34 protein-coding genes, 3 rRNA genes and 1 riboswitch (2 of these 38 running past the window's edge) are annotated in these 57,671 nt (G+C 41.4%); of the genes, 22 read left to right on the forward strand and 15 right to left on the reverse strand.

From position 1 onward, the window contains the following. From PEPE_RS00525 to rrf, 5 genes are all read left to right on the forward strand, one after another. On the forward strand, nucleotides 1–187 hold the 3' portion of the coding sequence (locus tag PEPE_RS00525) for a 6-phospho-beta-glucosidase (RefSeq protein WP_011672844.1). The gene continues 1,250 nt to the left of window position 1, outside the view; the window shows 187 of its 1,437 coding nt (coding positions 1,251–1,437); its start codon lies off the left edge, out of view; it ends in the stop codon at nucleotides 185–187. Between the two features lie 108 nt (nucleotides 188–295). After that, nucleotides 296–1,096: a PHP domain-containing protein gene (locus PEPE_RS00530; protein WP_011672845.1), complete on the forward strand. Its 801-nt coding sequence runs from the start codon at nucleotides 296–298 to the stop codon at nucleotides 1,094–1,096. Nucleotides 1,097–1,554: 458 nt separating this feature from the next. Continuing rightward, nucleotides 1,555–3,131: ribosomal RNA gene (locus tag PEPE_RS00535) — 16S ribosomal RNA — on the forward strand. 228 nt (nucleotides 3,132–3,359) lie between these two features. Continuing rightward, nucleotides 3,360–6,283, forward strand: a 23S ribosomal RNA gene (locus tag PEPE_RS00540). Between the two features lie 94 nt (nucleotides 6,284–6,377). Then, nucleotides 6,378–6,494 (forward strand): 5S ribosomal RNA (gene rrf / locus PEPE_RS00545). Together the 16S, 23S and 5S rRNA genes form the textbook arrangement of a ribosomal RNA operon. Nucleotides 6,495–6,647: 153 nt before the next feature. On the opposite strand, the gene PEPE_RS00550 is transcribed toward rrf, so the two are convergent. Next, complete coding sequence (locus PEPE_RS00550) at nucleotides 6,648–7,790, reverse strand: ArgE/DapE family deacylase (RefSeq protein WP_372237466.1); 1,143 nt, start codon at nucleotides 7,788–7,790, stop codon at nucleotides 6,648–6,650. A 188-nt stretch (nucleotides 7,791–7,978) separates the two neighbouring features. Here PEPE_RS00550 and PEPE_RS00555 point away from each other — a divergent pair, with 188 nt between their 5' ends. The 6 genes from PEPE_RS00555 to PEPE_RS00580 all read left to right on the forward strand — a co-directional run bounded on the left by PEPE_RS00555 (nucleotide 7,979) and on the right by PEPE_RS00580 (nucleotide 27,137). After that, nucleotides 7,979–8,995 (forward strand): aldo/keto reductase, encoded by a 1,017-nt coding sequence (locus tag PEPE_RS00555; RefSeq protein ID WP_011672847.1) that lies wholly within the window; start codon nucleotides 7,979–7,981, stop codon nucleotides 8,993–8,995. Between the two features lie 57 nt (nucleotides 8,996–9,052). Further along, nucleotides 9,053–10,219 carry a galactokinase gene (locus tag PEPE_RS00560; protein ID WP_167522505.1) on the forward strand — a complete coding sequence of 389 codons (1,167 nt, stop codon included), beginning with the start codon at nucleotides 9,053–9,055 and terminating at the stop codon, nucleotides 10,217–10,219. A gap of 231 nt (nucleotides 10,220–10,450) precedes the next feature. Further along, nucleotides 10,451–11,032: a sigma-70 family RNA polymerase sigma factor gene (locus PEPE_RS00565; RefSeq protein WP_011672849.1), complete on the forward strand. Its 582-nt coding sequence runs from the start codon at nucleotides 10,451–10,453 to the stop codon at nucleotides 11,030–11,032. A gap of 234 nt (nucleotides 11,033–11,266) precedes the next feature. Beyond that, nucleotides 11,267–11,485, forward strand: coding sequence for a KxYKxGKxW signal peptide domain-containing protein (locus PEPE_RS00570; RefSeq protein ID WP_002834326.1), 219 nt, complete (start codon nucleotides 11,267–11,269; stop codon nucleotides 11,483–11,485). Nucleotides 11,486–12,666: 1,181 nt separating this feature from the next. Next, the gene (locus tag PEPE_RS00575) at nucleotides 12,667–17,697 is read left to right on the forward strand and encodes an Ig-like domain-containing protein (RefSeq protein WP_011672851.1); all 5,031 of its coding nucleotides are present in this window, start codon (nucleotides 12,667–12,669) and stop codon (nucleotides 17,695–17,697) included. 386 nt (nucleotides 17,698–18,083) lie between these two features. Further along, nucleotides 18,084–27,137 (forward strand): mucin-binding protein, encoded by a 9,054-nt coding sequence (locus PEPE_RS00580; protein ID WP_011672852.1) that lies wholly within the window; start codon nucleotides 18,084–18,086, stop codon nucleotides 27,135–27,137. 118 nt (nucleotides 27,138–27,255) lie between these two features. On the opposite strand, the gene PEPE_RS00585 is transcribed toward PEPE_RS00580, so the two are convergent. The 5 genes from PEPE_RS00585 to PEPE_RS00605 form a co-directional block, all read right to left on the reverse strand. Next, entirely contained in the window at nucleotides 27,256–27,984 is a 729-nt protein-coding gene (locus PEPE_RS00585) for a helix-turn-helix transcriptional regulator (protein ID WP_011672853.1), read from the reverse strand. Between the two features lie 1,008 nt (nucleotides 27,985–28,992). Then, complete coding sequence (locus PEPE_RS00590) at nucleotides 28,993–29,238, reverse strand: hypothetical protein (RefSeq protein ID WP_002834324.1); 246 nt, start codon at nucleotides 29,236–29,238, stop codon at nucleotides 28,993–28,995. A 100-nt stretch (nucleotides 29,239–29,338) separates the two neighbouring features. Continuing rightward, nucleotides 29,339–30,070 carry a LiaF transmembrane domain-containing protein gene (locus PEPE_RS00595; RefSeq protein WP_011672854.1) on the reverse strand — a complete coding sequence of 244 codons (732 nt, stop codon included), beginning with the start codon at nucleotides 30,068–30,070 and terminating at the stop codon, nucleotides 29,339–29,341. 6 nt (nucleotides 30,071–30,076) lie between these two features. Beyond that, entirely contained in the window at nucleotides 30,077–30,520 is a 444-nt protein-coding gene (locus PEPE_RS00600) for a LytTR family DNA-binding domain-containing protein (RefSeq protein ID WP_171030548.1), read from the reverse strand. 165 nt (nucleotides 30,521–30,685) lie between these two features. Further along, on the reverse strand, nucleotides 30,686–32,359 hold the full coding sequence (locus PEPE_RS00605) for a MucBP domain-containing protein (protein WP_011672856.1): 1,674 nt from the start codon (nucleotides 32,357–32,359) through the stop codon (nucleotides 30,686–30,688). 88 nt (nucleotides 32,360–32,447) lie between these two features. Here PEPE_RS00605 and PEPE_RS00610 point away from each other — a divergent pair, with 88 nt between their 5' ends. The 4 genes from PEPE_RS00610 (at nucleotide 32,448) to PEPE_RS00625 (ending at nucleotide 37,734) form a co-directional block, all read left to right on the forward strand. Beyond that, complete coding sequence (locus PEPE_RS00610; RefSeq protein WP_011672857.1) at nucleotides 32,448–33,893, forward strand: hypothetical protein; 1,446 nt, start codon at nucleotides 32,448–32,450, stop codon at nucleotides 33,891–33,893. Between the two features lie 336 nt (nucleotides 33,894–34,229). Then, nucleotides 34,230–35,303 carry a serine hydrolase domain-containing protein gene (locus tag PEPE_RS00615; protein WP_011672858.1) on the forward strand — a complete coding sequence of 358 codons (1,074 nt, stop codon included), beginning with the start codon at nucleotides 34,230–34,232 and terminating at the stop codon, nucleotides 35,301–35,303. 22 nt (nucleotides 35,304–35,325) lie between these two features. Then, a complete protein-coding gene (locus tag PEPE_RS00620) occupies nucleotides 35,326–36,345 on the forward strand; it encodes a glycosyltransferase family 2 protein (protein ID WP_002834318.1) in 1,020 nt (339 codons plus the stop codon). Nucleotides 36,346–36,603: 258 nt separating this feature from the next. Continuing rightward, a complete protein-coding gene (locus PEPE_RS00625) occupies nucleotides 36,604–37,734 on the forward strand; it encodes a collagen binding domain-containing protein (protein WP_011672859.1) in 1,131 nt (376 codons plus the stop codon). A gap of 104 nt (nucleotides 37,735–37,838) precedes the next feature. On the opposite strand, the gene PEPE_RS00630 is transcribed toward PEPE_RS00625, so the two are convergent. The 8 genes from PEPE_RS00630 to lysA form a co-directional block, all read right to left on the reverse strand. After that, nucleotides 37,839–39,275 carry an MFS transporter gene (locus PEPE_RS00630; protein ID WP_011672860.1) on the reverse strand — a complete coding sequence of 479 codons (1,437 nt, stop codon included), beginning with the start codon at nucleotides 39,273–39,275 and terminating at the stop codon, nucleotides 37,839–37,841. 233 nt (nucleotides 39,276–39,508) lie between these two features. Next, nucleotides 39,509–40,555, reverse strand: a complete 1,047-nt coding sequence (locus PEPE_RS00635; protein ID WP_011672861.1) for an aspartate-semialdehyde dehydrogenase — start codon at nucleotides 40,553–40,555, stop codon at nucleotides 39,509–39,511. A 1-nt stretch (nucleotide 40,556) separates the two neighbouring features. Beyond that, the gene (locus tag PEPE_RS00640; RefSeq protein WP_011672862.1) at nucleotides 40,557–41,738 is read right to left on the reverse strand and encodes an aminotransferase class I/II-fold pyridoxal phosphate-dependent enzyme; all 1,182 of its coding nucleotides are present in this window, start codon (nucleotides 41,736–41,738) and stop codon (nucleotides 40,557–40,559) included. Between the two features lie 12 nt (nucleotides 41,739–41,750). Then, on the reverse strand, nucleotides 41,751–42,515 hold the full coding sequence (gene dapB, locus PEPE_RS00645; protein ID WP_011672863.1) for a 4-hydroxy-tetrahydrodipicolinate reductase: 765 nt from the start codon (nucleotides 42,513–42,515) through the stop codon (nucleotides 41,751–41,753). Nucleotides 42,516–42,530: 15 nt separating this feature from the next. Further along, entirely contained in the window at nucleotides 42,531–43,430 is a 900-nt protein-coding gene (gene dapA, locus PEPE_RS00650; protein WP_011672864.1) for a 4-hydroxy-tetrahydrodipicolinate synthase, read from the reverse strand. A gap of 2 nt (nucleotides 43,431–43,432) precedes the next feature. Continuing rightward, entirely contained in the window at nucleotides 43,433–44,587 is a 1,155-nt protein-coding gene (locus PEPE_RS00655) for an N-acetyldiaminopimelate deacetylase (protein ID WP_011672865.1), read from the reverse strand. 13 nt (nucleotides 44,588–44,600) lie between these two features. Then, entirely contained in the window at nucleotides 44,601–45,311 is a 711-nt protein-coding gene (gene dapD, locus PEPE_RS00660) for a 2,3,4,5-tetrahydropyridine-2,6-dicarboxylate N-acetyltransferase (RefSeq protein WP_011672866.1), read from the reverse strand. Nucleotides 45,312–45,331: 20 nt separating this feature from the next. Further along, nucleotides 45,332–46,624, reverse strand: coding sequence for a diaminopimelate decarboxylase (gene lysA, locus PEPE_RS00665; protein WP_011672867.1), 1,293 nt, complete (start codon nucleotides 46,622–46,624; stop codon nucleotides 45,332–45,334). 168 nt (nucleotides 46,625–46,792) lie between these two features. Continuing rightward, nucleotides 46,793–46,973, forward strand: a riboswitch (Lysine riboswitch). Nucleotides 46,974–47,088: 115 nt separating this feature from the next. Here lysA and PEPE_RS00670 point away from each other — a divergent pair. The 3 genes from PEPE_RS00670 to PEPE_RS00680 all read left to right on the forward strand — a co-directional run bounded on the left by PEPE_RS00670 (nucleotide 47,089) and on the right by PEPE_RS00680 (nucleotide 50,805). Further along, entirely contained in the window at nucleotides 47,089–48,468 is a 1,380-nt protein-coding gene (locus PEPE_RS00670; protein ID WP_011672868.1) for an aspartate kinase, read from the forward strand. Continuing rightward, entirely contained in the window at nucleotides 48,468–49,457 is a 990-nt protein-coding gene (dapF, locus tag PEPE_RS00675; RefSeq protein ID WP_011672869.1) for a diaminopimelate epimerase, read from the forward strand. The genes PEPE_RS00670 and dapF overlap by 1 nt, the downstream gene beginning before the upstream one ends. A gap of 145 nt (nucleotides 49,458–49,602) precedes the next feature. Further along, nucleotides 49,603–50,805, forward strand: coding sequence for an MFS transporter (locus PEPE_RS00680; RefSeq protein WP_011672870.1), 1,203 nt, complete (start codon nucleotides 49,603–49,605; stop codon nucleotides 50,803–50,805). 38 nt (nucleotides 50,806–50,843) lie between these two features. On the opposite strand, the gene PEPE_RS00685 is transcribed toward PEPE_RS00680, so the two are convergent. Next, nucleotides 50,844–51,590: a MurR/RpiR family transcriptional regulator gene (locus PEPE_RS00685; protein WP_011672871.1), complete on the reverse strand. Its 747-nt coding sequence runs from the start codon at nucleotides 51,588–51,590 to the stop codon at nucleotides 50,844–50,846. Nucleotides 51,591–51,706: 116 nt separating this feature from the next. Between PEPE_RS00685 and pfkB the strand changes: the two genes are divergently transcribed. From pfkB to PEPE_RS00705, 4 genes are all read left to right on the forward strand, one after another. Beyond that, nucleotides 51,707–52,642, forward strand: coding sequence for a 1-phosphofructokinase (gene pfkB / locus PEPE_RS00690; RefSeq protein ID WP_011672872.1), 936 nt, complete (start codon nucleotides 51,707–51,709; stop codon nucleotides 52,640–52,642). Beyond that, nucleotides 52,639–54,528 (forward strand): fructose-specific PTS transporter subunit EIIC, encoded by a 1,890-nt coding sequence (locus PEPE_RS00695; protein ID WP_011672873.1) that lies wholly within the window; start codon nucleotides 52,639–52,641, stop codon nucleotides 54,526–54,528. The genes pfkB and PEPE_RS00695 overlap by 4 nt, the downstream gene beginning before the upstream one ends. 115 nt (nucleotides 54,529–54,643) lie before the next feature. Further along, nucleotides 54,644–55,636, forward strand: coding sequence for a tagatose-bisphosphate aldolase (lacD, locus tag PEPE_RS00700; protein ID WP_002834297.1), 993 nt, complete (start codon nucleotides 54,644–54,646; stop codon nucleotides 55,634–55,636). Nucleotides 55,637–55,806: 170 nt separating this feature from the next. Then, nucleotides 55,807–57,671, forward strand: the 5' portion of a protein-coding gene (locus PEPE_RS00705) for a fructose-1,6-bisphosphatase (protein WP_002834296.1). 52 nt of this gene lie beyond the right edge of the window; only the first 1,865 of its 1,917 coding nucleotides appear in the window; it begins with the start codon at nucleotides 55,807–55,809; its stop codon lies off the right edge, out of view.

Below are 57,671 nucleotides of genomic sequence, written 5' to 3' on the forward strand. Positions count from 1 at the left end.
GATGGGTTATACTCCATGGGGCTTTATCGACCTCGTTTCAGCTGGCACTGGTCAAATGTCTAAACGCTACGGCTTTATCTATGTTGATAAGGATGATGATGGCAACGGAACGCTCCAACGTTCTAAGAAAGATTCCTTTGGCTGGTATCAAAAAGTAATTCGTACAAACGGTGAAGATCTCGATTAAAATTATTTTCCCTATCCTCTCCAAGCGTTGAGACAAGCGTTAAAATGCGTTGCTATGCTAAAATAGTAGTAGAGAACGGATACATTTTAGAACGAGGAGGGCAAAATTATGATTATTTATGACCAGCATGTGCATACAAGCTTTTCGTTTGATTCAAATGAAAAGATGGAAGACTACATGAAGTTGGCCGGACAGGACTTTGTTTCCACGGAACATTTGGAATTTAACAATCCAGAAGTCCAAAACCATGATAGTATTCCAGACTACACTAAATACGTGGCCGAAATTGAACGTTTGAAAAAAGCGACGGGCAAACGAGTTCATAAAGGAATTGAAATCGGGATGTCAGCCGGACAAGCAGATAAGATTAAAGACTATTTAGCCCACCATACGTTCGATATTAAGTTACTAAGTTTCCATCAAGATGGTACGAAAGACTTTGGGAGTAACATGGTCTCGCACTTAGATCCGCTTCAAGTGACGGATCAGTATTACCAGTTGATGTGGAAGGGAATCAACGAATTCCATGACGCCGATGTGTTAGCTCACTTCGATTACGGGGTACGGAGATTGAGTTTGACGTCTGGTCAATTCTCGACTACGGCCGGAGTCTTGCTCACTAACATCTTTAAAGTTGCCATTCAAAATAACTTGGCCTTTGAATTGAACACCAAGAGCATGTACAAATACCACAACATTGGTTTGTATGATTACGCAATTGAAATCTACAAGCAATTAGGGGGCAAGCGTTATACGATTGGGTCAGACGCCCATGACGCAACGCACTATGAAGATCACTTCCGGGATGCCTTAGATATGCTCAAAGCCCACGACATTCATCACATTAATGTTTATCGGCAAGGAGCTATGACGGTGGTTCCTATTGATGATATTCCAGAAGACCTTTAATTATTTATAGTAGAAAAACTAAAAGAGTGAAGACCAACATGGTGACGAAACGCCGTCGTATGGGGGTTGGAGCTCTTTTTTTGTTGTGCAAAACGAAGGCTGGAAATCTTTTTTGAAAAAAATCAAAATAAATATGGCAAAAGTGTTGACGAACCTTAAAAACGAGTGTATAGTATATTTCTGTTGTCGCGAGAGATGACGTCATCAAGTTTTCAAATTTTAATTCAAATTAATTAAAATTAGTTGTTGACATTTGAATCTCCACACGATATACTAATTAAGTTGTTAAAAACGCTAACAACGTTGATATGATAACGATAGTAGACCTTTGAAAACTGAACAAAATTTTGACAATCAATAGTGTAGGGTCTTACAAATCGCAAGATTATGTAAGAAAACATTATGCGAAGTCAATTCGCAAAACAAACAATTAATGAGCTTGAAAAAGACTCATCATTTAATATGAGAGTTTGATCTTGGCTCAGGATGAACGCTGGCGGCGTGCCTAATACATGCAAGTCGAACGAACTTCCGTTAATTGATTATGACGTACTTGTACTGATTGAGATTTTAACACGAAGTGAGTGGCGAACGGGTGAGTAACACGTGGGTAACCTGCCCAGAAGTAGGGGATAACACCTGGAAACAGATGCTAATACCGTATAACAGAGAAAACCGCATGGTTTTCTTTTAAAAGATGGCTCTGCTATCACTTCTGGATGGACCCGCGGCGTATTAGCTAGTTGGTGAGGTAAAGGCTCACCAAGGCAGTGATACGTAGCCGACCTGAGAGGGTAATCGGCCACATTGGGACTGAGACACGGCCCAGACTCCTACGGGAGGCAGCAGTAGGGAATCTTCCACAATGGACGCAAGTCTGATGGAGCAACGCCGCGTGAGTGAAGAAGGGTTTCGGCTCGTAAAGCTCTGTTGTTAAAGAAGAACGTGGGTAAGAGTAACTGTTTACCCAGTGACGGTATTTAACCAGAAAGCCACGGCTAACTACGTGCCAGCAGCCGCGGTAATACGTAGGTGGCAAGCGTTATCCGGATTTATTGGGCGTAAAGCGAGCGCAGGCGGTCTTTTAAGTCTAATGTGAAAGCCTTCGGCTCAACCGAAGAAGTGCATTGGAAACTGGGAGACTTGAGTGCAGAAGAGGACAGTGGAACTCCATGTGTAGCGGTGAAATGCGTAGATATATGGAAGAACACCAGTGGCGAAGGCGGCTGTCTGGTCTGCAACTGACGCTGAGGCTCGAAAGCATGGGTAGCGAACAGGATTAGATACCCTGGTAGTCCATGCCGTAAACGATGATTACTAAGTGTTGGAGGGTTTCCGCCCTTCAGTGCTGCAGCTAACGCATTAAGTAATCCGCCTGGGGAGTACGACCGCAAGGTTGAAACTCAAAAGAATTGACGGGGGCCCGCACAAGCGGTGGAGCATGTGGTTTAATTCGAAGCTACGCGAAGAACCTTACCAGGTCTTGACATCTTCTGACAGTCTAAGAGATTAGAGGTTCCCTTCGGGGACAGAATGACAGGTGGTGCATGGTTGTCGTCAGCTCGTGTCGTGAGATGTTGGGTTAAGTCCCGCAACGAGCGCAACCCTTATTACTAGTTGCCAGCATTAAGTTGGGCACTCTAGTGAGACTGCCGGTGACAAACCGGAGGAAGGTGGGGACGACGTCAAATCATCATGCCCCTTATGACCTGGGCTACACACGTGCTACAATGGATGGTACAACGAGTCGCGAGACCGCGAGGTTAAGCTAATCTCTTAAAACCATTCTCAGTTCGGACTGTAGGCTGCAACTCGCCTACACGAAGTCGGAATCGCTAGTAATCGCGGATCAGCATGCCGCGGTGAATACGTTCCCGGGCCTTGTACACACCGCCCGTCACACCATGAGAGTTTGTAACACCCAAAGCCGGTGGGGTAACCTTTTAGGAGCTAGCCGTCTAAGGTGGGACAGATGATTAGGGTGAAGTCGTAACAAGGTAGCCGTAGGAGAACCTGCGGCTGGATCACCTCCTTTCTAAGGAATAAACGGAAACCCACACTATGTCAAAGTTTTGTTTAGTTTTGAGAGGTTTACTCTCAATTTTGTTCTTTGAAAACTGAATAATATCTATAATTTTCTAATTTTAATTGTTAATCATAATTAAACCGAGAGAAAACCGCGTAATTTAAAGAGTTATAAAACAAGATTAGTTCAAAGATTAATCGCTAAACTCAATTAATCACTTTACCGTAGGTAAAGATAGGTTAAGTTAGGAAGGGCGCATGGTGAATGCCTTGGTACTAGGAGCCGATGAAGGACGGGACTAACACCGATATGCCTCGGGGAGCTGTAAGTAAGCTTTGATCCGGGGATTTCCGAATGGGGCAACCCAATAGTTTTAATCGACTATTATCCGCATCTGAATACATAGGATGTGTGAAGGTAAACGTGGGGAACTGAAACATCTCAGTACCCGCAGGAACAGAAAGAAAATTCGATTCCCTGAGTAGCGGCGAGCGAAACGGGAAGAGCCCAAACCAGGAAGCTTGCTTCCTGGGGTTGTAGGACTGAACATTTGAGTTACCAAAGAACTTGATAGCTGAAGAATCTGGGAAGATTCGCCAGAGAGGGTGATAGCCCCGTAAGTTAAATCAAGTTCTCTCAGTTCAGGATCCTGAGTACGGCGGAGCACGTGAAATTCCGTCGGAATCCGGGAGGACCATCTCCCAAGGCTAAATACTACCTAGTGACCGATAGTGAACCAGTACCGTGAGGGAAAGGTGAAAAGCACCCCGGAAGGGGAGTGAAATAGTTCCTGAAACCATGTGCCTACAAGAAGTCAGAGCCCGTTAATGGGTAATGGCGTGCCTTTTGTAGAATGAACCGGCGAGTTACGTTCGTATGCCAGGTTAAGTTGAAGAGACGGAGCCGAAGCGAAAGCGAGTCTGAATAGGGCGATATAAGTATGCGGATGTAGACCCGAAACCAAGTGACCTACCCATGTCCAGGTTGAAGGTGCAGTAAAATGCACTGGAGGACCGAACTCGTGTACGTTGAAAAGTGCTGAGATGAGGTGTGGGTAGCGGTGAAATTCCAAACGAACTTGGAGATAGCTGGTTCTCTCCGAAATAGCTTTAGGGCTAGCCTCGGAATTAGGATCGTGGAGGTAGAGCCACTGTTTGGACTAGGGGCCCATCAAGGGTTACCGAATTCAGATAAACTCCGAATGCCATCGATTTATGTCCGGGAGTCAGACGGTGAGTGATAAGATCCATCGTCGAAAGGGGAACAGCCCAGACCACCAGTTAAGGTCCCTAAATATATGTTAAGTGGAAAAGGATGTGGAGTTGCATAGACAACTAGGATGTTGGCTCAGAAGCAGCCACCATTTAAAGAGTGCGTAATAGCTCACTAGTCGAGTGATTCTGCGCCGAAAATGTACCGGGGCTTAAACATATTACCGAGACTGTGGATGCCACCATTAGGTGGCGTGATAGGAGAGCGTTCTAAGGGCAATGAAGGCAGACCGTGAGGACTGTTGGAGCGCTTAGAAGTGAGAATGCCGGTATGAGTAGCGAAAGATAGGTGAGAATCCTATCCACCGTATGACTAAGGTTTCCTGGGGAAGGCTCGTCCTCCCAGGGTTAGTCGGGACCTAAGCCGAGGCCGAGAGGCGTAGGCGATGGATAACAGGTTGATATTCCTGTACTAGTTAAACTTGTTTGAACAATGGAGGGACGCAGTAGGCTAAGGAAAGCACCCAGCTGGAAAAGGGTGTCCAAGCAGTAAGTCTGAAGTAGAGTCAAATGCTTTACTTCTTAAGGACAAGCTGTGATGGGGAGCGAAATTTAAGTAGCGAAGTTCCTGACGTCACACTGCCGAGAAAAGCTTCTAGTTAGAGTTTAGCTACCCGTACCGCAAACCGACACAGGTAGTCGAGGAGAGTATCCTAAGGTGAGCGAGAGAACTCTCGTTAAGGAACTCGGCAAAATGACCCCGTAACTTCGGGAGAAGGGGTGCTGATCGCAAGATCAGCCGCAGTGAAAAGGCCCAGGCGACTGTTTATCAAAAACACAGGTTTCTGCAAAATCGTAAGATGACGTATAGGGGCTGACGCCTGCCCGGTGCTGGAAGGTTAAGGGAATGAGTTAGCGTAAGCGAAGCTCTGAACTGAAGCCCCAGTAAACGGCGGCCGTAACTATAACGGTCCTAAGGTAGCGAAATTCCTTGTCGGGTAAGTTCCGACCCGCACGAAAGGCGTAACGATCTGGGCACTGTCTCAACGAGAGACTCGGTGAAATTATAATACCCGTGAAGATGCGGGTTACCCGCGACAGGACGGAAAGACCCCATGGAGCTTTACTGTAACTTGATATTGAGTGTTTGTACAGCTTGTACAGGATAGGTAGGAGCCGTAGAATCCGGAACGCTAGTTTCGGAGGAGGCAATGGTGGGATACTACCCTCGTTGTATGAACCCTCTAACCCGCGCCACTAATCGTGGCGGGAGACAGTGTCTGGTGGGCAGTTTGACTGGGGCGGTCGCCTCCTAAAGAGTAACGGAGGCGCCCAAAGGTTCCCTCAGAATGGTTGGAAATCATTCGTAGAGTGTAAAGGCAGAAGGGAGCTTGACTGCGAGACAGACAGGTCGAGCAGGGACGAAAGTCGGGCTTAGTGATCCGGTGGTACCGTATGGAAGGGCCATCGCTCAACGGATAAAAGCTACCCTGGGGATAACAGGCTTATCTCCCCCAAGAGTTCACATCGACGGGGAGGTTTGGCACCTCGATGTCGGCTCATCGCATCCTGGGGCTGTAGTCGGTCCCAAGGGTTGGGCTGTTCGCCCATTAAAGCGGTACGCGAGCTGGGTTCAGAACGTCGTGAGACAGTTCGGTCCCTATCCGTCGCGGGCGTAGGAAATTTGAGAGGCGCTGTCCTTAGTACGAGAGGACCGGGATGGACACACCGCTGGTGTACCAGTTGTTCCGCCAGGAGCATCGCTGGGTAGCTATGTGTGGATGAGATAAACGCTGAAAGCATCTAAGTGTGAAACTCACCTCGAGATTAGATTTCCCATTGCCTTCGGGCAAGTAAGACCCCTGAAAGATGATCAGGTAGATAGGCTAGAAGTGGAAGTGTAGTGATACATGGAGCGGACTAGTACTAATCGGTCGAGGACTTAACCAAGTAGAAGTGGTTGAATCTCGAAGGAAAAAATAGATATTGTTCAGTTTTGAGAGAACAAAAGTTTTCTCAAGTGATAACGTAAGTTAGCACAGAGTGTGGTGACGATAGTGAGAAGGATATACCTGTTCCCATGTCGAACACAGAAGTCAAGCTTCTTAACGCCGAGAGTAGTTGGGGGATCGCCCCCTGCGAGGGTAGGACGTTGCCATGCACATCGAAGAATCTTCCGTTGGAAGGTTCTTTTTTTGTGTCTAAAATTAGCCCGGCATAAATTAAGTTCCATTTAGATTGCGAATAACCTAATGAGAACATATTAAAAGAATCGTCAGCCATCATCGCTAACGATTCTTTTTAGTAGGTAATATTATTTTTCGAGGAATTCAATAAATAATTTTTGATAGATTTCAATGAAGTCTAAATACATCTGTTTAGGTAAACTTTCGTTAACTTGATGTTGGGAACCATCTCCTGGCCCATATACAGCAAAAGGAAAATCATGCGGCTTATCCTTAGCTAGATTAGAAGCATCGGTAATTCCGGGGCTTGCAGCCACGACAATATCACGTCCTGCATATTCTTTACCTAGTGACTGAATAATTTTAACTAACTGGTTGGAAGGACTCGTAGCAATTGGAAATTCATTCATAATTAAGTCTGTATTAATTTGAGCTCCATTTGCATTGTAAGATTTAACGAATGTTTCAATCTGCTTAGCCACTTGGTTATTATCGTATTCTGGAATCGTACGAACGTTGACCAAAGCGGTAGCTAAATCAGGTAAGGAATTAATCTGACTACCACCATTCAAAACGTCAATGTTGAAACGTACTGGTCCCATCTCTCCGGCTGGAATCGTTTCGAAGTAGGTATTAGCTTCATTCAATAGTTGCATCAACGGTACTAGAGCGTTGTAACCTTTTTCAGGAGTAGAGCTATGAACGGAAGTACCTTTAGAAGTAAATTTAATATCGAAAGAACCTTTTTGTTCAGAAGCAGTACCGTAGACGGTAGAAGGCTCCGCAATTAGCAAGCCCGCTGCGTCTTCCATATAATGATCGCGATAAAAGGCGGCGGAACCTTCTTCACCAACCTCTTCTCCGGCAGTTGCTAGCAAACGAATTGTACCTTTTTTGGGTAAGCCTTGTTTTTTCAATTCAATCATGGCAATTACTAAAGCTGCTAAACCAGCCTTCATATCTGTAATTCCGCGACCAAAGAGTTTGCCATCTTTTTCAGTCATGGTAAATGGATCATTATCCCATGCAGCCAAATTTCCAGGATCAACGACATCCATGTGTCCGGAAACAGCTAAGACAGGAGCGCCTTCCCCAATTTCGGCAACTAGATTAGCCCGCTGACCCTCAAGTGGGAGAATTTTTGCCTCAATGCCATTTTCTTGGAATAAATCCTGCAAATATTCTGCAACTTCTAATTCGTGATCGTTAACAGATTTGATTTTAATTAAATCAGCTAAAATTTTTAGATATGTTTGCGAATTTGAAACCATAGTATCCATTCCTTCCTTCATCCTTTTTCAATAAAATAGCTTACGCTTTTTTTACTAAAACTGCCACTAAAAACATAAGTTACACATTTCTAAAGATTCAGCCGAAATTAGGGTAATGGTCGCAAATACCTTGATAAAACCCTATGAAAGCGGTATCTTTAAATGACTAAACTCGAGGAGATGTGCTTATGTATCAAGCAAATAAACAACGTTATGACCAAATGCTTTATAACCGAATTGGAAATAGTGGATTAAAACTATCCGCAATTGGATTAGGACTTTGGAACAACTTTGGAAGTGTGGATCCGTTAGAAAACCAAAAAGAAATCATCCACCAAGCTTTCGACTTGGGAATTACGTATTTTGATTTGGCTAATAACTATGGTCCCGAACCCGGTAGTGCGGAAGAAAACTTCGGTCGGATTATGAAGTCTGACATGCACGCTTATCGTGACGAGATGATTATTGCTAGCAAAGCAGGTTACGTGATGTGGCCCGGACCTTATGGTAACTGGGGATCACGAAAGAGTATTATCGCTAGTGCCGATCAGAGTTTAAAACGGACGGGCTTGGACTACTTTGATATCTTCTACAGCCATCGTCCCGATCCAGAAACTAACATTGAAGAAACTGCTTTGGCTTTGGATCAATTAGTGCGAGCAGGCAAGACCTTATATGTCGGACTCTCTAACTACAACGGTGAACAAACCGCAGCAATGGCAGCCATCTTTAAAGAATTGCATACACCATTTGTGATTCACCAACCACGTTACAATATGTTCAATCGACAAGCGGAAACCGACCTTTTCCCAGTGCTAGAAAAGGAACAAAAAGCCGCTGTTGGTTTCAGTTCCTTGTCACAGGGATTGCTAACGGATAAGTATCTCGGCGGAATTGCTGATGATTCACGGGCCAAGAAAGCTACAATTCCATTTTTGAGCCCAGTTCAAGTTAAAGAAACCTTAGCGACCGTTGAAAAATTAAACCAAGTCGCTCAACAAAGAGGACAAAGCTTAGCTCAAATGGCGTTAGCTTGGAATCTTCGTGAACCAGCCTTGGCCTGCGCCCTTATCGGAGCTAGCCGACCTCAACAAGTGATTGATAATGTACGGGCCCTCGATCATCTTGATTTCTCAGATGAAGAGTTAGCCCAAATTGAACAAATTCTTGGAGAACAAACGCCAATCGACTGGAGCACCCGTTAATCCACCCGTCGTTCAAAATCTTTCATTCGGAAACTAATTATGGAGGCTGAAATGAACATCGATAAAACTACAATTTCAAATAAGTTTAAAGAAGTTTTTCATACAGATGTGTACGAAGTCTATTTTTCACCCGGTCGCATTAATTTAATCGGAGAACACACCGATTACAATGGAGGTCATGTCTTTCCATGCGCCATCAGTTTAGGGACGTACGGCGGATATCGACGCCGAACGGATGGACTGGTAAGAATGTATTCTGGTAATTTTCCAGAGGTAGGAGTGTTGGAGTTTGATGTAAACCACCTCGATTTTGAACCGCAATACCAGTGGAGCAATTATCTTCGAGGAATGATGCGCGAAATTCGGGATTTAGCCCATGCGGACTACGATCATGGGTTTGAACTCTACCTAGAAGGCGATTTGCCAGATGGCGCTGGATTATCGTCATCGGCTTCGATTGAAATGTTGATGGGTACCATTCTTAGTAGCGAATTTAATTTTAAAGTCGACCCCGTAGTCATGGCGAAGGCGGGACAAAGGGTGGAGAACAATTATATTGGGGTAAATTCAGGCATCATGGACCAATTTGCGGTCAAAATGGGGAAACGCAACGAAGCAATCTTCCTAGATGCCAATACCATGGAATACGAGTACTCACCGTTGGACTTAGGAAAGCATATCGTATTAATCATGAATACCAATAAGCCGCATACGTTAGCTAATTCGGAGTACAATACGCGACGCGCGGAATGTGAACAAGCCTTAGATTGTCTGAAGCGAAAACTCAACATCAGCACGCTAGGAGACCTCTCCAACCCTGCCTTTGACCAATACACCTATTTGATTCGAGACGAAACTTTAATCAAACGGGCTCGGCATGCGGTCTTTGAAAATCAACGTACGATGGATGCCAAAAAAGCATTAGATAACGGCGATTTGAAACTATTTGGTCGTTTAATCAATGCTTCCCATATCTCACTTCAATATGACTATGAAGTGAGTGTTCCAGAACTAGACCTGTTAGTCAGTGAAGCTTGGGAACATGACGGGGTACTCGGCGCGCGGATGATTGGTGGCGGATTTGGTGGCTGTGCGATTGCTTTGGTTGAACAGGATCAAGTAGCCGATTTAATCGAAAAAGTGGGTGCTAAGTACCAAGCTCAATTTGGTTATGCCGCTGATTTCTACGAAGCCAAAGTGGTCGATGGACCACATAAAATTTAAGTAAAAAAACATGAAATGAGAACCGCAATAACTCATTTCGTGGTTTTTTTACTTTCTATCATCAAAATGCCATGTTCTAACTAAAATATAATAAAAAAGACGAATTACACCTTTTTCGGGATGAACTACACGTTTTGGACCAAAAACTACACCTTAAAAACCGTTTTTGACTTCTGTAGTATTAATAATTGACCAAGGGCCCTTGGATCTACACTTTAGGAGATTCAAGAAATGGAAAATAATGAAAGAACAATTAAACTAGGATTAGAACACTTATTAGAAGACGGCCACGAAAAAATCGTGTACGGCGCATTAAAAAAATTACACATTAACACTCGCTCAGTCGAATTTGACGATTTTTTGCAGGAGGCTCGTTTGGCATACGCTAAAGCATACGTACGCTTCCCACAGGACTTGCAGGAAAACGATCGACAGTTCCACGGCTACGCCTATCAGGCGGTTTACTGGCGAGTGCTGGACATCATTCGTTACCGACAAAAGGAAAAAGACGTGCAAGCTGTAGAACTAGAAGACGATGAGAAACAAGAAGCCCGATGGGGGCATAAACCATCGTGGGTAGAACGCATAATGTCTGATCAACTTTTCCAAGAGGTTTACAAACTTTGCACGCCAGCTGAAAAACGGTTCTTGAAAGCTTGTTATGTGGAACAACTTTCGGGAGCAGAAATTGCGCGTAAAGAAAAAGTGAGTCGTCAGAGCATTTATAAGTGGCGAAAAGCGGTCGGAAAAAAGGCCTTATATGTTATCGGTAAAGGTGAGGATATGGACTATACCAAAGCACTGAAAAAATAGGACAGGTTAGTAAAAATCACGGGGGTAAATTTTACCCGTGGTTTTTTGGTTAGGTAAAATAAATGACCGATAAATTCCTACGGCAAACGCTTGCAAAATATTGTGAAAAATAATACTATAATACCAGAAGTAAGAACGTGTTTTATAGCAACACTAAGTACGTCCGGGGAAGCGGGCTTACTTCGTTTAGGTTTGGTTGCATATAAATTTAATATAAACGGGGGAATATTTTTAATGGGTAAGGAAAATATTGTGGGTGATTTACACGCTGTAAATCAGAAATCTAGTAATTTAAAAATGTTCAAGGTTGGAAAACAGTGGGTTTTAGCATCGAAAGTTATTACGCTGTTTGGGACAGCGGGCAACTCCGATAGCTTCGAAATGGATGATACCGAACTACAACGATCGCAAAAGATAGATGGGGTAACCAGAATGGCTTCGTACCATTATTAATAAAAAAGCATACTGGCTCCTTTTTTGTGGGTTGCTCAGGTAAATTTCTTTCAAAAAAAAGTATTGAAAGTATTAGGCATTTGTAGGCAAGTATGATAGAATATAGAGAACGAGTGAAAGCGGTCTCAACTATAACCAATAAATTTAAACTTTAAAAATAAAGGAACAGTTTTAGGTGGACCAATAACAGCAGTTGTTATTGCACTGACACGGTTTCCGAAAAATGAAAGGATGATTCTTAAAATTTAATATTACAAGTCTCTCATGGAGGTAGGGCCAAGATGTCGTGAGGCATTAAGCACCGCCACTGATCTGAGCTTCTTGGGAAAATCTCCTTGAAGTGGTGGTGGATAAACGTTCTTTGAGAACAAGGGGAGGGGCTTGTAAGACTAAATAACCACTAGTGTAAGGCTACTGTACGATTATTGTAGGAATTAATCGGTTAATGACGGAATTGTGCGCAAAAAACGATTTTCGCAATGTGCAATTAGGGGATGTAATTGAGTTGTGAAATGACGCATTTTATGGGTAAGCAGTAACAGGGGAAGTCCGACTTCGTTGAAGGCGGCACGCAATATCGCAACAAAGGGTTTTGAATCAAGCTCCGTAAAAAGTGGTAAGAAAAAAATACTTGAGCAAGTACATCTGTCGGGGAAGCGACAGATCTGGGATGATAATGATTCACTTGGGAAGAAGTGAAGAATGGTAAGAATTAAGGCTACTGGGGGCAGTAGTTATGGGTCGGAATCTAATGGATGATTTTCATAGATTTTAGGTAGGCTAACAATTCCAAAATTAAAGCGCAGTTCAAGTTAAACACTAGTAAATAAGAATCTTCCTTACAAGTAAAGTAATAGTCTAGAAGTTTTGATGATAAAATTTCTGGGCTATTTTCTTTTGCTTAAAAAATGATTTTTACGGATAATTTTTTCGCTTTTTCATCTTTTTCATAATAAACAAAAACGCTATAAACGCCTTAACCATGGGATTTTAACACCTGTCAGATTCCTCAAATGGGAATATGTGAAAAACTTACTATTATCTAAGTGTAAACGCTTGCAAATATAAACAGCGGGTATTATTATTTCAGCATAAGCTAAGAAACACTTAATCGTACATATCAATTGCTGGAATTATCTGCGGACTAGCTTAAAAAAATTTTTTTGATGGGAGTTTTTATAATGGTAAGAAGGTATAGAAATAGGGAAAATATTGTTGATATAGAAAATAAAAACTTTAAGATGTATAAAGCCAATAAACATTGGATTTTCGCATCGGCTGTAATGCTTTCATTGTTGGGGACGGGAATGGTCTCTACAAGTAACGCTAAAGCTGATACAGTTAACGACACAGTTCAAACTACTGCGATTCAAAAAAATAGTACGAAACAAGAGGCGACCACAGTTTCTTCGGCGCCTGAAAGTGCTGCTACCAAAGCAGCAACTTCCGCTAGTTCAAGCGCAACTAGCTCAACTCCAAGTTCCGCGACTTCCGCAGTGACGGAATCAAAAGCTAAAACAGCTAGCACCGCTCCTAGTGTAAGCAACGATACTCAAAAACAGGATTCACAAGCTCCTTCTAGTGCAGCTAAAACACAATCTTCCTCGGCTAGCTCTTCGGCAACTAAAGCCAATAGTTCGGCTAGTACATCTGGGGAAAAGACAAAATCTAGTGCGGCTAGTTCCGCTAGCACACCGGCAAAAAATACATCGGCTAAATCAGATGCCACTTCATCAGCAACAACTTCATCCAACGCCACATCGTCGGCAACTAGTTCAGCTACGAGTTCGAATGCTAGCTCGAACGCAAGTACCAATCCATCAAGCGCTGCTTCGAGTTCTGCTACCGTAGATGCAGACGGAATTAATCCAGCTCAAAACGATAACCAAAATAAGGATCTTAATGACAATGCGGCTAAAGCAGCCATTGATAATCAAAATAATCAACAAGATCAAGATATTGATACAACTAAAAAGAAAACCGATACCGATAAGCAAAGTAATATCCAAAAGCAAGCAAATAAGAGCGGCAACGTAAAGGCCGGAATCGATGTCTTGGCTAATGGTACCTTAGAAATTGACGGTTCAGCTATCAATGGTCTTAAAATTAACGATGATGGGACTTATTCAGGACACTTAATTTTTACTTACAACGGAGATTCGCTTAGTCTTCAAGCTTTCGAAAATTCACAAATATCAATTCAAATACCAAAACAATTGCGCGATTTGTTTAATAAAATGAAGGCTGATAATAGTTTTTATGAATTCATCCAGGGGCATTTCCATTTCAGCACATCAATTTACCAGGATAACTATGACTATGTAGCCAAAGACTATAGTTTTGACGGGGAAAATTTGATGGTTAGAAATCCTAGTGAATCAGCGTTAGGATGGAAAAATTATCAAATTACCTTTGATTTGGATTTAGGAGGAGCGGTCAATACTTATCATGAAACGATTGATGATGCTTCTAACAACTATCCGTTTGAAGCAATTTTAACTGAACCAACTTCGATTATTGACTGGAATGATGTATCTGACTATACAGCCAGAGCATCGCTAGATACTAATCAATTAATGCCAAAGAAAGATGAATTGCCAGCTCCATATGTTGATCAACCAATTTATGATACCGATGGAATGATTAGTGGAACAGCCGAGCCAGGAGCTCATATTGAAGTTACGGTTAGTGGCACAGTCATTGCCTCTGGAACGGCCAACAGTGACGGTAGTTTCCAATTCAAAATCACACCTCAAACAGCTGGAACTATTATTGATGTGTCTCAAACCGTTGACGGGGTTGAAAGTAAAGGGACAGACGTTGTTGTCCAACCATCACCTGTAGTAGTTGCTCCACCAACTATTGACCAACCATTTACTGGTGATAATACAGTGAGTGGTACAGGGATTGCCGGCGACACAATCATTATTTACAATGATAATCACAATCCAATTGGGCGAGGTATCGTTGATGAAAATGGGAAGTATGTAGTTGATTTGGAACCTGGATATACTTTATACAACGGGGAAGTCATTTACGCCACTCAAATTGATCAGCAAGGACGCCGGAGTGATGAAGTATCAAAAAGAGTACAAGATCAAGTTGCATCCCCAATTATCAACCCTGCTAAAGCAGGAGATCGCAAAGTTACTGGAACTGGTGTCTATGATGATACTATCAAGCTTTACAACAATGACACGGGTAATCTGATTGGAACAGCCACGGTAAGAGCGGATGGCACTTGGTCCGTTAGTTTACCAGCTGATCTGAATTTGATTGATGGCGAAGAATTAAGCGCTATTCAAATTGATACTAAGGGAAATCAAAGCAAACCAACCTATCGCGTAGTTACCGGTGCTGTTGAAGCTCCACAAATTAACCAGCCAACCGCTGGAGATCAGGTCATTTCTGGAACAGGGATAGCTGGTGATACGGTTACAGCTTACTTTGATGATGGATCTTTGATTGGTAGCACAGTTGTTAATAATAATGGAACTTGGACGATTAGTGTACCAAATCATGCTAAATTAATTGAGGGTGACGGAATTTATGCCGTACAAACGGATCAGGACGGTAATCAAAGTAGTCAAACGCATGCAACGGTTATACCAAAAGCAGAAGTGGCTACACCTGAAATTACCGCGCCAACTGAAGGCGATCGGACAATCTCTGGTAAAGGAGCTGCGGGTGATACAATCACCGCGCACTTTAGTGACGGTTCAGTTATTGGTAGCACCATCGTCAATAGTGATGGAACTTGGACGTTGAATGTATCAAGCCATGTAAACTTGAATGCGGGTGACAATATCTATGCTGTCCAAACGGATCGAGACGGTCATGAGAGTGATAAGGCTAATACAATCGTCTTACCAAAAGCAGAAGTGGCTACACCTGAAATTACCGCGCCAACCGAAGGCGATCGGACAATCTCCGGTAAAGGAACCGTGGGTGATATAATCACCGTGCACTTCAGTGATGGTTCAGTCATCGGTAGTACGGTTGTCAACAGTGATGGAACTTGGACATTGAATGTATCAAGCCATGTGAACTTGAATGCCGGAGACGACATCTATGCTGTTCAAACCGACCAAGACGGTAATGAAAGTAACCACGCCAATACAACGGTCTTACCGAAAGCAGAAGTAGCCAAACCAGAAATCAATACACCGACTGAGGGCGACAAAGTCATCACTGGTAAAGGAACGGCCGGTGATACTGTGACCGTTTACTTCGATGACGGCTCCGAAATCGGCAGTGCAGTGGTCGATACTGATGGCACATGGACAGTGAAGGTCTCAAGTCATACGAGTCTCAATGCTGGAGATGATATCTACGCTGTGCAAAGCGACCAAGATGGTAATCAAAGTGATAAAACCAACACAACAGTGCTACCTAAGGTGGAAGTAGCAAAACCAGATATTGATACTCCAACCGCCGGTGATAAGAGCATCACTGGTAAAGGAACGGCCGGTGATACCGTAACCGTCTACTTCGATGATGGCTCTGAAATCGGTAGTGTAGTTGTTGGTAGCGACGGCACATGGACCATCAATGTACCAAGCCACTCTACACTCAATGGTGGCGATAATATCTACGCTGTACAAACCGATCAAGATGGCAATCAAAGTGATAAGGCCAATGCCACGGTCAAAGCCAAAGAAGTAGAAAATCCTACAATCAAAGCCCCAACCGAAGGCGATCAGACTATCACTGGTACAGGAGTAGCCGGCGACACAGTAACGGTCTACTTTGATGATGGCACCGTAATCGGCAGTGCGGTGGTCGATAGTGAGGGTAAATGGACCGTGAACGTCTCTGGTCATACGAGCCTAGCAGCAAACGACAAGATTTACGCCGTGCAAAGTGATCAAGATGGTAACCAAAGTGACAAAGTTAATACAACGGTACTACCAAAGGCGGAAGTGGCAAAACCAGAAATTACGGCTCCAACTGCAGGGGACCGAACTATTAGTGGTAAGGGAACGGCGGGTGATACAGTGACCGTTCACTTTGATGACGGATCGGTAATTGGCAGTGCCGTAGTTGGGGCTGATGGAACTTGGACTGTGAATGTACCAAGCCATTCCAACTTGAATGCGGGCGATGATATTTACGCCGTTCAAACTGACAAAGACGGTAACCAAAGTGATAAAGCAAGTACAACAGTGCTACCAAAAGAAGTAGCAAAACCAGAAATCAATGCGCCGATCGCTGGTGCTGAAACAATCACAGGTAAAGGTGTAGCAGGCGATACAGTAACGGTCTACTATGATGATGGCTCTATAATTGGCAGTGCCGTAGTCAACGAAGATGGTACATGGACAGTAGAAGTCTCGGACCACACTAAACTCAATGGTGGCGACAACATCTACGCGGTACAAACCGACAAAGACGGCAACCACAGTGATAAAGCAAGTACAACAGTGCTACCAAAAGAAGTAGCGAAACCAGAAATCAATGCGCCAATCGCTGGTGCTGAAACGATCACTGGTAAAGGTGTGGCAGGCGACACGGTGACGGTCCACTACGATGACGGCTCTGTAATCGGTAGTGCCGTAGTCAACGAAGATGGTACATGGACAGTAGAAGTCTCGGACCATACTAAACTCAATGGTGGCGACAATATCTATGCTGTGCAAACTGACAAAGACGGCAACCAAAGTGATAAAGCAAGTACAACGGTGCTACCAAAAACAGTCGAAAATCCAAAAATTGATGCTCCAACTGCCGGTGACCCTACCATCACTGGTAAGGGTGTACCAGGTGACACGGTCACGGTTTACTTCGATGATGGTACGGAAATCGGTAGCGCAATGGTCGATGCCAACGGTGACTGGACGGTCGATGTCTCAAGTTATATCGATCTCAAAAATGGTGACAACATCTACGCCGTGCAAACTGACGAAGACGGTAACCAAAGTGAGCAAGTGCCAACTACAGTAGTACCAAAAGAAGTGGGTGCACCGCAAGTCAATGCTATAATTTCAATTCAAGTTATGTTTTCGGGAACAGGAACACCGGGTGATACAATAAAAGCTTACCTTGATGATGGTACTGTACTCGGCAGTGTAGTAGTAGAAGCCGATGGTACTTGGGAGATACACCTAGCAGACGGTGTTGAGCTCACAGCTGGCGAGAATATCCATTTTGTCCAAATTGATCCAGCTGGTAACCAAAGTGAGGAGGTAATCATGACGGTAACCGATATGTAACCACAAAAAATCATGGTTACTTAAAGTAACAAATGATGGTGGTAGGGCCATAGAATAGCAAAACACGTTATTAGTTTATAGGACTGATAACGTGTTTTCTGTTACTTTTACCCAAAAAGTGATACTCAAAAAGAATTGTACCCCCTTAAATAGATTTTGATAACAATAAGTAACTCCTTAACGTTTCTATCGAAAAAATAAGTATACGGCGTTTATTTTCTCGGACCGAAAAAAATTCGAAAAACACACGACAAAATACAGTTTATGATGTATTATTTAGGGTGTGTACGGAACCATGTCTACTGTTATTGATAAGTTGTTAATTATAACAGGCGATAAATAAACAGGTTGTGTGAAAATGTTAAAAAATCGAGGAGGCTTATTCTATGTCCAAGAGAATAATCAAGGCGAATCAGAAAGTATTACACGACAGTATGGAAGAAAAGAAACGTTTCCATCTGTATAAATCAGGAAAACTTTGGTTGGTGGCAGGTCTAGCAACCTTATCTTTTGCTACGGGAGGATTGTCATCACAATTAATGCCACAAAGTGTGCATGCTGACGTTGCTACATCAACAGCGGCTACTAAGACGGATGACAGTACTACTAGTAGTGCGGTTTCTAGCGCAGCACCTAGTGCCGCAGCTTTAAAAACTAGCGTAGCTACTAGTAGCGCAGTTAGTTCATCGGCTACTAGCGTAGCTACTTCCAGCGCTACTAGTTCAGCTACTTCAAGTAGTGCTAGCTCTGAAACATCTTCAGCAACAACTTCTGAAGCAACTTCGACAGCCAGCTCAAGTAGTTCAAAGGCCTCTTCAGCAAGCAGTAGCGAAGCTACAAGTAAGGCTACATCTAAAGCTGCTGATCAAAACAGTAGTGTGGCTAGCTCAAGTGCCACATCTAAAGCTAATAGTAGTTCAGCAAGTAAAGCTTCCAGTACGGCTACGACGAAGAGTAGTTCAAAAGCAACTTCCGCAGCTACTAAGAGTGCTGCCGCAACTACTAATTCAAGTGCAGTAAAAAAAGCTACAACTAGTGCTAAATCAAGCGCATCCAGTTCACAAGAATTGAAAACTAAATTCCATCTTGATGATGTCGCAACAGTTAAACAAACCGGCAATCAGTTGGTCTTTAGCGTAGCAGCTAATAAAAAATTAACTGACGAACAGTATCAAGCTATCGTTGATTACGCAACGCGTAATCACCTCAAGGTGAAGGGACTCCCTAAACAAGCTCAAGCAACCCATAAAGCTAGTGCCGGAACTGATTTAAGTGATCAATTCTTTGAAAAGGGAACTAACACTAAAAAAGGTGCTCACGAAGGGGATTATATTACAGTAAATGGCTCAGTGATGTCCATTTACTTGGATAATACTTATTATGGTCGCCACCACTTTCTAACTAAAGGTGAAACGGAAAAGATTTTAGACTATGTCAAAGAACACAACTTAACCGTTGAAGATAAAAGTCCATCAGGCGTAGCAATAGTTACGCAATACATCTTCGAAGATGGATCCAAAAGTTACAATAGGAAAAATGGTAATTTGGAATTAATCGCATCAGAATCGCGTGTATCTGATCCATTGATTGGTCTGTTAGCTACTACAATGGACGAATTTTTAAAGGGTAAATGGATGATCTGTCTGGGTTCAGATTGGATTGGTGGCACTAGTAGTGATGGCAACCCAGCGAACACTTGGGATAAAAGCTACACCAATGGTCAACGAAAATTAGGTTTTTTTGCAAGCCATGTAATCAGCTATACTGGAGATGGTGGTCATCGTGCCGGTTCTGCGCTATTAGAAGCAGATGCATTTGTACGACTTAACGTATGGGAAGATCAAAATGTACGATTAGGGTTTACAAAATCAGGTAGTGATGGAATACCTTCCGGTAATTATGATACAAATTGGGCACAGTTAATTGTCTACGATACTGCGAATGGAACTGCCAATTCTCAAAGTTATTCGGACAATCAAAATTATAAATACTTCAACCTGACGGACCAACAAGTTAGAGATATCGTCCGTTCTACTGCATTAGATGGAGCTAGCTTTTATGATCAAATTTCTACAACTAAACATGTAGCAAATAGTATAAATGATGGATCTAGAGGAATGCCTACGTCTGAAAATCAAACTTATCAAGGTCGAGTTATCGTCGAGGTTAAGGATCAAGATGATAACGTTCTGGGTTATATCGAATTTGATGGAGATGGTACGATTACCGTCGATGGTATTGATATGGGAAGTATTGATAGCTCAGCTAAGGATATTCTAGCGAATGTTGGGATCGATTTAACGCAGCTTATCAAGAATTTAGCTGCAGGTACAGGTGTTTTTGGTGATGAGGCAGTGGGGACGAAATACCGGTACGATGCAGCTAAGAGTAATGATGCTGATGGTGAAGGCCAATTCTCAATGAGCCGTGACTTTGAAGAGGCATTCAGCGAAGAGTATGGACATATGACTGTCTATTTCATTGAACAAGCTACTGCAACGGTTACGGTTGTTGATGATGACGAAGACGGCGCAAAAGTTGGTGATGTTGTGACCGTTAATGGCGATATAGATACATCAAAGACGACAACAGTCACAATTCCAGATGGTTACGAATACGTCGGAGCTGATGGTAATGGCGTGGTTTCATCAGACGGTAAGACGGTGACAATCACTCTTACGGATGATGATAGTGATAACGTTGTGATTCATTTGAAGCATCATCTAACTCCAGTTACACCGGATGATCCAAGTGATCCAAATTACGATGCAACGCATGCAACATCGACTGAAACAATTCATTATGTAAATGAAGATGGCGACCAAGTCTTCGAAGATGGCGGTGGCAAACTAGACTTCACTCGTACGGTGACAATTGATGATGTGACTAACGAAGTTGTTGAATATGGTGAATGGACACCAGTGACCGACGATGAATTTGCAGCAGTTACATCGCCAGACAAGGATGGTTATACACCGGATACATCGGAAGTGGCTGCTCAAAAACCAGACATGACAGACGGCCCTGATGGAACTGTCAAAGATGTTGAAGTAACTGTTACTTATACGGCAAATCCTGCAGTGGCAACAATTACCTATGTCGATGATGACGAGAATGGTAAGACTGTTAAGACTGAAGACACAAAAGGTAAAACGGATGGCTTAGGAGTCTATACAGTAAAAATTCCTGATGGATATGAATATGTTGGTGCAGAGGGTGCAACTTTTATTTCTTGCGATGGCAAGACATTAAAGCTACGTTTCACAGCCGATGATAGTGATAATGCAACAATCCACTTGAAACACAAGCACAAGGATATCAATCCAGATGATCCAGGTGAATACAAAGATGCAACACATACAACAGCGACTCAAACGGTCCATTATGTAAATCAAGATGGCGATAAGGTCTTTGACGATGATACGTCACAAACGTTGAATTACGAACGTGGTGTAACAATCGATGAAGTAACTGGCGAAGTTATTAGTTATGGCGACTGGACGCCAGTGGATGGCGACGAATTCGGTTCAGTAACATCTCCAGATAAGCCGGGATATGCAGTTGATACTAAAGTGGTATCTGGTGAAAAACCAGAAATTACTAATGGAAAAGACGGAAAAGTTAATGATGTCGAAGTAACTGTAACTTATACAGCAAGTAATGAAGATGCCACGGTTACTTACGTTGATGACGATAAGGGCGGCGCTCAAGTTGGTGACGTCGTAACAGTTACTGGTAAGACGGACGATTCTACAACATACACCGTGACAATTCCAGGTGGCTATGAATATGTCGGCACCGACGGTGGCGTAGTTTCATCAGACGGCAAGACGGTTACTATTACGTTCACAGCTGATGATAGTGATAACGTTGTGATTCATTTGAAACATGGACATAAGGATGTTGATCCAAGCGACCCAGACGATCCATACTACAATGACACGCATACGACAGCGAACCAAGTTATCCATTATGTTGACCAAGATGGTAATACAGTTTTCGACGACAATGATTCACAAACATTGGATTACGAACGTAGTGTAACAATCGATGAAGTAACTGGTGAAATCACAGCATATGGCGACTGGAAAGCAGTTGATGGTGACGAATTCGGTTCAGTAACATCATCAGACAAACCAGGATATGCGATTGATAAACCGGTAGTATCTGGCGAAAAACCAACAATTACAAACGGAAAAGATGGAAAAGTTAGTGATGTCGAAGTAACCGTAACTTATACAGCTATGGATGAAGATGCCACAATTACTTACGTTGATGACGATAAGGGCGGCGCTCAAGTCGGTGACATCGTAACAGTTACTGGTAAGACGGACGATTCCACAACATACACCGTGACAATTCCAGATGGCTATGAATATGTCGGTACCGACGGTGGCGTAGTTTCATCAGATGGCAAGACGGTTACAATTACTTTCGCAGCTGATGATAGCGATAACGTTGTAATTCATTTGAAACATGGACACAAGGACGTTGATCCAAGCGACCCAGATGATCCATATTACGATGCAACGCATGCAACATCGACTCAACATGTTCATTATGTTGACCAAGATGGTAATACAGTTTTCGACGACAATGATTCACAAACATTGGATTACGAACGTAGTGTAACAATCGATGAAGTAACTGGGGAAATTACAGCATACGGTGATTGGGAAGCGGTCGATGATACTGAATTTGGCACCGTTACATCACCAGATAAGCCGGGATACACACCTGATACTCCTGAAGTAACTGGCGAAAAACCAGAAATTACTAATGGAAAAGACGGAAAGGTTAATGATGTTGAAGTAACCGTTACTTATACGGCTGATGACGAAGACGCCACGATTACTTATGTTGATGACGATAAGGGCGGCGCCCAAGTCGGTGACATCGTAAAAGTCACAGGTAAGACGGACGATTCTACAACATACACCGTGACAATTCCAGATGGCTATGAATATGTCGGCACCGACGGTGGCGTAGTTTCATCAGACGGCAAGACGGTTACAATTACTTTCGCAGCTGATGATAGCGATAACGTTGTAATTCATTTGAAACATGGACACAAGGAGGTTGATCCAAGCGATCCAGATGATCCATACTACGATGATACGCACACAACATCAACAGAACATATTCATTATGTTGACCAAGATGGTAATACAGTCTTCGATGATAATGATTCACAAACATTGGATTACGAACGTAGTGTAACAATCGATGAAGTAACTGGGGAAATCACAGCATACGGTGACTGGAAAGCAGTCGATGATACTGAATTTGGTTCAGTAACATCACCAGATAAGCCAGGTTATGCAGTTGATAAACCGGAAGTAACTGGCGAAAAACCAAACGTTACAAACGGAAAAGATGGAAAAGTTAATGATGTCGAAGTAACCGTTACTTATACAGCAAGTGATGAAGATGCCACGGTTACTTACGTTGATGACGATAAGGGCGGTGCTCAAGTCGGTGACATCGTAACAGTTACTGGTAAGACGGACGATTCCACAACATATACCGTGACAATCCCAGATGGCTATGAATATGTCGGCACCGACGGTGGCGTAGTTTCATCAGATGGCAAGACGGTTACAATTACGTTCACCGCCGATGATAGTGATAACGTTGTAATTCATTTGAAACATGGACACAAGGAGGTTGATCCAAGTGATCCAGATGATCCATACTACGATGATACGCATGCAACTGTAACGCAAACTGTTCACTACCATAACGGAGAAACTGGCGGTCAGATGCAAGCTGACACAACGAACGAAGTAAACTTTGATCGTACAGTAACAATTGATACCGTAACTGGCGAAATTACGCATTATGGTGACTGGGAAGCTGACGGCGACGATTACTTCAAGGGATTTGATTCACCTACTTTCGATGGTTACTTTGCTGATGTTCAACATACGGGCGAAGTTAAGGGTGTAGATCCTGAACAAGGCACAGTGGATGATGTTACTATCACTTACTACGCTGACGACCAACCAGTTCAACCAGATGATCCAAAGGATAATGGTGACAAGGTCGATCCAAGTAATCCAAACAGTCCAGTATACCCAGCGGGTGTAACAGATGAAGACTTGAACAAGACCGTAACTGAAACAATTCACTATGTAGACCCAGAAACTGGCGAACAAGTTGCTCCTGACAAGACGATTGACGTTCATTACTCACGTGTTGGTCACGTAATTTACAATACTGACGGAACAGTCAAGGAAGTTATTTACGACCCATGGAAGGCAGACGGTTCATTTACGGATGTTGATTCACCAGTAGTTGACGGATACTTCCCAAGTCGTAGTAAAGCCGGTGCTTACACCGTTGATGATGTTGATAGTCAAAAAGACTTTGATACAACGGTTTACTACTACAAGACAGACCAAGACGTAACACCAGATGATCCAAAGGACCCTGATACACCAATCAATCCAAGTGATCCAGATAGTCCCGTTTACCCAGACGGTGTAGATGAAGACGATTTGAATGCTGATGTTAGTCAAGTAATCCACTATGTAGACGAAAACGGTAATGAACTCGGCACATACACGAAGGATATTCACTATACTCGTACAGCTACAGTTCATTACGACCAAAATGGTAATGTTACTGGTATCACATACGGTGACTGGAAAGCTGACAATGGCGATAGCTTCGCTGCAGTAGATAGTCCAGACTACGACGGATACTTCACACTTGATAAGACCGTCGCAGGCAAGACAGTCGATGATCCACAAAGTCAAGCTGACTTTAGTGACACCGTAATCTACTACAAGACTGATCAAGATGTAACACCGGATGATCCAAAGGATCCAGATACACCAATCAATCCGGACGATCCATTAAGTCCGATTTACCCAGATGGTGTAGATGAAGACGATTTGAATGCTGATGTTAGTCAAGTAATCCATTACGTTGACGAAAATGGAAATGAACTCGGCACATACACGAAGGATATTCACTATACCCGTACAGCTACAGTTCATTATGATCAAAATGGAAACGCAACGGTCACATACGGTGATTGGAAAGCTGATAATGGCGATAGCTTCGGTGCAGTAGATAGTCCAGACTACGATGGCTACTTCACTCTTGATAAGACCGTCGCAGGCAAGACTGTTACAGATCCACAAAGTCAAGCTGACTTTAGCGATACTGTAATCTACTACCCAACAAGTCAAGATGTAACACCGGATGATCCAAAGGACCCAGATACACCAATCAATCCGGATGATCCATTAAGTCCGGTTTACCCAGACGGTGTAGATGAAGACGACTTGAATGCTGATGTTAGCCAAGTAATTCATTATGTCGATGATCAAGGTAATGAGCTTGGCACATACACGAAGGATATTCACTATACCCGTACAGCTCGTATCACATACGACCAAGACGGAAACGCGACGGTCACATATAGTGATTGGAAAGCTGATAATGGCGATAGCTTCGGTGTAGTCAATAGTCCAGATTATGACGGTTATTTCACCCTTGATAAGACCGTCGCAGGCAAGACAGTCGATGATCCACAAAGTCAGGCCGACTTTAGCGACACCGTAATTTACTACAAGACTGGTCAAGACGTAACACCAGATGATCCAAAAGATCCAGATACACCAATCAATCCGGATGATCCATTAAGTCCAGTATATCCAGATGGTGTAGATGAAGACGATTTGAACGCTGATGTTAAGGAAACCATCCATTACGTAGATGAAAATGGTAAAGAATTAGCCGGCACATACACGAAGGATGTTCATTACACCCGTACAGCAACTGTTCACTATGATCAAAACGGAAACGCAACGGTCACATACGGGGAATGGAAAGCTGATGGTTCATTCGATAAGGTAGCCAACCCTGATATCGATGGTTACTTTACCCTTGACAAGGGTGTTGACGGTAAGACGGTTACTGATCCACAAAATCAAGCTGACTTTGTAGAAAATGTAATCTACTACAAGACGGATCAAAACGTAACACCAGATGATCCAAAGGACCCAGATACACCAATCAATCCGGATGATCCATTAAGTCCAGTATATCCAGATGGTGTAGATGAAGACGACTTGAATGCTGATGTTAGCCAAGTAATCCATTACGTTGACGAAAATGGAAATGAACTCGGCACATACACGAAGGATATTCACTATACACGTACAGCAACTGTTCACTATGACCAAGACGGAAACGCAACGGTCACATATAGTGATTGGAAAGCTGATAATGGCGATAGCTTCAGTGCGGTAGATAGTCCAGTGTACGACGGGTACTTCACTCTTGATAAGACCGTCGCAGGTGAGACAGTTACTGATCCACAAAGTCAAGCTGACTTTAGTGACACCGTAATCTACTACCCAACAGACCAAGACGTAACACCGGACGATCCAAAGGACCCAGATACACCAATCAATCCAGCGGATCCAGATAGTCCAGTTTACCCAGATGGTGTAGATGATGATGACTTGAACCAAGATGTAACAGAAACAGTACATTACATTAACGCTGAAACTGACGAAGAAATGGCTGCCACTTATACTCACACGGTTCATTACTCACGCACAGCCCATGTTTCATACGACCAAGACGGTAATGCTACTGTAACGTATGGTGACTGGACAGCAGACGGCTCATTTGACGCAGTTACATCACCAGAAATTGACGGATATGTTGCTGACCGCCCAGTTATTGACGGACGCACAGTTACAGAACCAGGTGCTGACTTTAACGAAACAGTTTACTATTACGTCGCTGATCATACAGTTACACCTGATAACCCAATTTCTCCAGATACACCGCTCGACCCATCAAATCCATATAGTCCGGTTTACCCAGACGGTGTGGACGAAGGTGATTTGAACAAGGATGTAACAGAAACAATCCATTACGTTGATGAAAATGGTAATGAATTGGCCGATACTTACACGAAGACGGTTCACTACACTCGTGATGCCCATGTTCACTTCAATGCAGATGGCACAACGGTCGTAACGTATGGTGAATGGACAGCAGACGGATCATTTGAAGCTGTAGATAGTCCTGATATTGATGGCTATGTTGCAGACCAAGATGTGATTGCTGCACTTGATAACCCAACTGAAAATGTTGACCTAGTGGTTGTTTACCATCATAAGCAAGTTGCTCCAAAACCAGAACCAAAACCAGAACCAAAACCAGAACCTGCTCCAACTCCAGCCCCAGAAAAACCAGCAGCACCTGCTCCTAAGGTTGCTCCAACGAAGACTGTTACACCAGCTCACGTGGCTAGAAAAGCAATGCAACAACAAGCTCCTGCAAAACGCTTGCCACAAACTGGCGAAGAAGACAACTCTTCAATGAGTGAAGTAGGAATTCTAGGATTGCTTGCTGGAAGCCTTGGTCTCTTCGGACTTGGTAAGAAACGTAAACGCGATGGTGAAGATTAGTTTTGGGGAATTAATCTTTAAATCGTAAAAACGAAAAATCTCCACTGTTAGATAAAAATCTGACGGTGGAGATTTTTTTGGATAATAAGGAAGTAATTAGGAAGGGAGAAGATGAACGCTATACCAAACGATTTAGTTGACGATATTTACGGGGTGATACCGCATATTCTTTAAAAAATTCTCTTGAAAAATTTGCGGTGTCGTAAAATTTAAGAATCTGAGCTATTTTACCAATCGACATTGAGGTGTTTATTAACAGATTCTTTGCTTCGGTCATTTTAACGTGACGGATATACTGGGTCACGGAAAAGCCTAACTCTGCGCGAAAGCGAGTCAGAGTGTATTTTTTGTCCAGGTTTAAGGTTGCGAAAATCTGATCGATTCGTAAGCGTTCATAACGATGCATATTGATATAGTAAGCGGTCAGGGCGACCTGTTTAGACACTTTAGAAAAATCGACGTTGCGGGTGGGTTCGTCGTTATATGAAAAAAATGTCTGAACAATATCAAACAAAATATCACGAAAATCTTCAATTTTTAGGTTTTGGGAGCTTAAAAATTTGATGAAGGCGAGCCGGAGTTCTAAGAAATGTGCGATATTGAGATGGGTAAAAAAACTGATATTGGTCAGGCCGCCTACCAAACCAATTAGAGACTGTAGCACCACCTCGGAAGATAAATCTTGAAGTGCGCAGTCTCTAAAAAACTGGTCAATATGTTCGTGGGCATGTTCATAATCTTTATTTTCAAAGAAGTGGAGAAGATCATGTTCAAGTAATGAAAATTTTAAAATAAATGATCGATCTTGAGATGTTAATAAAGAAGGATCCAATTTAACAATTCTCATAATTCCTCCTTCCTAAAGATAATTTCTTCCTTACAAAAATGCATTTTGTCGGATTTTTAAACTTAATTCAAGCAATATGTTTGTAAAGTTTAAGATTGTCTATAAAAAGTACAAAAACAGCTAGAATACTACAAATAAGGGTTTTTAAGGAGGCGTATTGTTTGCAAAGACATCAGGATAACCAATATAATACACTTATTAAAAGAAAGTAATCCCTTCAAGATTATTGAAAATAATCTTGAAGTTCCAATGTTAGATTTTTCTAATTTTATGGCTGTTTTTCTAATCTCAGGATATCAAAATTGTCCAAACTGGCCAAACGGATTAAGCGAGAAAGATCTAATGTAGATAATTGAATGGTCGATTAGCTATTACGATTAAGGGACTAGCAAAGTGGCTAAGCAAGTTCTTTAAACTATAACATTTAATCGAATGAAAATTGTCAAAAGATCGTCGGTGAAATTCTCGGCTACGATTTTAATCTGGGGGGTCAAGTGGACAAAACAAACGCGGATGCTTTAAGTAGCAATCCGCAGAGTAAATGAATTAAGACGATTTCACCGAAGGGTAGCAAGGTTGACGATGGCAACTCCACTCTTTTTTACGGTCGCAGGAAGACCGTCTCTCCCAGAGCTGGAGTAGCTGGTAGTGAACTTTGCTATAGAAGATATTGGCGATGAAGCCCGTGACATCGACGATATCTAATCATCTGAATCACAACCACCAGGGGATGGTTCAAACATTATACGACAACTCCCAAAACCGTAAAAAAACTTTACCCTGAGTGGCGAGAAGCAAGATGATTCTCAATGGCGGCGAACCATTGGCAGGGCCATATCACAGGCACATCCTAGGGACCTAATGTACTTAACCTTATATTATTTCCCCTTTGGAAGTCTCCAGTGTTAGGTGAAAATCTAGCACTGGGGATTTTTTGATGGATTAACCAATCTGAAGGTAAATAAAAACGCCATCCTGCTGAAGGGATGGCGTTTTTATGATAGCTATTTATACTAAGACATGCGAATCAAAGACGTTAAAACGTCGGATGACGTATTGATTGCGATTATTTTTGACCGCCCATACTTCAATAGCTGATCCCATCTTGGCTTGTTGAAAAAAGTTTAGAGCATGGGTATGAATCAGCATGTTGTAGTGCTGATCTTGCATATTCGTCAGGGTAAACCGAAATAAAATGGGAGAGTAACTGATACTTTTAATTTCACTAGTAATAATTCCGCTTAATTTTTCCATATAATCGACCTCTTTTTGATAAGTAAATTATACGAACAAACGTTCGTTTTGTCAATTAGCAAGCGGACTATTTTGGAATCAAAGTGGGCATTAATTTAAATTAGACGTAGTGCAAAGTAACACCACTTAAGTAAAGTTTGCCTTTAATATAAAGGGTTGGACCTGTACCAGAATTGCGAATTCCCCGTTCATCAATGCCAGACATTACAGAGTTAATATCAGTCACGATATTCCAATCGTGGGGGAGATATAGTGTGATGTTTCCCAGTTGGCAATTGATGTTGGCAGTGGCAGAATCCTCAAGATGGGCTTGATCAAAATACACCTTAGTAGTTCCCATGTAGTTATTTACATTGATGCTTTTCAAATCTTGAGATTGAATATAATGAATACCACTACTCATGCTAGTTTCAATATTGATTACGTCATCATCAGCGGACTGCGTACTTTCAGTATAATCGTAGTCTGGGTGATGATTAAAACCATGCTGAAAATTTTTCCATAGTGCATGCTTTTGCCAATTTCGGCGATAAGGATGAAAAATTAGTGATAGACCAATTGTTAGAAGAACGGCCGCTAACAGAATGGTCCATGGCACGAGACTACTGATACCAAGGGGTTTACCATATAGCATTAATAAAAATGCAATTGAAAAGATGGTTCCAGCGATGGACAAGTGGACGAGGCTGACGACCAGTGCAGCAATTAAAAATACAGAAGCGACGACGGAGAACGGATTTAAGGTGAACGCCGTCCAACCCATCTGCGTTGCTACTAAAACAGCCGCAGCTAAAACGAATAATGTGCCCCAAAACCATTGTGATTTTTTCATAATTAATTACCTCAACTTTTTTAAATGTTCTTGTAATGATTTATAGTACCGACGAGATGCATAAACTTGTTTATGCGAGTTTTGAAATTGGACTAAGCAGTTCGACAATGATTTAGTTAACGCTAAGATTTTATTAACATTGACAATACAAGATTTAGAGATACGAATGAACTCAATAGGAAGGTTTTCCTCTAGCTCGTATAGTCGCTGATGCGTTGTATAAAGCTGATTTTCAGTGTGGGCACGGACTTGTCGATCCTCGGTCTCAAAGAATAAAATATCGCCAACTTCTAGGTAAAATTCAGTGGAACCGGAATAAAAGGTCATAACTTTTTGCGTAGCATTTTGTCTTTTTATTAATTCCTGAATTTCTGTAATGTTTTTAGTAAACTCGGGCGCTCGAATAATGACTTCGCCCTCTTTAATATTTGGATCAATTTCAACTCGCATTTTCAATGTCGATCATCCTTTCCTACTAAGTACATCATAAAAAAGAGAGCGGGTAAATGGGTAAGGGATAAGTGGTTGGATTAAGCGACTAGGCGGTCAAAAAACTGTAAGAAAATGATTGCAGCAGAACCTAGCTGAATTGATTTTCTTACAGTTTTTAAGTGCTTATTTAGAATATTTTTGACCGAGCAGCATGCGACCCGACATGGTTCTTAAAATTAAACCTAGATGGGTATGATGAAGGTCATCGCCAGTTTTACGATATAGCGGTTGAAGTTCTGAATTCCAAAGGGCAAAAGTTGTCGTAAATGTTGGAAATTTCCAATAGCGGTGCCGGTAATTTGGAATCTTAATCCAGCGCTTTTGCGCAACACGAGGTTGATCGACGTATTCAAAATCGATGTGAGCCTGAGACTTTGCTGCAGGTTTCACGGTTTTTTGAGGGCGTGCGGCCGGAACCGCAGTTGGCAAGCGGTGCTGTTGGAGCCTTTTTTGAATTACGACCCGTTTTTCTTCCATGGTCAGCGGTACTGCCGTGGGCGTGGCGCTCGGTAACTTGGTTACTGTTACTGGGTGCGATTGAATCGGCTTAACCACAGGTGCTGGTTGAGGAATCGGATCGGCCTTTTCAGGTGTCTTGGGCGAACTACTAGGTTTTTGGGGTGCAAGAGGTTGCACGGCATCCGACTTAGGTTGAGCTGGTTTTTTAGATCGCAGATGAACATAGTAGGTCACCGAATCACCATTGATCTGATCAAAATCGAGGCCATTTTTGGGGAAATCATTAGTAGTTAACGTATATCCTTGACTTTCATATTCCTTGATCTTACGGGTTGGATCATACGTATTGGCCTGATTATAGTAGACCGAAACTTCTTTTGAAAGCAGCTCTTGATGAGTGCGATCATCAATGAATTTTACCGTAGCTTTTTTATGAGCCCGTTCGTATCTAACTGTATAGTGCAGATCGGAACTATTAGCATCGATCGTTTGTTGATCAACCTGTTGATGGCTAGAACGGGGCGCATTATTAGAAGCTACGTGATAACCCTTGATGGTTGGATTAGGGATGGCAGCTAAAGTAGCTTGATTGCTCCTAGTCCAATTCTGCTGGTCCACGGGTCGGCCTTGTTGATCGAGCGTTAAAGTTGTTTTAGTTCTTGAAAAATAAGTAACAGTTGTGTGATGAAGCGCATCTGCTACCGTCGCAAAGGTAACGGGCTGAGCGCGATATGGATTGGCAAGAGCCTTACCATCTTCATCCACATACTCAACGTATTCGTTGATAGTTTTGGTGGTCAAGTGGTATGCTGGAGCGTATACGTAGGTAACTATACCATTGTCTCCATGATGGCTTAAAATACCAGTGGCAGGAAGGCTACCAGCTCCCATGCGAACAAAGTGATAATTATTAATATTTTGAGGATGGGTAGTGTAGGGCCGGCCTACAAAAGGGCCGAATGGATAATCGGCAGTCCCGGTAGCTAAGAGTTTCCCCGTCTGATCCACATACCGTACGGTAACCGTAGCGTGATGGTGGTGATGATGGTGATAGGGTGCTGCAGATGGCGGATTAGTAGCCGTCGCACTGGAACTTTGAGTAGCGGATGAAGATGCCGTGGTTGTAGTGCTAGAACTCGTAGCCACGGTCGTTGAATTAGCGTCCGCCTGATAGGATTCAGCATTAGATGGGGAGGTTGGTTTTGGAGTAGGTGTTTTAGCCGCCCAAGCGGTGGTCGAAACTAAAAATGTATTGGTAACGATAACGATACTTAACACAACGGTAATTAGCCATTTTCTACTCTTGTTGTATAATTTGGTGTAGTGCTTTGTTCCCAAGATGATTTACCCCCAGACATATTTTTAGAGTCTATATTTTGATGCCTTTAAAAATATTGTTAACAAATCACCTTAAGGAGTTAATAATATGATCGAGAAGTTTAACCGATTATTGGACGATGAGCAGCAGTTGGTCCTCCAACTAGCCGAACTGTATATCCATGATTCTGAGAAGAGGCTTTCGATAGGCTATGTTCAAGATGAGCTGGGAGTTAGTAGACATCAGGTGCTGGGCGCGTTTGATTTATTAAAATCAACGATTACTGCACTTCGTATTGAAAACATTGATTTGGAATACGATGGCAAGGGAGTCCTGTTAATCTATGGTCTAACAACAACTTCAATGAAAACCATTCTGGAAAACATGGCGACCAGGTCAATTCGTTTGAATATTTTTATAAATTCTCAATTGGGAATTTACGGCACCCAAGCTCAATTCCTAAAGCAATTCGGAATCAGTCGAGCAACCTATTATCGCAATATTATTTATATTAGGCAAATTCTGTCGGAAGAATTCTTCAACAAGACCCATCGCAATGAAGAAAGTGTGCGACAGACTATTTTTAGCGTGATTCATCATTTTTTCAATGGAATTGATGCGATGCCGATTGAGCTGGGAGAGCCGGTGGACACTTTAATCACCGAGTTGAGTGAGCTAAAATCAATGCATTTAAGCTACACAGAACGGCAACGCTTGACGAATTTTTTGTTTGTCCAAACTAAGCGTATTCGTCAGGGAAACGTGGTTAAAAAGATTGTCGATAAGGATTGCGCTAAGGAAAAGTTGGATTTTTTAGAGCCACTGAGAGATTTATGGGGGTTGGAAGAGCCTGATTTAATCCAAGAAGCTTGGTATCTGAACATTTATTTTATGGTCAACGAACTAGCGCCATTTGAAATTGAAAAGTGTGGGAATCAGCCGCCGTTAAAAGTAATTCAAACTTTGGTAGAAAAACAGCTCGATTTTTTGCACCAAATTTTTGAAGGGTTAGAAGTAGACGGCCAACTAGCAGAGATTCGACAGGAACTACTGGAAACCAACCTCAAAGTATTTTCGCCATTTTATTTCAGTGAGACGTTTGTAGATCCAACTAAGGTGCCCTTTTTCAGTGAAACTTATCCTGAAATTGACGAGATGGTGAAACAAATTTTGGCGTATGTAGGCGAGCAACGTAAATTAAGGCTTGATAAAGATACGTTAACCCAGCTATATTATACTTACATGTTAATTTTGCTGGAACATCTACCGGTTCAGTTGGTAAGTAGTGTCGTGAAGATTACGGTCGATTTTTCTAATGGAAAAGTTTTTACCAAGTACATCACGTCTCAGCTACAACAATTTGCGCCCCTTAATATCGAAATTTCTAAACGTCTGGAAGATGATACGGATATATTTCTATCGGATCAACGTTTTTATGATGTCGATTGTGAGCAAATGATCTGGGAGTCACCACCTTTAGCTGAGGATTGGGAACAACTAGGTGATTTAATCGTAAAAATTAAACAAAATGATAAAAAAATAATTAATAGCTAACCAAAGACTTTTTAACGGCGTCCGCTCGGGACTTACTGTTAAAAAGTCTTTTTGAATTTTAAGGTGCATTCTCATGATTTTAAAATTAGATGAAAAACGTGAAACATAGAACCCCTTTACGATAAGAGACACGGATTATATTATAAAAACGTGCTAGTCCTTGATTAGCACACGGGGGGATCATTCTAATATCCTTTTTGTAGGATAAGGAACGACGGGAAGCTGTGAAGAAAGGTCAAACGTACGATTTTTGAGGAATGTTCGTGCGCAGCCCGATGAATCACAGCTTCTTTTTATCACGATGGTAGATGAATGAGTTATTGATGGAAGGCAGAAATGGGCGCAAAGAAAAAGATTTGGTTTTGGGTGATAGTAACCTTGCAGGTAATATTTGTTTTAAAAATGGTACATGATACGTACTTCAATGATCGTTGGGCAACGAGGTACAACGTCCGTTCCAGAGAGACGGTAGTTAAAAATATCAATTACGCCTTAGAAAGCAATGATTTTAGTGGCACCGCCTTGGTGATTCGGAATCATAAAGTTTTGTTGCATAAAGGCTATGGGCAACAAAATGCTTCACGAAAAAATGGTGTGGATACTTTGTATAACATCGCCTCGATTGAAAAAAGTATGACTTCCGTGATGGTAGCGAAGTTAATTCAAGAGGGAAAATTGGATTATGCTACAAAACTGGCTGAATTTTATCCGTCCATTCCTAACGCTAAAAATATCACGATTCGTAATATGTTGACCATGACCTCGGGGTTAGAAGCAGCGAGTGATCCAGAAAAAACACTGAGTGAAAAAGCATTGGCCAACTATTACGCTAAGCATGTGGTGGTCGATCCGCGTAAGGGATGGGATTATGATGCGATTAATTTTCATCTGTTGGCGGGAATTATTACGCAACTAACGCATCAAAGTTACAGTGCTAGTTTTAATACGTTAGTCAATCTAAAAAATCAGGTAAATGTGATGGTGATGCCGGATTTTTCGAATCCCCAAGTAGCCGTAAGCTACCATAAAAATGGGCAACCGTTCGCCAATCCTCGCTACGTCTATCGTAATGAGATTGGTACCGGGAGTTTTTTTATGACCGCCGGCGACCTTTACCGTTACTTTTCAGCCTTGGTCAATGGCGAAATTTTACCAATGAAGACCGTCAAGGAGTTGTTTAAAACTGTCCCACATAGTGTTTACGCCGGTGGAGTCTATCACAATAAGCTTTATTACCGCGGGCATGGCATCTTGCAGGGATATGAACCTTCAATCATTTTCAACAAAAAGGCCGGCAATGCCGTCGTTTTGTTGGGAAATCGCAGAGGTAAAACAACGACGATGAAGCTGACCAATAGTATTTATTCATTGGTCAATCAAACTCCATATTTAGGTGGAAACACGTATTAATTAAGGAGAAGGTAAGTTAAACATGGATGTCACGGCAATCGTACCTGCCCATAATGAAGGTGCAAATATTGAAGCAACGATTAAAGCGTTAAAGCAACAAGTTCGAAAAGTGATTGTGGCGTGTGATCACTGTACAGATGATACTTATCAAAAAGCAATTCAGGCAGGAGCGGTGGCTTTTGAAACGGTTGATAATCAGCATCGTAAAGCAGGAGCATTAAATCAAGCCTTAGAAAATTACGTTGATTGGCAATTACCCGACCAATATATTTTCATTTGTGATGCTGACACGGTGATTGCGGATGATTGGATTGAACGGGCCCAGATAGCGATTGATGCTGGTGGTTATGATGCGGTCGGTTCAGTGTTTTTCGGGGATGCGGATCGAAGTTCGATGATTGAATTTTGTCAGCAATTGGAGTGGTACCGCTACACCAATCAGATTAAGCGGAGCAAAAAAGTTTTTGTTTTAACCGGGACCGCTTCGATGGTAAGTGCCGAGATGTTTCAGAAAGTTAAAGCTCGCAAAGGTAGTTTTTACGACGAAGACTCGATTACCGAGGACTTTGCGTTGACGATTGATTTAAAAGAGGCGGGGGCCAGAATCATTTCCCCAATCTCTTGTTACTGCACGACGGAAATTATGCCCAACTGGCGACTACTATTTTTACAACGGCGACGCTGGTATTTAGGAGCACTCCAACAAATGGTTCGCCGAAAATGGGATCGCGTTTTATTTCCATACGTTTTTCAACAATTAATGTTACTTATTTCAGTCCTAGCATTTATGGGACTGATTGTTTTCACCGGTTACTTAATGGTGCAAGACTTGATTATTTTTAGTTTCTTTTGGTTTTTAATTGGAGTGATTTTTGCAGTCGAGCGGGTGATTACGATTTGGAACCAAGACCGGCAGGCAAAGATATTTGCATTAATGATTTTTCCAGAATTAATTTATAGTTTATTTTTACAAATTGCGTACCTTGGGGCGCTGGTTCAGCTGTTAAGCGGGTCAGCGGGTACGTGGAATCATCTAGATTAATGATTTAATTCAATAGGGGGACGAAAAAGTTATGTATTCAAATATTCAAAGAAGTGGTGTAGCTTTTGTAAGCTTAAGTTGGGGGTTCATGTATCACCTATTAGCAACGCTCTCGATTTTTTTCGCAATTCTTGCTGTGGGGACGATTATTAGATGCATTTGGTCTGAAAAACACCAAGATCCAAATTGGCAATAAAAGATTCCTTTTAACATTTATAAATCATAAATAGAATGGAAGCGAGATTGGGAGAGGTTTTCATGAATAAAAAAGGGCTTCTGATATTGGTGATGGCTGTGCTATGGTTTTGGGGCATCAATCGTAAACCACTCAGTGTTCGAGCAGCAACCGATTGGGGCGAACAGTTTATTACTAATGTTGAGTTGAGAAATAGCAAAGATCAAGCGCAAACTACTTTTGGACTTTACGATAACATGAAGATTCATTGGAATTTTAATATTCCAGTTTCTAAAAGAGTCACAGCTGGAGATACGATGACTCTCAAAGTGCCAGACAGTTTGAAGTTAGTTAGTAATGTTAAGTTTGATGTGACTGATGGGCGAGGTAACATTATTGGTAAAGTGCAAGTTTTGAAGCCAACTAATAAAGTTAAAGTCAAATTAACGGAATATGTGGAGCATTATGTAGGTGGAGTGAAAGGTGCTCTTAGTGTCCGAACGCAATGGAATTATTCTAAGGTCGATCAAAACCAAGTGCAACTTTTAAATTGGGGAGCTGGGCGGGCGGCTCAAATTAAGATAAAACCGAATGGCGGTCCGAATCCGAATGAGACTTTATACCAGTGGTCTTGGTACGATGTGAAGGACCCCACGTTGATACATTGGCGAGTGCGCGTGAATTATGCTAAGCAAAATCTCAATCAGGTCGATTGTACCGAACTAATCGGAGACCATCAAAAACTTTTAACGGGTTCCATCGAAGTCATGGGAGTAGCCTTTGATGACCAAGGTAAAGATTTTGAGGTAACGGCAACCTGTCCTAAAGTGAAAATCATGACGAATGGGACGAAGGGTTTTACGGTTGGATTAGGAAAGATTAAGCAGACCTACGTAATCGACTACCAAACGCGAATTTCCTCCGTAGATCAACATCGGCATTATCACAGTCAAGGGGATTTAACGGCGGCCAACCTGACCTCCCAAAGGATTAATACATATGTTCCAGAAAGTAAGGGCGTTGGAACGGGACAGGGATGGCAAAACAGCACGGAGAAGTTAAGTAACACGCAGTCAATTAAAACGGGATATATCCAAAAGGATCGCCCAGTTTTCTTAGCCGAAGAAAAACAGGCCATCATTAAAAACTTTTTAATGGTCGGAGCGAGCCTATTGGCCCTGATTGGGTGGTTCATTTATCATCGCCGGAAATGATGTCAGAAAGAACTTCGGAAAAGAGTAACATCTAATACAAAAAAAGGCGTCCACTGTGAGACGTCTTTTTTGATATAGCATATAAAATATTTTACATAGGGCAATTAATTTTTATGTTTCTTTTTGGAAACGAACCAGCGTTGAATCACAATCAAATCGGCAATGACAAGTAAAGCTGCGGAAATCATGAAAGCAACATGCATTCCGAAGATAAACAGTTGATCGTTGCCGGTTGGATAAGTAGTAATACTACGACCGAGTTTGGCGCCCATTACTAAGAAAAGCGATGATGTAGAGATACTAACGCCTAAAATCATACCTAGGTTTCGAGCTAACGCATTAACACTGCCAGCGATTCCTAGTCGATTACTTGGAACGGCGGACATTACAGATGCGTTATTCGGCGATTGAAACATACCAATCCCAATTCCGGTAACAATTGAAGTAAAAATAAAGTACCAGAACGGAGTGTCCAACTGAAAGCCCATAATCAAAAACTGGGCTAACAATACTAGCGTAACACCGATAATGGTAATTTTAGTTGAATTAAATTTGTCAGCTAAGACGCCACCAATCGGTCCGAAAATTACCATAGTGAGTGGAATGATTGAAAGTAGGATTCCTGAAAGTCCAGAGGATAAACCACGAGCATTAACTAGATAGTAAGGCATCAAAACATTATAAAAGAAACCATTGATGAAAACGAGTAATGCTGCAATCAAACCGAAGGTGAAATCCGAATACTTAAAAATTGAAAAATCGAGTAAAGGATGCTTAAGTTGTTTCTCGGTACGAATAAATAGGATAATTGAAACCACGGCAATCAACAGTGCTCCAAGGATGATTGGATGGGTATACCCAATTGCTTGCCCTCGTAAAATAGCAAAGAAGAAAGTTACAATAAAAACAACAAATTCTAGTGTGCCTAACCAGTCGAGGGGCGCGTTGGCCGAAACAGGAACATCTTTTGGCAAACTTTTAAGTCCCAATAAAATAGCAATTATTCCAATTGGAACATTAATCCAGAAAATATAATTCCAAGGTAAGTAGTTGAGAATTAAACCTCCAACGGCGGGTCCAGCAACTGATCCTAGAGCAACGAAAGTTCCGATGAAGCCCATCGCTCGCCCACGCTGATTGATTGGAAAGGAACTAGTGGTGATTCCAAAGCTATTTGACATAGTCATCGCTGCTCCAACCGCCTGAACACCGCGAGCAAATAGCAAAAATGGTAACCCAAGATTGATTCCAGCGATTAATGAACCAATAATAAAAATTGCCGTGCCAATTTTAAAAATGCGGGTCTTACCGACCACATCTCCTAGGCGACCAAAAAACATGAGTAAAGAACTAATTATAATCAGGTAGATGGATACGACCCATTCAATCTGACTTGCTGTAACAGATAACTCCTTAGACATAATGGGCATCGCAATGTTAACGATTGACCCATCTAATGTTGACATAAACGTGAACATCCCCAGCGCAATTAGGATTAAGGTTTTGTTAACCGTTAATCCTTTGGATACATTATTTTGCATATCCGTCCCCCCAATTCATCTCTTAAAAATTAATACATTTAACATTGTGGTGCTTTAATGCAAAAAGTCAATTATTTTTAATTGGGATGGACTGTAGAAGGACGAGGAAATTTTGTGTGGGTTAAATAAGGACTTTCACTTTTAAGCAAAGTTGGTTTAATCAGTGGCACGACAAAAAGTAGCAACGTCTTATAAATTAAGTCGGATGCTACTTTTTTGTTACGTAAGGGTATTTACAGTAATTCTCTTTGAACTAAAGTTTCGGCGATTTGGACGGCATTCCAAGCCGCTCCTTTAAGTAGATTATCAGAAACAACCCAGAGATTATAACCTCCTGGATTTTCAGCGTCAGCTCGGATTCGTCCGACGAAAGTGGATTGGTGTCCTTCAGCGGTGATGGGTTGAGGATAAAGCTGAGTGCGGGGATCATCTTGCAAAACGATGCCATCAGCTTGGTCCAAAACGGTCTGAATTTCTGGCACCGATGGATTTTGTTCTAATTCAAAGTATACGGATTCGCCATGCCCGACGGGGACAGGAACCCGAACACAGGTCGCCGTCACTTTTAAATCTGAATTATTCAAGTCGTGGCGTAAAATTTTTTTGGATTCATGAATCATTTTCCACTCTTCATGGGTATAACCGTTATCTTCAAAAACATCGATTTGAGGAAGTAAATTAAATGCTAAAGGATAATGATGAGATGCGCCACTAACTGGCAAAATTTTAGCTATTTCAGCTTGCCCATCAAGATGTTGGCGAGCTTCCTCTAATAGTTCACTCCAAGCCGATTGACCAGCTCCAGAAGCAGCCTGATAGGTTGAAACAATAATCCGATTTAGACCGTATTTTCGATCAAGCGGGGCGAGTGCTACCAACATTTGGATGGTACTACAGTTAGGATTAGCAATTATCCCGTGATGCCAATCAAGATCATCAGAATTGACCTCGGGAATAACCAGGGGAACTTCTGGATCCATACGAAAGGCACTAGTGTTGTCGATACAGACCGCGCCGTTTTTTACAGCGTGGGGAATTAATTTTTTAGAAACTGAGCCACCAGCTGAGGATAAAACTAAGTCCACCCCGATAAATGAATCAGGAGTTGCGGCGGATACTTCATATTCTTGACCGCGAAAAGTTTGAACTTTGCCGACGGAACGGGGCGACGCGAGTAGTCTTAAATCACGAACTTCAATATTAGACTGTTCAAGTTGCTCAATCATTCTGGTTCCAACGGCGCCAGTGGCTCCTAGGATGGCAACGGTGATTGCTGACATATTATTTTTCCTCCTGAACAAATTTTGTAAGCCGTCGAACGGCTTCGTGTAAGTTGGACATGGATGCTGCATACGAGAAACGTAAATAACCTTCACCACCAGCTCCGAAAACTTTGCCAGGAATCACGGCTAATTTAGCTTGATGGGCGATTTGCAAGGCCAACTGGTTCGAATTTTGGATCAAATTGATGGGAATTTTAGCAAAAAGATAAAAAGTCCCAGCGGGCGAGCGAACTTGAAAATTTAATTGATTAAGTTCCTTTACAAGGTAGTCACGGCGTAACCGATACTGTTCGCACATCTTGGCTACATCGTCTTGACCATGTAATAGAGCCTCGATCGCCCCCTCCATAATACTAGTGGGAGCGGTGGTAACCATGAATCCATGTAATTTTAAAATATTACTGGTGAGCGTCGCCGGAGCAGCTAAGAAACCAATCCGATAGCCAGTCATAGCGTACGATTTAGAAATTCCATTAATAAGAATAGTTCGAGAAGGTAGTAGTTCGGCTATGGAATAGTGCTTATTATCGTAACTGAGTTCACCGTAAATTTCGTCTGCTAGGACGAATAGCTTCGAATTTTGAATCACCTGGGCGAGTTCTGTTAGCTTGCTTTTAGAGTAAGTTGCGCCGGTCGGATTAGTTGGGTAATTTAGGACTAGCATTTTGGCGTTCGGGTGCGCTTGTAAAGCTTGTTTCAAAGCATCGGCTGTGAGTACAAAATCAGTATCTGAGGTATCGATTTCAATCACCGTGGCATCAATTGCTTTTGCAATTGCCATGTATAAAGGAAAGGTTGGAGTTGGAATAATCACTTCGTCGCCAACACTTAAAATGGTTTGCATGGTAGCAAAAATTGCTTCGGTAGCTCCGATTGTGATCAAGATTTCACTCGCTGGGTTGTACCGAATATTAGTTGAGTTCAGTAGATATTTACTAACAGCTTGGCGCAAACGCAGTAAGCCGGCCGACGGAGCGTAGTGGGAGGCATTATTAGTGATTGCGTTAATTAAAACTTGTTTAACGTGTTCTGGCGTGTTTAAGTCGGGCTCACCCAACGTTAACTTTAAAATTCCCGGGATATCAGACACTTGTTGATCAAATTGCCGGATGGCAGAGCGACTAATTGCTGAGAGTGCCGGCCGAGTTTGGTTTTGTAAAGCTGAATCGAGTTCAGGCATTTATAAAGCCCCCTAATCTAAGATATTTTCTAGACCAACCACTAAGGTATTTAAATCGGTCACTTTTTGACAAGCCAGTCGAACTCCAGACATGAAAGATTGGCGGTCAAATGAATCTTGACGAATGGTTAAAGCCTCACCCGGTCCACCGAAGAGAACTTGTTCGTGGGCAACGTAGCCCGGTAAACGAATTGAATGGATTGGAACACCATCAACTTTACCTCCTCGAGCACCAGGGATAGTTTCAATTTCATCATAGTCGTTAGCATGAGTACGAGATGCGCTGATGGCTTTGGCGGTGGCAATAGCGGTTCCAGATGGAGCATCTTGTTTATCTTGATGATGCATTTCAACCACTTCAGCTTCTGGGAAATATTTAGCAGCCTGCTTAGCAAATTGAATTAAAAGGACAGCTGATAATCCAAAATTAGGAGCAATTAATCCTCCCAACTCTTTAGTAGCTGCCAAAGTTTGGAGCTCATGCATTTCGGACGTTGAAAGACCACTAGTTCCAACGACCGGATGATAGCCATGGGTAATTGCATACTTAATATTTTGAAAAACAACGGAGGGGACGGTGAAATCAATCCAAATGTCAGCTTGCGGAAGTTCAGCTAGCTGATTAGTGACCAAATAATCAGATGTTTGGGGGATGGCATGTGGTGCGTAACCACCAACTAACTCGAAACCCGGTAAGTTTTGGATTAACTGAACGGTTTGTTGACCCATAGATCCTGTACAACCAGCAATCACAACAGTTTTAACCTGATTTATCATATAATGGCTCCTTTCCTAGTAATGCAACTGCACGTCGGCAAGATGATTAACCCCCAGCTGATGGGCTAAATTGAGCTTTTCTTTTTGATTTAATGGCAAGATAGGAAGTCGTGGACTACCAACGGACCAATTTTGAGCGTTTAGAACGGCTTTAACTGGTGCCGGTGACGGATATAAGAAGAGGGCTTCCATTTTGGGTGTTAATTCTCGCTGTAATTTTCCGGCTTTTAATAGATCCCCGTGTTTCACAGCATCTAAAAGTGCTCGTATCTGATAGCCATATATGTGGCTTGCAACCGAAGCAACCCCATTTGCGCCTAAAGCGACTGCACCCAGAGTTTCTGGATCATTTCCGGTATATACAGCAAAATCATTGGGGGTGTTTTCAACTAAAAAACCAATGTCATTTAAATTTGTACACTGTTTAATTCCAATGATATTTGGTTCTTGAGAAAGCTCAACAATGGTTGCATTTTCCATTTGAACACCGGTTCGTCCGGGAATGTTATACATCATAATCGGAAAGTCAGCTTGGCGCGCGACGGTTTTAAAGTGCGCTACCATCCCGCGTTGATTAGGCTTATTGTAGTAGGGGGTAACGACTAGAGCGGCAATGATCCCGTCAATTTGGCGAACTTCTTTAGTGAAGTCAATGGTAGCTTGGGTATTATTTGATCCGGTTCCAGCAATGATGGGTACTCGTCCAGCGACTATTTCAGCAAAGCGAGTATACAGACCTAATTTTTCAGCGTGAGTTAAGGTAGGTGTCTCACCTGTAGTTCCCCCGATAATAAAACCAGTATTGCCGGTTTCAATGAGATGATTAGTTAAACGTTCTAACGCAGTAAAGTTAATTTTTAACTGATCGTCAAATGGTGTAATAATAGCGGAAATCAAATCAACATTTTCAAGCATATTTAAGCCCCCTTGGACATTCGATTTTGAAGAAATTTAATCACTGCATCGATTCCCAATTGAATGGCACGTTCATCGGGATTAAAGGTGGCAGAGTGAAGTGAACTGGTAGCGCCGACGCCCAACCAAAACATGGTGCCTGGAAACTTGCTCAGCAAGAATCCGAAATCTTCGCCGGTCATTGCTGGTGGAGTTTTTTTAAACTTAATGGCCGAATCGCTTTGCATGAATTGAATTAATTCATGAGTTAAGGTTGGATCATTTTCCACTGGTAAATACCCACCTTGATTCATTTTGACCTCGACTTGGCAATTAAAGGCTTGGGCAGTTCCTTCACAAATTTGTTGAACGCGTTGTTGAATTAGAAGAATCATTTTCTGAGTTAATCCGCGAATAGTGCCCTCAATGACGGCTTGATCAGCAATAACATTTCGAACATTTCCAGCAGACACTTTTCCAAGGGTTAAAACCCCACCTTCGATGGGGTTGACATTACGAGCAACAATGGTTTGAAGCTGAGTAATTAAATAAGCTTGAGCAACAACCATATCATTTGCGTCTTGTGGATAGGCTGCATGTCCTCCTTTGCCGGTTAATTTAAGATTAACTTCTGTAGTTCCAGCAAACAGGGTTCCCATGCGGCAACCAATTACACCAGCTGGCAACGTTGGCGTACTATGGAGCCCGTAAAATTCGTTTGGTCTAAACTGATTGGTAAAAATATTTGCATTAAAAGCTCGAACCGATCCACTATGGCTCTCTTCTGCTGGCTGGAAAAAGAAGATTAGATTATCTTGCGGTTGATGGTTAGCAAAATATTCTAAGATGCCCAAGGCAACCGTCATGTGAATATCATGACCACAAGCGTGCATAATACCTGGAGTTTTGGAAGCGAAGTCAAGGCCAGTTTTTTCGTTGACAGGAAGTGCATCGATATCTGCTCGATATCCAATTGTTCGATGAGGATGCGAACCAGCAACTCGAACTAGTAAAGCGGTTGGTAGTTCGGGAATGGTTTTAATTTCAAGCAAGTTTTGCGGTAGCGAGCGGATAACGCTTAAAAGTAGGGCGTGGGTCTGGAATTCTTTTAGGGCTAATTCCGGTGATTCGTGAAACTGCCGCCTTATTCGAACTAAATTTAATGGTTCAATGGTCATTTTAAACACTTCCTTATAGGTTACGTAGTCCGTCTTCAAGCGCTGTTTTCTGGGAAGTTGTATTATCAACCCGTTTAATAATTTGAGCTGGTACCCCAGCAACTACTGTATGTGCAGGAACGTCTTTGGTAACTACTGCTCCGGCAGCAACAACAGCACCGGTTCCAACATGAACGCCTTCAACCACAACGGCATTGGCTCCAATCAAAACATGATCATCAATTTGAACGGGTTGAGCGGAAGCTGGTTCAATTACGCCAGCTAAGACGGCACCTGCACCAATATGACAATGTCGACCAACTAGAGCCCGCCCACCAAGGACGACGCCCATATCGATCATTGTTTCGGCCCCAATCTCAGCGCCGATATTAATAATAGCGCCCATCATGATAACTGCATTATTGCCAATTAAAACTTGATCACGGATGATAGCGCCTGGCTCAATTCGGGCATTGACTTCCTTTTTGTCCAGAAGAGGAACTGCAGAATTTCGACTATCGTTTTCGACTCGATAGTGTGTGATTTGAGAAGATGATTCTAATAGTGCTTTAACGTATTTCCATTCACCAAAAAGAGTTCCAGAAGTTGGTGAAATAAAAGCTTCAATTTCATTCGGTATTTGTAATTGATATAGTTTTTCTCCGGCAATAAACACTCGAACGGGGGTCTGCTTTTTGGAGTTTGAAATGGTGTTAATAATGGACTGGGTGTCAAGATTACTCATAGTAATTCCCCTTTCAATTTTCAATAATCTAAATCATTTTGTATCATATCTGCGTATGTTTCTCTTTGAATAACTAATTGAGCTTGGCTATTTTCAGCAAAGACAACTGCTGGACGAGGATTACGGTTATAGTTACTAGCCATTGAATACCCGTAAGCACCTGTTGCCAACATAACGAGTACATCACCGGTCTTAGTAGTAGGTAATGGAAGGTGGTTGATTAAGATGTCACCAGATTCACAGAATTTACCAGCTAAACGAACGGTTTCAATCGGAGGCTGGTTTGGATTTTCTGCAAGGACCGCCTCATAGTCAGCCTGGTAAAGTGCGGGCCGAATATTATCACCCATTCCGCCGTCAACAGCAACGTAAGGGGATAAACCAGGGACATCTTTTCGTGAACCGATTGTGTAAAGTGAAAAACCGGCTGGGCCAACAATGGAACGACCTGGCTCTATCCAAATGGTGGGAATGGGTTGTCCAAGCTTAGAGTACTGGACTTGAAGTTCATCTAAAATTTCACCGAGAAGAAGCTCGGGGGCAAGAGGATCATCCGCATGGGTATACTTAATTCCAAATCCACCACCGATATTTAAAATATCGGCTGTAAATTGGTATTTTTGAGACCAATTTGTTAATAAATTGACTAACTTTTTAACCTCTAATTTAAAACCTGTTACTTCAAAAATTTGTGAACCAATGTGGGCATGGATTCCTCGTAGATGGATTCGAGGGTTGTTTTGGGACAAGCGCATGGCTTTTAATGCTTGTCCTGAATCAATATCAAATCCAAATTTACTGTCAGTTTGACCGGTTTGAATATAGCTGTGAGTATGAGCAGAAACACCTGGTGTAACACGGAGCAACACATCAATTTGAGTATTATTTTCGTTCAAAACTTGATCGAGCAATTCTAATTCATGAAAATTATCTAAAATGATAGTTCCCACTCCTTTTTGGACGGCAAAATTCAACTCGGCGAGTGATTTGTTATTGCCATGGAAGCTAAGACTAGTAGAGGGGAAACCAGCGGCCAAAGCTGTAGCAATCTCACCTCCAGAAACGACATCGGAATGGGCATGTTCTTGCTTAACAACTTGGTAAATGGCTTTGCAACTAAAAGCCTTGGAAGCATAGCTGACGATGCCGCGTATACCACGGTCTTCAAATTCTTTTTGAAAGGCTTGAATTTGATTACGAATCATGGTGACGTCAAAAACTTGGAGTGGGGTCCCATATTGACGGGCAAGTTGAGTAGCGCTTAGGCCGCCTATGGTAACCTGATTAACGTTATTTACGGTGTATAAAGACATTCGTTTACCCCCTTTTCTAATTTAATTTTCACAAATTTATAATACTAAATGAATTTCGTCAAGCATAAAGTAAGGGGGTATATGTCATAAATTGTTGCTCTAAGTAGAAGTGATTTATGAAAAATTTATTTTTTTGCATTCTAGTACAGAATGAGTATAATAGGCTTAAATTAAAAAAGAGGTTGCGGAGATTAAAAGTACCTGAGGATAGAATGAAGGATTCGATATGCCCCAGCGAAAGGATGATCCGCCGAAATGAACATTGACCTTTCTCAATGTTTGTTGGGTCTTGAGATAACATCTCAAGGACTGTCGCTATCATGACTGATAGCGGGGTGCTTTTCAAATCAGACTAATGATTTAGCGATGTTAGTTAATTACTAGCGCCCATTTTCGTTTTTTTACGAATGGGCGTTTTTATTTTGGTTAGTTGGAAAGCTAGAACCTCGCAAAAGGAGACTAGTATGGTAAAAGTTGTTAAGTTTGGTGGTAGCTCTCTAGCTAACGCAGCGCAATATCAAAAAGTAATTGAAATCTTAAGAGCAGATCCCGAACGTCGAATTGTGGTCGTTTCAGCACCGGGGAAGCGTTTCAAAGATGATGTTAAGGTGACGGATCTATTAATCAAATATGCCAACGCATCTGGGGAGAACGTCAAAGTAGCACGTCAAGCAGTGCTAGACCGATATCAAGAAATTGCAGATGCATACCATGTTTCTGATTCGGATTTTGAACAAATCAATGTACATCTAATTGATTTAGCAAATTTGCACCACGCAAATAAAGCATGCCGTCTTGCTCATTTTAAGGCGGCAGGGGAGCGGTTAAACGCAATTTTAATGGCATTAGTTTTAAAAAAATTCAATGTTACTGCGCGATTTGTTGATCCGAAACAATTGGGCATAAAGGCACATGGTGACTATAATAACGCGATCTTAGACCAGCATTCATATGCTCAAATTGAGGCAGTTTGTTCAAATTTGCTGGATGAGGCGGAGTATCTTGTAGTTCCTGGTTTTTATGCATATAACCAAAATGGTGAGGTATGCACTTTCTCGCGGGGAGGGTCAGACATCACAGGGGCCATTCTCGCACGTGGTTTCCAAGCTCAGCTTTATGAAAATTTTACGGATGTGGATTCCATTTATTCGGCTGACCCTAAAATCATTGCCCAGCCACATCCAATTCGAGAAATGACTTACCGTGAGATGCGGGAACTTGCATATGCTGGATTTTCCGTTTTTCACGATGAAGCCATCATCCCAGCAATTGAAGCTCAAGTTCCAATTGTGATTAAAAACACGGATCATCCCAATTTACCAGGAACCGTAATTGAACCCGAACAAAATTATGCTTCTGATTTAGAAATAACAGGAGTGGCGAGCTCAAGTCGGTTTGCGGCTTTGTATATACACAAATATCTGTTGAATCGTGAAGTCGGTTTTACCTTGAAATTATTAAAAATTTTATATCGTTACGATATTAGTTACGAACATATGCCTTCTGGAATTGATGATTTAACAATTATTTTCAACCAGAATCAAATAACGGATGAAATTTTACCCAGTTTGTTATCCGATATTCGGGAAGAATTGCACACTGACCAGTTAGAATGGATTGATGATTATGCAATCTTAATGGTGGTTGGAGAGGGAATGCGTGACAAGGTCGGCGTTGTAGATCGAATTGTGAATGCTCTAGCACGAAAACAAATTGGAATTCAGATGATTAACCAAGGGGCTTCTAGAATCTCAACGATGCTCGGAGTTCATCAAAACCAAGTAAATCAAGCTGTTCGTGAAATTTACAGAGAATTTTTTAAAAACAAAGGTAGGGCAGACTGATGATTAAATTATTACGAGTACACGGATCAGAAAATTCATTTATATTACTTGATCAAGAACAACTCGAAATACCAATGAATCTAGACCAGTTAATTCAATTAGCAATTCAAGTTACTAATAATCAAACAGGGTTGTTAGGTGGGGCTGACGGACTTCTTGTAGTTAGTTCAAGTGACCATGCTGGCGTTCGGGGACGAATGCAGGTTATTAATAACGACGGTAGCTTCGCTAGCATGTGTGGAAATGGGCTGCGAACGGTGGCTCGTTATTTAGCCGAAAAATATGAAGAAAATGATTTTTTGGTCCAAACAGATCAAGCCGATTTGCATGTAGGACGGGTAGCGACGATTGGAAATGGGTTACCCACATATCAGGTGGAAATTTCACCGGTTAGTTTTAATACTAAAAACCTACCAATGCAAATTGAAAATCAGGATAAATTGTTTAATGCGCCAGTTCGAGATTTTGATGATCAGCTTCTTTTTTCAGCCGTGGCGGTACCTAATCCACATTTAATAGCAATTGATAATAATAACCGGCTTTCAACTAAAAAGTTAGCGGAATTGGGTCATAGGTTAAATGCTTCCAATCCTTGGTTCCCAAAGGGAGTTAACGTGAGCTTTGGACGAGTCATTGGTCAGAATCAATTGTTCGTCCAAACTTATGAACGGGGGGTTGGTTTTACTAATGCCTGTGGGACAGGGATGTCAGCGACAAGTTTAGTTTGGAGCTTGTTAAATGATGGTCAAACTAGATTGGATGAAGTAAATGATATCTTTAATCCAGGTGGGATGGTCAAAACTCGGGTAAATCAAATTCATGGTGCATATACGATTGATTTAATTGGGAATGCGACTTTTACCCACCAAATCTGGATTGATGAGGATCAATTGCGACAAAATAATTTGGAACAGGTTCAAATTGAATCAACTGGAGAAGAATTACATTACCAAGAGTTTATTCGACAACTACCTCGCTATCGCTTTTAGTGAAATAACTACTATATAATATAAAGATTTTCAGTTAACCTAATTTTCAGTAAAACTGAAACCCAAGCAGATTAATTTAGGACTCTTTGGCTTTTTTACACTCTGATATAATAGTCATCGACTAATGAATTATAAGGAGAATGTTTTGAACTGGAAAAAAGGAACTTTAGGCGCGAGCGGAATGCTCGTCCTCGTTATTTTAATCGGATTGATGTTACGAACACCAATTACCACGCTACCTCTGATGCTAGGAGATTTGGCTAACAAACTGGAGGTCTCGAAGAGTAGTTTGGGAATCTTAACGACTTTGCCACTCATAATGTTTATGTTATTTTCGAGTGTCGCCTCGACCATTTTAAAAAAGTGGGGTTTTAAAAAGTCACTCCTAGGTACCTTAGCCATCCTATTAGTGGGTTCATTATTACGACTCATCGTTACAATGCCGACGATGATCATCGGAACCAGTTTGATTGGAATGGGAATTGCTTATTTAAACGTTTATATGCCATCATTTGTTACAGCATATTTCCCTAGCAATATTGGACTTTATACCTCGGTTTATACCTTTTCGATGATGTTTGGAGTGGCACTTTTCAACGTTATCACGGCGCCCATCATGGTGTGGGCCGGGTGGTGGAGCATGCTGATAGTATTAGCGATTACCCCTCTGTTGGCATTAATCATCTGGTTGTTTTTGATGCCTCATCTATCAGAAGAAATCCATGAGCCGCAAGTTGAAGTTAAAAAAGAAGCTATGTCCAACGATCAAATCTGGGTGAATAAAAAAGCATGGGCTTTTCTAATCATGTTTGGGAGCCAATCGATTCTAAATTACACATTCACTGCATGGATGCCATCCTTGATGGCGTATCACCAAGTCGGATCAGGCGTAATTGGAATTATCATGGCGGCTTTTTCGTTGATTGGCTTGCCGATTACCGTGCTTTTGCCCCAATTATTAGTTAAGTGGGGACGGTTGGGCAAGTTGTTCTTAGTAGGATCTGCTGGAGTGACCGGCTTAATTGCCTCAGGAATGTTATTTTTCCAAAACACTTCGTCCACGATATTTTGGATGATTGAAAGTTTGCTATTAGGTTATGCGATTGGCCTTTTCTTCATGTTCGTAGTAACCATGTTTGCGATTAAGACCAGTAATCCTTATCGTACGGCTCAGCTTTCAGGGATGGCCCAAGCGGGTGGTTATTTCATTGCCGCTCTGGGACCAGTGACTTATGGCTGGGCCTTTGGTCTGAACCCAACCGGAAATCTACAAAATGTAGCCTTTGTGGTGGCCATTACCTTAGCAACCATCATGGGAGTAATCATTGTTAAAACCAAGAAAATTTAAAGAAAACCTCCGAATTTCGTTTTGAAGTTCGGAGGTTTTTATTTTTGGGTACGAATTACATAAGAATCCAATAATACACGAGATATAACTTGTAGGGGGAGCCTAGAGTGAACTTCAAAGGCTGGAAAATAAGTTGTTTCGGATTTGAAACCACATAATTCAATTGTAGAGTATTTACCGATTGTACTATCAGCATTAGTAGTTATTAATATAATGGGAATTTTATTTTTTGATGTTTTCTTTGCAGCTTCGATTAATTCAGGGGTTTCACCGTTTAGAGAAATAATAATAACCAAATTGCCAGGTCTAATATCTGCTGATAAAGTGCGGATAATATTTGGATCATCACTTAGTTGGCAATTTTTATTCAAGAGTTGCAGTTTTACTAATAATTCTTTTGCAATTAATTCAGAAAAACCACGGGCAAAAATGTAAATGGTTTTGGCATGCTTGATTCTTTGCACAGACTGTTCAATATCTGGAATATTAATCATTTTGATCGTGTTAGTAACTTCATGTTCGTTTTTTAGGATGGCACTTTTAATATCACTATCGGCACGCTCTAAATTGGTAAAATCCTTTGAACTATTATTCTTTGCTACTCCATGCTTAAAATCACTGAAACCTGTAAAACCTTTTTTTCTTAGCGCACGGATAATAGTGGCCGTAGAAACGTTAGCTCGTTCACTCAACTCAACAATAGATAAAAAAGGAACCAATTCTAGGTTGTCTTGAATGAATTTCCATACAAATTGTTCTGTCGAACTCAAATTATCATTTGCCAAACCAATCCCTCCGATTGTAAATTCTTTTTCAACAATAACATAAATAACAAAGTTTTTGAAAACATTTACATTATGGATGAGGCTAGAATTAGGAGTATAAGAAAGAGGTGCTTGAAATGATTTATACGTGCACATTAAATCCAGCAATTGATTTATTTATTGAAACACAACAGTTGAAACCAAGAGTGGTTAATCGGACGAATAACTATGATATTCAGGCTAATGGAAAAGGAGTGAATGTTTCATTTATTTTAAAAATGTTAGGAATTGATAATACAGCGCTTGGTGTGGGCGGCGGTTTCACGAATTCTTTCATTGAGGATACTTTAACAAAGAGGGGAATCCCCAATAAATTTATTCATACCGACCAGCCTACTAGAATTAACGTTTTTACAAGAGTCATAGAGGAGGACACGGAATATAAAGAAGTAAATAGTGGCCCCCATGTTACGAAGCAACAAGTTGCCGAACTGATGAGGATGATTGAGAAGCTGACAAGTAAAGATATATTAATAATTTCGGGTAGCTTTTCTGAAGGTATCAATCCTAATATTTTAGTTGAGATTGCAAAGTTATCTAAAGTTAAAAGATTCAAATTAATTATTGATACGAATTATAAAGAAGTTTTAGATACGTTAGCATTTGGTCCGGAATTACTTAAGCCAAATGTCGAAGAATTAGAAAAATGGTTTGGCTCGAAAATATTGAGTCAGCAAGACTTAATCAAATATTGTGAAAAATTAATAGATTGTGGAGCAAAAAATATCCTGTTATCAATGGGAAGCGAAGGGGCCTTATTCGTTAATAAAGATACAGTTTTACGTGGAGATGCGCCTAAGGGAGTAGTAGTGAATACAGCATGTTCTGGTGACACTATGCTAGGAACTTTCGTAGCAGGAATGTGCCAACAAAAGAGCTTAGCAGAAAATTTGAAATTTAGTATCGCTGCTGGAAGCTCAACTGCATTTAAAGCAGGATTAACTGATTTTTCAGACGTTGAGGAGTTAAACGAGCAAATTAAGATTGAAACTGTTAGGAGGGATAGTAAATGACAAAATATACAATTATTGCAGCTACTGGCTGTCCAACTGGAATTGCCCACACCTATATGGCCCAAGAAGCGTTAGAAGAGGCCGCCAAGAAACGAGGAGTTTCAATTAAAGTAGAAACACATGGACAAAGCGGTACAGAAAATCAATTTACGCCTGAAGAAATTAGCAACGCTAAAGGAGTCATTATAGCAGCTGATAAAGACGTTGATATTGAAAGATTTGATGGAAAAAGATTAATTAATGTTTCAGTAACTAAAGGAATGAAAGAACCGGATGAATTAGTTAGTAAGATATTGGACGATGATGTGCCGATATACCACAGTAATGGCCAATATAATAAAGAAGATCAAATCAGTACAACTAATGGAACTTTCTGGCACAGTATCTATGTAGACTTAATGAACGGTGTTTCGCATATGCTTCCTTTGGTTGTTGCTGGAGGGGTATTAACAGCTATTTCCTTTTTCTGGGGTATCAATTCTGCCGACCCGAATAGCGCTCAATTTAATTCATTTGCTCAACTGCTAAATACGATTGGCGGATTTGCAATGAATTTGATGGTACCCGTTTTATGTGCCTATATTGCTGAAGCAATTGGAAAAAGATCTGGTTTAGTAGTTGGTTTTGCAACGGGAATGATTGCTTATACCAATGGTACTGGATTCTTAGGAGGAATTGTCGGAGGATTTCTTGCAGGATACACAGTGGTTTTATTACAGCATTTATTTAAAAAATTGCCTAAATCTTTAGATGGTTTAAAACAAATTTTTCTATTTCCGGTTATTGGAGTTTTTATTTCCGGTGCGATTATGTGGTATATGTCGGTACCGATGAAAGATATTAATACCGGCATGATGGCGTTTTTAAAAGGAATGGAAAATTCTAGTCCATTAGTTTTGGGATTAATTATTGGAATTATGTGTGCTTCTGATATGGGTGGTCCAATCAATAAAGCTGCATACCTAACTGGTACAGCTTTGCTTGCACAAGGAAATTACTTTTTCATGGCTGGAGTATCTGCAGCCTGCATAGCTCCGCCATTAGCTACAGGCTTTTCAGTACTTTTTAACCGTAAAGCATACTCTGAAAATGAGCGAAGTGCTGGTTATGTTAACTTCTTATTAGGATCAACGCATATTACAGAAGGAGCAATACCTTTTGCGGCTAAAAATCCGTTAATTAATATTCCAATTTTTATGGTTGGATCTTCCATCGCAGCAATTTTAACTTATACAACTAGAATTAGCGTTCCAGCACCACATGGTGGTTTTATCGTTCTACCTTTGGTTAATAAACCATTTTTATGGGTTTTGTTTATTGTAATTGGAGCAATTGTTTCGGGGCTATTACTTTCATTAGCTGATGGTCATAAAGCTCACGTTGGAGAAAAAACATTAGAAGATAAAAGAGAAGTATCAAATGAGCGTAAAGTGAATGACGAAAGTTTAGATAGTATCCTCACTGTAGATAATATTAAAGTTAATGTTGATGTTGAATCTAGAGATGAACTATTACGGTATCTATCAAACTTATCTGTAAGTAACGGATATAGTTCAGATGCAAATGCGGTATACAATAAATATTTAGCACGTGAGTCAGCAGGATCTACCGGGATGGAAAAAGGCATCGCTATTCCACATGCTCAAGATAATACAATTAATACGTCTGCAATGTTAGTGCTGAAATTAAAACAACCGATTGAATGGAAAACTTTTGATAACCAACCCGTTGATACGGTAATTTCGTTTTTAATTCCTGAACGTGACCAAGGTAATCATTTACGATATCTTTCATCGGTTTCTAAGTTACTAATGCATGAAAGTTTTGTTCAAGAACTAAAAAATGCTAAATCGGTCGAAGAAATAGCGGCACTATTCAAAAAATAAAAATTAAGGCTACTTCAGTTTAAAATGAAAGCGTTTGACAAAGTGGTACCAACCAGTTAAAATAGGTTTTGTTGAATGATACCAACCAGTACAGATGAGAAGGGGAGTATTTCAAATGGAAAATGGTAAATTACGTGGAATTAAAGCATTGTCAGATAAAAATGGTGTGATTAGCGCCCTTGCAATCGACCAACGAGGATCGTTGAAAAAAATGATTGGCGCAGCCAGTGGACATGAAGCTACTCAAAAAGAAATCGAAGATTTTAAAGTGGCGATTTCTTCAGAATTAACCCCATACGCTAGTGGGATCCTATTAGACCCAGAATATGGAATACCAGCAGCCCGAGTTCGTGATGAAAATGCAGGTTTATTGGTTGCTTATGAAAAGACAGGTTACGATGCAACCGAACCTGGACGTTTTCCAGACATTTTGGATCAATGGTCAGTTCGAAAATTAAAAGAATTGGGTGCGGATGCGGTTAAATTCCTTCTATATTATGATGTTGATGAAGGCGATGCCGTAAACGAACGTAAGCACGCATTTATCGAACGTTTAGGGGATGAATGTAAGGCCGAAGACATGCCATTCTTCCTTGAATTGGTTTCATACGACGCTGAAAACGACGATGTGAAGGGCAAGGAATATGCTGCGGTAAAACCCCACAAGGTAATTGAAATGACGAAAGAATTTTCAAAACCTGAATATGGAGTGGATGTACTGAAGCTGGAAGTTCCAGTTAACCAAGCTTACGTTGAAGGTTTCGCTGAAAACGATGATGACGTAGTTTATAGTAAGGAAGAAGCAGCTAAGTTCTACAAGGAACAAAGTGATGCAACCAATCTACCATTTATCTTCCTCAGTGCTGGGGTTTCAGCTGAACTATTCCAAGAAGAATTGAAATTTGCCCACGAAGCAGGTTCAAAATTCAATGGAGTCCTTTGCGGCCGAGCAACTTGGCGTAACGCCATCGAACCATTTGCGGGAGAGAGTGAAGCAGTTGGCCGTCAATGGCTTCAAACCCAAGGTAAAAAGAACATTGAAGATTTAAATGAAGTTTTAGCGGTTACAGCAACTTCAGTTGAAGAAAAATTATCAAAAATGATGTAAATAAAAAGAATGCTTCGTAGCGAATTCGTTATGAAGCATTTTTATTTTTAAATATTGAACCCTAGACCAAAAATACAAGTTCGGTTAAGTTTGGTTTGTAAGCGGTTTTATTTATGTTATCATCTAAGTTATTAATTCCAAATAAAAAACAAAAAAGGATATATATACCAATGTATAAAGAAAAATATTTTGAAGAATTGAAAAAGGAATTTAATAGCGAAGATGAAATTGTAACGGAAATCGTCAACTTAGAAGCTATTTTAAATTTACCAAAAGGTACAGAATATTTTATCAGCGATATTCACGGTGAATACGATGGCTTAAATCACATTTTAAAAACGGGTGCGGGGATTATCCGAGAAAAGATCAACGATTGTTTTCCAGAAATGAATGAGACAGAGAAAAACGAATTGAATTTTACTGTAGCTTATCCGAAGTATGCTTTAGAAAAAAGGCAACTGGAACAAGATGCAGAAGAACTAACGCAGTGGTATTTTGGGATGATTACGCGCATGATTGGGCTCACTCAATTCTGTGCTAGTAAATATTCTCGTTCAAAAGTACGGAAAAGTTTACCACCCAAGTATGCGTATATTATTGAAGAACTTTTATATGTAGAAGGTAGTCCAAAAAACAAGCAAAAGTATTATGAACAGATTATTAGTAAAATAATCGAGCTAGACCGAGCCCAAGATTTGATTCAGAGCTTGGCTGGAACGATTCAAAAAATGGTGATTGATCATATTCACATTGTGGGGGACGTCTTTGATCGAGGCCGCAAATCCAACCAAGTGTTAGAGCTTTTAGAGCACGCCCACTCGTTAGATTTTCAATGGGGAAATCACGATGTGCTCTGGCTCGGAGGCTATGCGGGATCACAAGCTTGCATTGCCACGTTATTTAGAATTGCCACGCGTTACGGTTATATATATGATTTGGAACGGGAATATGGTATTAATTTGCGAGCATTATTTACTTTCGCCACGCAACATTATCAAGCTAACCCCGCCTTTTATCCAAAGGCGGGTGACTTTGACCAAAACAACTTGGATTTATTATCCCAAGTTCATCAGGCGCTAACCATTATCCAATTTAAGTTAGAAGGACAAGTTATTAAACGACAACCTGAATTTCAAATGGATGATCGGCTCTTTTTAGATGAAGTTCAGCAAGGAAAAATTCAGTTGGGAGATCAGGAATATCCGCTAGAAAATGGGTGTTTCCAAATGGTTGATGCGGATCATCCTTATGAACTCACTAAGGAAGAACAAGAAGTCATTGACAGTTTGAGTTACTCCTTTAGACATTCACCTAAAATCAAGGTGCATGTGAACTTCATTTTAGAAAAAGGAAGCATGTATTTAATTTACAATAATAATTTGTTGTACCATGGCTGTATTCCTCTAACGGAAGATGGTGATTTTGATCAATTTGAATATCATGGTCAAAAATATGCTGGAAAAGATTTATTAACCTTTTTCGAGCGTCACATTCGAGCTGGAGCAGCCAAGAAAACGAGTGATGAAGATGATGATACCGATTTAATGTGGTATTGCTGGATTGGAAAAAAATCGCCCCTCTTTGGTAGAACGGCGATGACCACTTTTGAACGTTATTTTATTGCTGATTCGGCGACCCACAAGGAAGGCGACAACCCCTATTTTAAATTAAGAGATCGCCTTTCCACTGCGCATTATATTTTACGAAAATTTGGATTAGATGAACGTAATAGTTACATTATTAATGGGCATACTCCAGTCAAAGTCAGCGAAGGAGAATCGCCGATCAAAGGTGGAGGTCAAATTATCGTAATCGATGGTGGACTATCCAAAGCTTATCAAAAATCGACTGGGATTGCGGGATATACATTAATTAATAACTCGTACGGGTTCCAGATTGTAACGCACATGCCATTCCAAGGTATTGATGACTTGTATGAATCGCAAACGCAATCGACTAGTTTGAAACGAATTATTGATCGTGATTTACCGCGACGCAACATTGCCGATACCACGATTGGGACCGAATTGAAGCG

Source organism: Pediococcus pentosaceus ATCC 25745 (genome assembly GCF_000014505.1).
Taxonomy (GTDB): domain Bacteria; phylum Bacillota; class Bacilli; order Lactobacillales; family Lactobacillaceae; genus Pediococcus; species Pediococcus pentosaceus.

What these genes read in the sequence shown, in the direction of transcription:
- PEPE_RS00655 (WP_011672865.1), bottom strand. Translation starts at nt 44,587, where the DNA reads ATGACCATTGAACCATTAAATTTAGTTCGAATAAGGCGGCAGTTTCAC.
- PEPE_RS00670 (WP_011672868.1), top strand. Translation starts at nt 47,089, where the DNA reads ATGGTAAAAGTTGTTAAGTTTGGTGGTAGCTCTCTAGCTAACGCAGCG.
- PEPE_RS00620 (WP_002834318.1), top strand. Translation starts at nt 35,326, where the DNA reads ATGGATGTCACGGCAATCGTACCTGCCCATAATGAAGGTGCAAATATT.
- PEPE_RS00575 (WP_011672851.1), top strand. Translation starts at nt 12,667, where the DNA reads ATGGTAAGAAGGTATAGAAATAGGGAAAATATTGTTGATATAGAAAAT.
- dapB (WP_011672863.1), bottom strand. Translation starts at nt 42,515, where the DNA reads ATGATAAATCAGGTTAAAACTGTTGTGATTGCTGGTTGTACAGGATCT.
- PEPE_RS00615 (WP_011672858.1), top strand. Translation starts at nt 34,230, where the DNA reads ATGGGCGCAAAGAAAAAGATTTGGTTTTGGGTGATAGTAACCTTGCAG.
- PEPE_RS00580 (WP_011672852.1), top strand. Translation starts at nt 18,084, where the DNA reads ATGTCCAAGAGAATAATCAAGGCGAATCAGAAAGTATTACACGACAGT.
- PEPE_RS00570 (WP_002834326.1), top strand. Translation starts at nt 11,267, where the DNA reads ATGGGTAAGGAAAATATTGTGGGTGATTTACACGCTGTAAATCAGAAA.
- PEPE_RS00610 (WP_011672857.1), top strand. Translation starts at nt 32,448, where the DNA reads ATGATCGAGAAGTTTAACCGATTATTGGACGATGAGCAGCAGTTGGTC.
- PEPE_RS00595 (WP_011672854.1), bottom strand. Translation starts at nt 30,070, where the DNA reads ATGAAAAAATCACAATGGTTTTGGGGCACATTATTCGTTTTAGCTGCG.
- PEPE_RS00635 (WP_011672861.1), bottom strand. Translation starts at nt 40,555, where the DNA reads ATGTCAGCAATCACCGTTGCCATCCTAGGAGCCACTGGCGCCGTTGGA.
- lysA (WP_011672867.1), bottom strand. Translation starts at nt 46,624, where the DNA reads ATGTCTTTATACACCGTAAATAACGTTAATCAGGTTACCATAGGCGGC.
- dapF (WP_011672869.1), top strand. Translation starts at nt 48,468, where the DNA reads ATGATTAAATTATTACGAGTACACGGATCAGAAAATTCATTTATATTA.
- PEPE_RS00625 (WP_011672859.1), top strand. Translation starts at nt 36,604, where the DNA reads ATGAATAAAAAAGGGCTTCTGATATTGGTGATGGCTGTGCTATGGTTT.
- PEPE_RS00590 (WP_002834324.1), bottom strand. Translation starts at nt 29,238, where the DNA reads ATGGAAAAATTAAGCGGAATTATTACTAGTGAAATTAAAAGTATCAGT.
- PEPE_RS00565 (WP_011672849.1), top strand. Translation starts at nt 10,451, where the DNA reads ATGGAAAATAATGAAAGAACAATTAAACTAGGATTAGAACACTTATTA.
- pfkB (WP_011672872.1), top strand. Translation starts at nt 51,707, where the DNA reads ATGATTTATACGTGCACATTAAATCCAGCAATTGATTTATTTATTGAA.
- PEPE_RS00585 (WP_011672853.1), bottom strand. Translation starts at nt 27,984, where the DNA reads ATGAGAATTGTTAAATTGGATCCTTCTTTATTAACATCTCAAGATCGA.
- dapD (WP_011672866.1), bottom strand. Translation starts at nt 45,311, where the DNA reads ATGAGTAATCTTGACACCCAGTCCATTATTAACACCATTTCAAACTCC.
- lacD (WP_002834297.1), top strand. Translation starts at nt 54,644, where the DNA reads ATGGAAAATGGTAAATTACGTGGAATTAAAGCATTGTCAGATAAAAAT.
- PEPE_RS00640 (WP_011672862.1), bottom strand. Translation starts at nt 41,738, where the DNA reads ATGCCTGAACTCGATTCAGCTTTACAAAACCAAACTCGGCCGGCACTC.
- PEPE_RS00630 (WP_011672860.1), bottom strand. Translation starts at nt 39,275, where the DNA reads ATGCAAAATAATGTATCCAAAGGATTAACGGTTAACAAAACCTTAATC.
- PEPE_RS00555 (WP_011672847.1), top strand. Translation starts at nt 7,979, where the DNA reads ATGTATCAAGCAAATAAACAACGTTATGACCAAATGCTTTATAACCGA.
- PEPE_RS00695 (WP_011672873.1), top strand. Translation starts at nt 52,639, where the DNA reads ATGACAAAATATACAATTATTGCAGCTACTGGCTGTCCAACTGGAATT.
- PEPE_RS00550 (WP_372237466.1), bottom strand. Translation starts at nt 7,790, where the DNA reads ATGGTTTCAAATTCGCAAACATATCTAAAAATTTTAGCTGATTTAATT.
- PEPE_RS00530 (WP_011672845.1), top strand. Translation starts at nt 296, where the DNA reads ATGATTATTTATGACCAGCATGTGCATACAAGCTTTTCGTTTGATTCA.
- PEPE_RS00600 (WP_171030548.1), bottom strand. Translation starts at nt 30,520, where the DNA reads ATGCGAGTTGAAATTGATCCAAATATTAAAGAGGGCGAAGTCATTATT.
- dapA (WP_011672864.1), bottom strand. Translation starts at nt 43,430, where the DNA reads ATGCTTGAAAATGTTGATTTGATTTCCGCTATTATTACACCATTTGAC.